At 41.1% G+C, this 57,671-nt stretch carries 52 protein-coding genes and 1 tRNA gene (1 of these 53 running past the window's edge); 26 read left to right on the plus strand and 27 right to left on the minus strand.

Going from position 1 to position 57,671, the window contains the following annotated elements:
• Window positions 1–141: 141 nt before the first annotated feature.
• Window positions 142–1,092: a transaldolase gene (tal, locus tag VPNCDNU1_RS20555; protein WP_104402068.1), complete on the minus strand. Its 951-nt coding sequence runs from the start codon at window positions 1,090–1,092 to the stop codon at window positions 142–144.
• A gap of 410 nt (window positions 1,093–1,502) precedes the next feature.
• On the opposite strand from tal, the gene VPNCDNU1_RS20560 reads away from it, so the two are divergent.
• Complete coding sequence (locus VPNCDNU1_RS20560) at window positions 1,503–2,492, plus strand: sugar-binding transcriptional regulator (protein WP_104402069.1); 990 nt, start codon at window positions 1,503–1,505, stop codon at window positions 2,490–2,492.
• Window positions 2,493–2,600: 108 nt separating this feature from the next.
• Here the strand turns inward: VPNCDNU1_RS20560 and VPNCDNU1_RS20565 are convergent, their stop codons facing one another.
• The 3 genes from VPNCDNU1_RS20565 to VPNCDNU1_RS20575 form a co-directional block, all read right to left on the minus strand.
• On the minus strand, window positions 2,601–4,910 hold the full coding sequence (locus tag VPNCDNU1_RS20565) for a putative bifunctional diguanylate cyclase/phosphodiesterase (protein WP_104402070.1): 2,310 nt from the start codon (window positions 4,908–4,910) through the stop codon (window positions 2,601–2,603).
• Window positions 4,911–5,026: 116 nt separating this feature from the next.
• The gene (locus tag VPNCDNU1_RS20570; RefSeq protein ID WP_104402071.1) at window positions 5,027–5,863 is read right to left on the minus strand and encodes a sulfurtransferase; all 837 of its coding nucleotides are present in this window, start codon (window positions 5,861–5,863) and stop codon (window positions 5,027–5,029) included.
• 88 nt (window positions 5,864–5,951) lie between these two features.
• Window positions 5,952–6,857 carry a LysR family transcriptional regulator gene (locus VPNCDNU1_RS20575; RefSeq protein ID WP_167404847.1) on the minus strand — a complete coding sequence of 302 codons (906 nt, stop codon included), beginning with the start codon at window positions 6,855–6,857 and terminating at the stop codon, window positions 5,952–5,954.
• A 106-nt stretch (window positions 6,858–6,963) separates the two neighbouring features.
• Between VPNCDNU1_RS20575 and VPNCDNU1_RS20580 the strand changes: the two genes are divergently transcribed.
• On the plus strand, window positions 6,964–7,854 hold the full coding sequence (locus VPNCDNU1_RS20580) for an MBL fold metallo-hydrolase (RefSeq protein WP_237324182.1): 891 nt from the start codon (window positions 6,964–6,966) through the stop codon (window positions 7,852–7,854).
• Between the two features lie 150 nt (window positions 7,855–8,004).
• Here VPNCDNU1_RS20580 and VPNCDNU1_RS20585 read toward each other — a convergent pair whose 3' ends face one another.
• The 4 genes from VPNCDNU1_RS20585 to moeA form a co-directional block, all read right to left on the minus strand.
• Window positions 8,005–8,460, minus strand: coding sequence for a hypothetical protein (locus VPNCDNU1_RS20585; RefSeq protein ID WP_104402073.1), 456 nt, complete (start codon window positions 8,458–8,460; stop codon window positions 8,005–8,007).
• Window positions 8,461–8,472: 12 nt separating this feature from the next.
• Window positions 8,473–10,707: an LruC domain-containing protein gene (locus tag VPNCDNU1_RS20590; protein WP_104402192.1), complete on the minus strand. Its 2,235-nt coding sequence runs from the start codon at window positions 10,705–10,707 to the stop codon at window positions 8,473–8,475.
• A 307-nt stretch (window positions 10,708–11,014) separates the two neighbouring features.
• On the minus strand, window positions 11,015–11,761 hold the full coding sequence (moeB, locus tag VPNCDNU1_RS20595) for a molybdopterin-synthase adenylyltransferase MoeB (RefSeq protein WP_104402074.1): 747 nt from the start codon (window positions 11,759–11,761) through the stop codon (window positions 11,015–11,017).
• A gap of 8 nt (window positions 11,762–11,769) precedes the next feature.
• The gene (moeA, locus tag VPNCDNU1_RS20600) at window positions 11,770–13,008 is read right to left on the minus strand and encodes a molybdopterin molybdotransferase MoeA (RefSeq protein WP_104402075.1); all 1,239 of its coding nucleotides are present in this window, start codon (window positions 13,006–13,008) and stop codon (window positions 11,770–11,772) included.
• A gap of 163 nt (window positions 13,009–13,171) precedes the next feature.
• On the opposite strand from moeA, the gene folE reads away from it, so the two are divergent.
• A complete protein-coding gene (gene folE / locus VPNCDNU1_RS20605) occupies window positions 13,172–13,825 on the plus strand; it encodes a GTP cyclohydrolase I FolE (RefSeq protein WP_101114428.1) in 654 nt (217 codons plus the stop codon).
• 136 nt (window positions 13,826–13,961) lie between these two features.
• Here folE and VPNCDNU1_RS20610 read toward each other — a convergent pair whose 3' ends face one another.
• The 3 genes from VPNCDNU1_RS20610 to VPNCDNU1_RS20620 all read right to left on the minus strand — a co-directional run bounded on the left by VPNCDNU1_RS20610 (window position 13,962) and on the right by VPNCDNU1_RS20620 (window position 17,435).
• A complete protein-coding gene (locus VPNCDNU1_RS20610) occupies window positions 13,962–15,725 on the minus strand; it encodes a methyl-accepting chemotaxis protein (protein WP_104402193.1) in 1,764 nt (587 codons plus the stop codon).
• 562 nt (window positions 15,726–16,287) lie between these two features.
• On the minus strand, window positions 16,288–16,761 hold the full coding sequence (locus tag VPNCDNU1_RS20615; protein WP_104402076.1) for an FKBP-type peptidyl-prolyl cis-trans isomerase: 474 nt from the start codon (window positions 16,759–16,761) through the stop codon (window positions 16,288–16,290).
• A 50-nt stretch (window positions 16,762–16,811) separates the two neighbouring features.
• A complete protein-coding gene (locus tag VPNCDNU1_RS20620; protein ID WP_104402077.1) occupies window positions 16,812–17,435 on the minus strand; it encodes a thiol:disulfide interchange protein DsbA/DsbL in 624 nt (207 codons plus the stop codon).
• Between the two features lie 269 nt (window positions 17,436–17,704).
• Between VPNCDNU1_RS20620 and VPNCDNU1_RS20625 the strand changes: the two genes are divergently transcribed.
• Window positions 17,705–18,370 (plus strand): OmpA family protein, encoded by a 666-nt coding sequence (locus tag VPNCDNU1_RS20625; protein WP_104402078.1) that lies wholly within the window; start codon window positions 17,705–17,707, stop codon window positions 18,368–18,370.
• 176 nt (window positions 18,371–18,546) lie between these two features.
• Here VPNCDNU1_RS20625 and VPNCDNU1_RS20630 read toward each other — a convergent pair whose 3' ends face one another.
• Complete coding sequence (locus tag VPNCDNU1_RS20630) at window positions 18,547–20,295, minus strand: formate--tetrahydrofolate ligase (RefSeq protein WP_104402079.1); 1,749 nt, start codon at window positions 20,293–20,295, stop codon at window positions 18,547–18,549.
• Between the two features lie 210 nt (window positions 20,296–20,505).
• The gene (locus tag VPNCDNU1_RS20635) at window positions 20,506–21,603 is read right to left on the minus strand and encodes a mechanosensitive ion channel family protein (protein ID WP_104402080.1); all 1,098 of its coding nucleotides are present in this window, start codon (window positions 21,601–21,603) and stop codon (window positions 20,506–20,508) included.
• A 191-nt stretch (window positions 21,604–21,794) separates the two neighbouring features.
• Between VPNCDNU1_RS20635 and VPNCDNU1_RS20640 the strand changes: the two genes are divergently transcribed.
• The gene (locus tag VPNCDNU1_RS20640) at window positions 21,795–22,244 is read left to right on the plus strand and encodes a GNAT family N-acetyltransferase (protein WP_104402081.1); all 450 of its coding nucleotides are present in this window, start codon (window positions 21,795–21,797) and stop codon (window positions 22,242–22,244) included.
• 73 nt (window positions 22,245–22,317) lie between these two features.
• Here the strand turns inward: VPNCDNU1_RS20640 and VPNCDNU1_RS20645 are convergent, their stop codons facing one another.
• Complete coding sequence (locus VPNCDNU1_RS20645) at window positions 22,318–22,530, minus strand: hypothetical protein (RefSeq protein ID WP_104402082.1); 213 nt, start codon at window positions 22,528–22,530, stop codon at window positions 22,318–22,320.
• Between the two features lie 240 nt (window positions 22,531–22,770).
• Between VPNCDNU1_RS20645 and VPNCDNU1_RS20650 the strand changes: the two genes are divergently transcribed.
• The 3 genes from VPNCDNU1_RS20650 to VPNCDNU1_RS20660 all read left to right on the plus strand — a co-directional run bounded on the left by VPNCDNU1_RS20650 (window position 22,771) and on the right by VPNCDNU1_RS20660 (window position 24,633).
• Window positions 22,771–23,265, plus strand: coding sequence for a TetR/AcrR family transcriptional regulator (locus VPNCDNU1_RS20650; protein ID WP_272897580.1), 495 nt, complete (start codon window positions 22,771–22,773; stop codon window positions 23,263–23,265).
• Window positions 23,266–23,282: 17 nt separating this feature from the next.
• Entirely contained in the window at window positions 23,283–23,687 is a 405-nt protein-coding gene (locus VPNCDNU1_RS20655) for an OsmC family protein (protein ID WP_104402084.1), read from the plus strand.
• Between the two features lie 67 nt (window positions 23,688–23,754).
• Window positions 23,755–24,633 carry a YdcF family protein gene (locus tag VPNCDNU1_RS20660; RefSeq protein WP_104402085.1) on the plus strand — a complete coding sequence of 293 codons (879 nt, stop codon included), beginning with the start codon at window positions 23,755–23,757 and terminating at the stop codon, window positions 24,631–24,633.
• Between the two features lie 27 nt (window positions 24,634–24,660).
• On the opposite strand, the gene VPNCDNU1_RS29340 is transcribed toward VPNCDNU1_RS20660, so the two are convergent.
• Window positions 24,661–24,759, minus strand: coding sequence for a DUF333 domain-containing protein (locus tag VPNCDNU1_RS29340; protein WP_110962036.1), 99 nt, complete (start codon window positions 24,757–24,759; stop codon window positions 24,661–24,663).
• Between the two features lie 570 nt (window positions 24,760–25,329).
• Here VPNCDNU1_RS29340 and VPNCDNU1_RS20665 point away from each other — a divergent pair.
• The 4 genes from VPNCDNU1_RS20665 to VPNCDNU1_RS20680 all read left to right on the plus strand — a co-directional run bounded on the left by VPNCDNU1_RS20665 (window position 25,330) and on the right by VPNCDNU1_RS20680 (window position 28,215).
• Window positions 25,330–26,262: an exopolyphosphatase gene (locus VPNCDNU1_RS20665; RefSeq protein WP_104402086.1), complete on the plus strand. Its 933-nt coding sequence runs from the start codon at window positions 25,330–25,332 to the stop codon at window positions 26,260–26,262.
• 122 nt (window positions 26,263–26,384) lie between these two features.
• On the plus strand, window positions 26,385–26,903 hold the full coding sequence (locus VPNCDNU1_RS20670) for an NUDIX hydrolase (protein ID WP_104402087.1): 519 nt from the start codon (window positions 26,385–26,387) through the stop codon (window positions 26,901–26,903).
• A 347-nt stretch (window positions 26,904–27,250) separates the two neighbouring features.
• A complete protein-coding gene (locus VPNCDNU1_RS20675; protein WP_104402088.1) occupies window positions 27,251–27,730 on the plus strand; it encodes a hypothetical protein in 480 nt (159 codons plus the stop codon).
• 80 nt (window positions 27,731–27,810) lie between these two features.
• On the plus strand, window positions 27,811–28,215 hold the full coding sequence (locus VPNCDNU1_RS20680) for a PPC domain-containing DNA-binding protein (RefSeq protein WP_104402089.1): 405 nt from the start codon (window positions 27,811–27,813) through the stop codon (window positions 28,213–28,215).
• A 56-nt stretch (window positions 28,216–28,271) separates the two neighbouring features.
• On the opposite strand, the gene VPNCDNU1_RS20685 is transcribed toward VPNCDNU1_RS20680, so the two are convergent.
• Together VPNCDNU1_RS20685 and VPNCDNU1_RS20690 are read right to left on the minus strand one after the other, a co-directional pair.
• Window positions 28,272–28,964: an RES family NAD+ phosphorylase gene (locus tag VPNCDNU1_RS20685; RefSeq protein ID WP_201797144.1), complete on the minus strand. Its 693-nt coding sequence runs from the start codon at window positions 28,962–28,964 to the stop codon at window positions 28,272–28,274.
• Window positions 28,961–29,380, minus strand: a complete 420-nt coding sequence (locus tag VPNCDNU1_RS20690; protein ID WP_104402091.1) for an MbcA/ParS/Xre antitoxin family protein — start codon at window positions 29,378–29,380, stop codon at window positions 28,961–28,963. The genes VPNCDNU1_RS20685 and VPNCDNU1_RS20690 overlap by 4 nt, the downstream gene beginning before the upstream one ends.
• Window positions 29,381–29,828: 448 nt before the next feature.
• On the opposite strand from VPNCDNU1_RS20690, the gene VPNCDNU1_RS20695 reads away from it, so the two are divergent.
• The 3 genes from VPNCDNU1_RS20695 (at window position 29,829) to VPNCDNU1_RS20705 (ending at window position 35,270) form a co-directional block, all read left to right on the plus strand.
• Window positions 29,829–31,271, plus strand: coding sequence for a substrate-binding domain-containing protein (locus VPNCDNU1_RS20695; RefSeq protein WP_104402092.1), 1,443 nt, complete (start codon window positions 29,829–29,831; stop codon window positions 31,269–31,271).
• Between the two features lie 86 nt (window positions 31,272–31,357).
• Window positions 31,358–34,036 carry an ATP-binding protein gene (locus VPNCDNU1_RS20700; RefSeq protein WP_104402093.1) on the plus strand — a complete coding sequence of 893 codons (2,679 nt, stop codon included), beginning with the start codon at window positions 31,358–31,360 and terminating at the stop codon, window positions 34,034–34,036.
• Window positions 34,037–34,160: 124 nt separating this feature from the next.
• Window positions 34,161–35,270, plus strand: a complete 1,110-nt coding sequence (locus VPNCDNU1_RS20705; protein WP_104402094.1) for an ATP-binding response regulator — start codon at window positions 34,161–34,163, stop codon at window positions 35,268–35,270.
• A gap of 294 nt (window positions 35,271–35,564) precedes the next feature.
• On the opposite strand, the gene VPNCDNU1_RS20710 is transcribed toward VPNCDNU1_RS20705, so the two are convergent.
• Window positions 35,565–35,655 (minus strand) — tRNA-Ser (locus VPNCDNU1_RS20710).
• A gap of 348 nt (window positions 35,656–36,003) precedes the next feature.
• Between VPNCDNU1_RS20710 and VPNCDNU1_RS20715 the strand changes: the two genes are divergently transcribed.
• A complete protein-coding gene (locus tag VPNCDNU1_RS20715) occupies window positions 36,004–36,690 on the plus strand; it encodes a MaoC family dehydratase (RefSeq protein ID WP_104402095.1) in 687 nt (228 codons plus the stop codon).
• Between the two features lie 63 nt (window positions 36,691–36,753).
• Here VPNCDNU1_RS20715 and VPNCDNU1_RS20720 read toward each other — a convergent pair whose 3' ends face one another.
• Entirely contained in the window at window positions 36,754–37,572 is an 819-nt protein-coding gene (locus VPNCDNU1_RS20720) for a phosphate ABC transporter substrate-binding protein (RefSeq protein ID WP_104402096.1), read from the minus strand.
• 269 nt (window positions 37,573–37,841) lie between these two features.
• Between VPNCDNU1_RS20720 and VPNCDNU1_RS20725 the strand changes: the two genes are divergently transcribed.
• Entirely contained in the window at window positions 37,842–38,201 is a 360-nt protein-coding gene (locus VPNCDNU1_RS20725) for a DUF3024 domain-containing protein (RefSeq protein ID WP_104402097.1), read from the plus strand.
• A gap of 63 nt (window positions 38,202–38,264) precedes the next feature.
• Here the strand turns inward: VPNCDNU1_RS20725 and VPNCDNU1_RS20730 are convergent, their stop codons facing one another.
• Window positions 38,265–39,095, minus strand: a complete 831-nt coding sequence (locus VPNCDNU1_RS20730; RefSeq protein WP_104402098.1) for an AraC family transcriptional regulator — start codon at window positions 39,093–39,095, stop codon at window positions 38,265–38,267.
• Between the two features lie 245 nt (window positions 39,096–39,340).
• The gene (rnb, locus tag VPNCDNU1_RS20735; protein WP_104402099.1) at window positions 39,341–41,311 is read right to left on the minus strand and encodes an exoribonuclease II; all 1,971 of its coding nucleotides are present in this window, start codon (window positions 41,309–41,311) and stop codon (window positions 39,341–39,343) included.
• Window positions 41,312–41,691: 380 nt separating this feature from the next.
• On the opposite strand from rnb, the gene VPNCDNU1_RS20740 reads away from it, so the two are divergent.
• Window positions 41,692–43,608 carry a DEAD/DEAH box helicase gene (locus VPNCDNU1_RS20740; protein ID WP_104402100.1) on the plus strand — a complete coding sequence of 639 codons (1,917 nt, stop codon included), beginning with the start codon at window positions 41,692–41,694 and terminating at the stop codon, window positions 43,606–43,608.
• A gap of 107 nt (window positions 43,609–43,715) precedes the next feature.
• Here the strand turns inward: VPNCDNU1_RS20740 and VPNCDNU1_RS20745 are convergent, their stop codons facing one another.
• Window positions 43,716–44,372, minus strand: a complete 657-nt coding sequence (locus VPNCDNU1_RS20745; protein WP_104402101.1) for a glutathione S-transferase family protein — start codon at window positions 44,370–44,372, stop codon at window positions 43,716–43,718.
• 157 nt (window positions 44,373–44,529) lie between these two features.
• Here VPNCDNU1_RS20745 and VPNCDNU1_RS20750 point away from each other — a divergent pair, with 157 nt between their 5' ends.
• Window positions 44,530–45,384 carry a LysR family transcriptional regulator gene (locus tag VPNCDNU1_RS20750; RefSeq protein ID WP_104402102.1) on the plus strand — a complete coding sequence of 285 codons (855 nt, stop codon included), beginning with the start codon at window positions 44,530–44,532 and terminating at the stop codon, window positions 45,382–45,384.
• A gap of 55 nt (window positions 45,385–45,439) precedes the next feature.
• Here the strand turns inward: VPNCDNU1_RS20750 and VPNCDNU1_RS20755 are convergent, their stop codons facing one another.
• Window positions 45,440–47,077, minus strand: coding sequence for a methyl-accepting chemotaxis protein (locus VPNCDNU1_RS20755; RefSeq protein ID WP_167404849.1), 1,638 nt, complete (start codon window positions 47,075–47,077; stop codon window positions 45,440–45,442).
• 707 nt (window positions 47,078–47,784) lie between these two features.
• On the opposite strand from VPNCDNU1_RS20755, the gene VPNCDNU1_RS20760 reads away from it, so the two are divergent.
• Window positions 47,785–47,976, plus strand: a complete 192-nt coding sequence (locus VPNCDNU1_RS20760; protein ID WP_101114459.1) for a hypothetical protein — start codon at window positions 47,785–47,787, stop codon at window positions 47,974–47,976.
• A 73-nt stretch (window positions 47,977–48,049) separates the two neighbouring features.
• Here VPNCDNU1_RS20760 and VPNCDNU1_RS20765 read toward each other — a convergent pair whose 3' ends face one another.
• From VPNCDNU1_RS20765 to VPNCDNU1_RS20780, 4 genes are all read right to left on the minus strand, one after another.
• The gene (locus tag VPNCDNU1_RS20765) at window positions 48,050–48,607 is read right to left on the minus strand and encodes a PhnA domain-containing protein (protein WP_104402104.1); all 558 of its coding nucleotides are present in this window, start codon (window positions 48,605–48,607) and stop codon (window positions 48,050–48,052) included.
• A gap of 182 nt (window positions 48,608–48,789) precedes the next feature.
• Window positions 48,790–51,228, minus strand: coding sequence for a VolA/Pla-1 family phospholipase (locus VPNCDNU1_RS20770; protein ID WP_104402105.1), 2,439 nt, complete (start codon window positions 51,226–51,228; stop codon window positions 48,790–48,792).
• A gap of 19 nt (window positions 51,229–51,247) precedes the next feature.
• Complete coding sequence (locus VPNCDNU1_RS20775; RefSeq protein WP_104402106.1) at window positions 51,248–52,498, minus strand: outer membrane protein transport protein; 1,251 nt, start codon at window positions 52,496–52,498, stop codon at window positions 51,248–51,250.
• A 272-nt stretch (window positions 52,499–52,770) separates the two neighbouring features.
• Window positions 52,771–53,550: a M48 family metallopeptidase gene (locus VPNCDNU1_RS20780; RefSeq protein ID WP_104402107.1), complete on the minus strand. Its 780-nt coding sequence runs from the start codon at window positions 53,548–53,550 to the stop codon at window positions 52,771–52,773.
• Window positions 53,551–53,613: 63 nt separating this feature from the next.
• Between VPNCDNU1_RS20780 and VPNCDNU1_RS20785 the strand changes: the two genes are divergently transcribed.
• From VPNCDNU1_RS20785 to cutA, 6 genes are all read left to right on the plus strand, one after another.
• A complete protein-coding gene (locus tag VPNCDNU1_RS20785; RefSeq protein WP_104402108.1) occupies window positions 53,614–54,057 on the plus strand; it encodes a hotdog fold thioesterase in 444 nt (147 codons plus the stop codon).
• On the plus strand, window positions 54,057–54,290 hold the full coding sequence (locus tag VPNCDNU1_RS20790) for a DUF3389 domain-containing protein (RefSeq protein WP_104402109.1): 234 nt from the start codon (window positions 54,057–54,059) through the stop codon (window positions 54,288–54,290). Before VPNCDNU1_RS20785 ends, VPNCDNU1_RS20790 begins: the two co-directional genes overlap by 1 nt.
• Before the next feature lie 98 nt (window positions 54,291–54,388).
• Window positions 54,389–56,095, plus strand: a complete 1,707-nt coding sequence (locus tag VPNCDNU1_RS20795) for an SgrR family transcriptional regulator (RefSeq protein ID WP_104402110.1) — start codon at window positions 54,389–54,391, stop codon at window positions 56,093–56,095.
• 183 nt (window positions 56,096–56,278) lie between these two features.
• Entirely contained in the window at window positions 56,279–57,130 is an 852-nt protein-coding gene (locus VPNCDNU1_RS20800; protein ID WP_104402111.1) for a DMT family transporter, read from the plus strand.
• Window positions 57,131–57,207: 77 nt separating this feature from the next.
• On the plus strand, window positions 57,208–57,459 hold the full coding sequence (locus VPNCDNU1_RS20805; RefSeq protein ID WP_104402112.1) for a hypothetical protein: 252 nt from the start codon (window positions 57,208–57,210) through the stop codon (window positions 57,457–57,459).
• A gap of 85 nt (window positions 57,460–57,544) precedes the next feature.
• Window positions 57,545–57,671, plus strand: the start of a protein-coding gene (gene cutA / locus VPNCDNU1_RS20810; RefSeq protein ID WP_104402113.1) for a divalent-cation tolerance protein CutA. 197 nt of this gene lie beyond the right edge of the window; the window shows 127 of its 324 coding nt (coding positions 1–127); it begins with the start codon at window positions 57,545–57,547; its stop codon lies beyond the right edge, outside the window.

The following is a 57,671-nucleotide window of genomic DNA, read 5'->3' on the forward strand; positions in this document are numbered from 1 at the left end:
CACGAATAGCGTTAGCTAGGTGCTTTCTAGATTGTAGAGAGTGATCCATAATTACTTCCAAATAATATTGAATAACTAAAAAATAAAGAAGAGATAAATAGGGGAACGAAAACGTTCCCCTAGGTTTGAATTAGTATTGGATTAAAGCTTAGCTTCAATCATCGCTTCTAGTTTACCTTGGTCGATAGCGAAGTTACGGATGCCTTCTGCTAGTTTCTCTACCGCCATTGCGTCTTGGTTATGATCCCATAGGAAATCAGCGTGGTTAAGTGCAGCAGGGCGTTCTTTCGCACCGTTTGAATCAACCAGTTTCTCAACTACATCGCCTTCTGCTGCTTCTAGCTCTGCAAGTAGTGCTGGAGCGATAGTTAAGCGGTCACAACCTGCTAGTTCAAGAATCTCACCGATGTTACGGAAGCTTGCACCCATAACAACAGTCTTGTAGCCGTATTCTTTGTAGTAGTTGTAGATGCTTGTTACAGAAACGACACCTGGATCTTCAGAAGCTTCGAAGTCACGACCTTCTTTTGCTTTGTACCAATCCATGATGCGACCCACGAAAGGAGAAATAAGGAAAACACCTGCTTCGGCACACGCACGAGCCTGAGCGAAAGAAAACAGAAGCGTAAGGTTACAGTTGATGCCTTCTTTCTCAAGAATTTCTGCTGCGCGGATGCCCTCCCAAGTAGACGCAAGTTTGATCAAGATACGATCATTTGTGATGCCTGCATCGTTATACATTTTGATAAGCTGGCGAGCTTTTGCAACACTGCCTTCTGTGTCGTATGAAAGGCGAGCGTCTACTTCTGTTGAGATACGACCTGGAATAGTCGTTAGGATTTCTTTACCGATATTTACAGCAAGCATGTCACAAGCGTCTTGAACTTGCTGTTCTTTGTTTGAGCTTTGAGTTTTAGCGTAATCGATCGCTTGGTCAATCAGTGGCGCGTACTCTGCAATTTGAGCCGCTTTAAGAATTAGAGAAGGGTTAGTTGTTGCGTCTTCTGGCTGGTACTTCTTAATAGCTTCAATTTCGCCCGTATCAGCGACTACAGTGGTGAGTTTACGAAGTTGCTCTAACTTATTGCTCATTACGATCATCCTATTTCTTGGGCGCGATAGACTTTTTACGCGCACTAAATTGCAAGCAAGTCAGACGAAAAGTGAATCCAAATTTCGCCCGCTTTAAAACGTTTTTGGCTCAGCGAACATTTGTCATGAACATATGCTCGATGAGTGAGTAAATGATGTAGCCATATTTAATCGATCAGCGATCAAAGTCAATCATTGATTGATGTCACAATACAGAAAAATCAGTGAAACGTAATTTATCTCACAACCACTAAATAATTAAACGTTTGCCTGACTCAACAGTCCCAAAATCAAACCAGAAAGACTTCAAAAGTAGTAGTGAGTAAATGTAACCCTGATGAGCAAAAGATTGCCATTTGGCACTGAAATTATTATTCTACACACCACTTTTGGACCGGACCAAATGAATTATGACCGCAAAAAACGACATCAACTCAGAAAATAGCGATTTGCTCACAGAGATTTCGGTTGCCTATTATCAGGATGGAGCAACTCAAGAAGAAATTTCTAAGAAGTTTTCCATTTCTCGTGCAAAAGTTGGACGCATGCTTAAACAAGCGCGCGACGAAGGCATTGTTGAAATAACAGTAAAGTACCACCCTGTTTTTAGCGCGAAAATAGAACAGAGATTAGTTGAAAGGTTTGGTGTTAAGAGGGCTTTGATTGCCCTAGACCAACCGACAGAAGAACTCCAACGCCTTCAAGTTGCTGGTTTGGTCTCAAATTACCTAAACAACACACTAAAGAATGGAACCGTTATAACGGTAGGACAAGGACGAAATGTATCAGCCGTTGCCCATCATATTGGCGTTATTTCACCAAGAGATTGTAAGTTTGTTTGCGGAATAGGGGGCATTCACCCTAGAGGCGGTAAATTTAATGCCGACCATATTTGTCGCCAATTAGCCAAAAAATATGGTGGTTCATCTGAAACGCTTTACGCTCCAGCCTACGCAGAAACCAAAGCGCAAAAAATTGCTTTTATGGAAAACAGCACAGTAAAGCAAACATTAGATTTGGCACGTAAAGCAGACGTTGCACTCGTTGGTATTGGCGACATGAGTGAAAATAGCTATATGGTGGACTTGGGGTGGTTTACGGCAGAAGAAGTTGTGCAAGCTCGGTTACACCAAGGTGTCGTTGGCGACTTTGCTGGTTACGACTTCTTTGATGTACAGGGAAACTCGGCTAACACGGTTATGAGTGACCGGGTTATTGGGCTTAACCTAGAAGAGTTTCGCCCCATAAGTGATGTTATTGCAATTGCTGCCGAGAACAGTAAGCCACTTGCTTTGCTTGGTGCGCTTAGGACCGGAGTGGTTGATGTTATAGCCACCACAGTAAGTACTGCTCTTACGGTGCTAAACCTTGATGAACAAATGAACATTATTGAAAAATAATACGATAAAGCTCAAGTTTGCTTAAGCGGCAGACAAGCAAAAAGCAAAGAACAGAGTGTGGGCTTGTTCTTTGCTTTTAGGTCAAAAGGCTGTGGCCATTTATAAGATTTACGCCACGTCGGTTTGGCTTTGGGGAAGGTTTTGCTGATGCTGAAGACCATACGGCTCAACAAATGCAGCAAGGGCGCTTACTGGCATTGGCTTCGCATAAAGGTAGCCTTGAAATAGATCGCATCCACATTCCTTCAATACTGCTTCATGTTTTTCGTATTCAACACCTTCGGCTAAAACCTGCATATCGAAGTTCTTACCAATAGAGATAATATTTTGAACCATCTTAAGAGACTTAGTGCAAGTTAAAATGTTATCGATAAACCCTTTATCTATCTTGATTTCATGAAAAGGCAGTTCACCCAACATGCTTAAAGAGGAATAACCAGTACCGAAATCATCGAGAGAAATACCCACGCCTAATTTATTCAAGCTTTCGCAAACCGGACGAACAATATCCAGATCTTCTATAAAGAGATTTTCAGTGATTTCTAAGGTGATATTACGTTGGTTGAAACGTTGAGTCTGAATAGAGAGTATTAGCTTATCCAAAAAGTCTTCTTGGGTGATTTGTCGGACAGATATGTTGATTGAGACTTGAAAGTCGTAACCCAGTTGTTTCTGTAGTTTCCCCATTTCTGCGAGTGTTGTATCTATGATCAACTGCCCCAGAGTTGGCATAAGTCCACATGACTCCGCTATAGAAATAAACTTGTCTGGTGGCACAAACCCTAGCTCATCATCGTTCCATCGAACGAGCGCTTCCACACCGTGCAGGTTGCCCTGAGCATTAAACTGCGGCTGATAAACCATATACAGTTGGTTTTGTTGTATCGCTTGCCGTAAGCGTTGTTCTAGCCTGACTGAATGCAGGTAGCTACTTTGCATGGATTCTGTAAAGAAGCTAACAGAGTTTCGACGAGTCTTTGCGTCGTACATGGCAATATCCGCACAACGCAAAAGAGTATCAAGGCTAGTACCATGTTCTGGATACTGGGCAATACCAATACTGCAACCCAAAATAAAACTGAATTGATCGATTTCGTACGGTTTAGACAAACTATGAATGATGGTGTTAGCAAATCGATTAAGTTCGTAATGGTCCGTCATTGATGTCACGATTATGAACTCGTCGCCACTTTCTCGGATCAAAAGTGCTTGGTCATCTGTGGCTTCCGATAATCTTGAAGCTATTTCTTGCAAAACTTTGTCACCATGGTCATGCCCAGAACTGTCATTCACATTTTTAAAGTTATCCATATCCATGAACAAGATTGAAAATGGTGGGGCAGTTGGTCTTAGCCAGCGATGGATATGAGAGCGCAAGAAATGTCGGTTTGGAAGGTGAGTTAGTGGGTCATGATTTGCTTGAAACAGAAGTTCCTCATGGCGATCTTTTTCATGTTTGTCTATCGAGCGAACAAATAAATAGAAAATTGCTTGAATAGACACAAATATGATGAGGTAAATCGTCATGATTCCTAGGTATTCGTAGGCGATATGACGCAGATCGATTTCCGATACAGTCCATATGTTGAATCTAGGAATGTACTGGATTGCATAAAGTGCTGGGTTTTCTTGATCCAATACATAACCAATGGTAGGAATGCCTTTGGCCTTAAGCTCGTTCAACTTAAGAGAATTAGATGCCGTAACGCTGTGAATCAGGTTATCAAAAAATGACTCTGAGATAGGGGTAGTGTAATCAACAGCGGTATTGTGTGAGGCGGTCATAAACTGGATATAATAATCGTCTCGTATCACGCCAATTTTGTGCTCGAAACTATCGTGCAGCCTGATATTGAAAAGCGTCGTTCTATCGAGTTGAAGACCAGCCGTCATTACTGCGAGCACATCTCCAGAACTGTCGCGAATGGACTTTCTGATTGGCAGAATGAACTCATCAATGTCTTCTTTGTAGTAGGTTCTTCCTAGTACCATAGAGTCACTGGCTAGTGTTTTCACGAAGGATTCGCGAGTATAGTCTTGTTCTAAAAGATTAAGTTGCGCAAACATACTCAGATTAGAACTGACTAATCTAATATTGCCGTATGGGTCTGATAGTCCAAAAGCCGCGATGCTGTTGTTTATGGTGAGTAAACTGTCTAACCACTCCTGACCTGCATCTTCGCTTTGGTAGTTATTCTCGGAAAGCAGTCTATCTCCCAATACATCAAGCACCATTTCTTGATTGTTGAGGAGTGATGTTATGCCCGTGGTAAAAATCTGAACGGCGTTATATTGCTCTTGAGAGTGTGAACGCTCAACTTTTTGCCACTGTTGCCAAGCAATGAACAGAAATATCACACTGCTTATCAACGCAAGCAGCCTATAAAGCGTCCATATGTTCCTTTTTAAGTCTGCCATTACTACTTTTTGACTTCCTTGATACGATACAGCGACTATTCGCAGGAATATAGAATTATCCAAATAACAATTGAGTTGTCACTCAATTGTTATGCTTTGTTACTATTTTTGAGAGCTTACCCAACTTCAATAGGAAGCTCAATCGATTGACCCCATTCAGTCCATGAACCATCGTAGACAGAAAAATTATCATATCCAGCTTCATAAGCAGCAACCGCTAAAATAGCAGCCGTAACACCTGATCCGCAGCTAAAGATGAGCGTGCTATCCGAATTTAAATGCCATTTATTAAATAGATGAGTCAGCTCACTAATAGGTTTAAAGTAAATACCATTCATCACTTCTTGAAAAGGCAAACTATGGGAACCTGGAATATGCCCTGAACGAACGCCAATACGAGGTTCTTTAACTTTTCCTTCGTAACGAGCTCTTGGTCTTGCATCAAAGGTGTAATGGTTTTCTTTAGAGATCGCATTTAGTATGTCACGTGAGCCATAAACGAAATTCGTGTTTAGTTTCGCAGTAGCATTACCATAATGCGCTGAATTCGACAGCGAGCACACTGTTCTGTATCCAGAGTTTATCCAAGCTCTGAGCCCGCCTTCTAACAAGTAAACTGAATTAAACCCCATGGATTTAAACATCCACCAAGCTCTTGGCGAGGCATAAGTACCAGCTTGGTCATAGACGACGACGGTCGTGTCCTGATCGATGCCCAGCGAGCGAATATGGTGCTGGAATTCTTTTTGAGTTGGCATCATATGCGGAAGAGGGGATTGCTTATCACAAATCACTTTGTCGTAGTCAAATCGTAATGAACTAGGAATAAAACCAGCATGTGCGGGTTCTGGTGCTCCTGGGATCATGAGATCTAGACTGGCATCTAGCACGACCACTTTATCGCTGGTTAATTTATTTTCTAGCCAAGAGGGTGTAACCAAAGCTTTTGTCATGACGATCTTTCCTTGAAGTTAAGCGACTAACAGGATCTCGTTATATGTGAAAACCTGTACGCGTTTGAATGTGAGAATATCTTTCGTATTAAGCAGCTATCATCGGTAGTTTTCGCAGCTTTTCTGCAATAGTGTCAACCAAGAACTTAGATTTAAAAGGAATTGGGTGGGCAGGAAAAATAGCGAATATATCAACCGGTCTTAGTGTGTATTCTTTTAGCATTCTTATCATCCTCCCACTTTGTACATCTTCATGCACATAGAAGGCTGGAAACAAGCTTAACCCGAGGTTTTCTAGTACCATTAAACGAGTTGCTTGGGCTGTATTGCATGTCATTGTAGCGGCAGGCTCGCTGATAACTTTACTTTGTTCTGGTGTCGTAAATGCGATTTGCTTTGAAAGTTGACTATTCTGTATCCAAGGTAATTTCACTAAGGAGTTAGGGGTTAAGTTTTCTGATTCTTTTTCAAAAGAGGAGGAAGCGCATATCCAATGTTCAGTAGAGCCTATTTTTCTTACCGGATAGTTCTCTTGTTTTAGCCAACCGACTCGAATTGCGATATCTATGTTATCTTCGAGCAAATTTACCGTTCGGTTATCGAATATGATCTCCATATGTAATGATGGATGCGACCGTTTAATTTCAGCGAGAATCGGCGTTAAAGTCGTTGCACCGAAATCGACAGGCATGCTAATTCTCACACTGCCGCTAATAGCAGTATGTTCACTGTTAGAACGTGAGGAAATTTCACTGTATTCTCCAATGATGTTTTCAGCATGTTGATAAATCATCTTGCCAACATCTGTCATGCTAACGGTTCGGGTTGTTCTATTTAATAGACGAACAGACAAGCTGTCTTCTAAATCATCAATATGTTTGCTTACAACCGATCGGCTTATCTCCAACGTATCCGCTGCTTTGGTAAATGACCCCGTCCGAACGACATGGGCAAACACCACTAGCTTAAATAAATCTCGGCCAACGCCTTTCACATTCATTTCTCCATTGTTCTATTTTATGTAACACAGTTGTATTTATTGGTCTATTTATTCGTTTATTTGGAACGATAAACTGTGAGCACACTAATAGAGAGAACATATGATGAAACAACAATTGCTCGCGACTTCCATACTTCTTGCTTCAGTTTCGTTTGGTGCAAATGCTGAACTGCAATTGATCGGCGATACCAAGCCACTTCAACTCCATGTATTTAATGCGGGTGAAGACAGCTTCAATGTAAAGTCTGTACTGGTTACTGGCGAGAAAGAGGCGGTATTGATTGATGGGCTATTTAAACAATCCGACGCGCATAGAATGGTTGCCGATATTCTTGACCTCGGAAAAGAACTCAAAACAGTCTATGTGAGCCACAGCGACCCCGATTACTATTTTGGATTGGAAGTCATTAAAGAGGCTTTCCCTAATGCAAAAATTGTTTCAACGGAATCTACAGCAAACGCGATAGCGAAAAAGCTGAATGGCAAGCTGGCGGTTTGGGGACCAGAGCTAGGTATGAATGCCCCCTCTTTCCCAGTGATTCCTTCGGTTTTAAATGGCAACGAAATTTTGCTTGAAGGGCACAAGCTGAGTATCGAAGGGTTGGATAAGGATTATAAAGCGCGCAGCTATGTTTGGATTCCAAAGATAAAAGCAGTGGTTGGTGGTATTAACGTTGTAGGCGGAGAACACGTTTGGATGGCTGATACACCGACACCAGCATCACGCGATTTATGGAAGCAAGCGCTTCAATCAATTAAAGACCTAAAACCAGATGTGGTCGTACCTGGGCATGCAACAAAAGGTATTGAATTTTCGATGTCCTCTGTTGATTTTACGCAGCAATACTTAACTCATTTTGAAAATGCAGTTGGTTCAAGTAAAGACAGCAAAGAAGTGATTGAGAAAATGGACCAGCAGTACCCTGAATTTGGAAAAGGCTTTACTCTAGAGCTGGGTTCTCAAGTCGCAATGGGCGAACGTACTTGGTAAGGAAGTCCCCAAGTAACTTCGGATACTTGGGGGTATAGGGTGAAATGACGCAAAGTGTTCCCTTTTCTCTTTGCGTCATTTCGTTGGGGATCTTTTAAGAACTGCCGACCGAATCATCAGTCGTTCCTAGATATCAGTAGTTCCTAGCCATTACCAGCTCCATATCGCTTGAGAAGCATAAAATCGAGTTTGCAGCGGTGCACTACCGTCGTAAAACCAAATCTCTCCGAGCAGGTCGTCCGAACTGTCTGAAACAATGACGGATAGGTCGGCTTTTCCATCTTTGATTGGCATTGCAACAATTCTGCTTCCGTAGTCTGGTAGTAATGTACCGTCACTTAGCGTGTGATAATTCCGGTAGATAGAAAGGTATGCTCTTGCAACCGAGGTTGATGAAATATCTATTGCGACATTTCTATTTTCAATTGGATCATAATCAAATCCATCTGGTGCGACCAAATCTTCTGTTTTGATGTTTGGAGTAACCACTTGCGAATCATCCGGCACGGGTGTAACGGCACTGCCCCCACTGGCGCTGCCTCCACCACCTCCTCCGCATGCAGTAAGAGAAAGACTCAATAGAATAGATAAGCTAATGTTTTTCATGTCGTTTCTCCCTTAGTAACATTTCGAAGCAATGGCATTTGCTGCTTCAAACCAGTCTGTATGCGTGTTACCACCTGTCTCGGTGTACTGTTGGAAGTTGGGGTAGGCTTGTAATAAATCGGTGCCTTCCGTTGGCCAAATCCACTGAGTATCTACTTCTGCATCTTCAAAGAGCATGATTGCCCATGGCAGGTTATTGCTTGTTTTGAAATACTTACCCGTTTCCGTATTGCTGTCGTCTTCGCCAGGCAAGTCGAAGAAGCTAGCGTCAAACTTACTTGTAGGTGCATTGTCAGCTAAATGGATTTCTAAACTACGCCCAGGAGGGGTATTGAAGACCGAACCATGAGAATACCCAGGTGTTCCAAATATAAAGGGTTTGTATGGCATCGCACCGATAGCGCCGTTTAGAGTAGGGTCGATATAACTAACGTGCAGTTCAAATTCTAATGCTACTTCTTCCCGACAATCCTTAACGGTTCTAAAGTAAGAGCAGCTGTTCGCCTGAGCATCTCTTGCGTTTTCAATAATGATAAAGGTAGTTTCCGTTGTGTCGGTACTTTCCAGTGTTTCGAAGCTAACTGGCGACCCGTTGTGGTACAAGCGTGTCTTCGTCATGTCGATGTTTGAATTATTTACGCCAGGGATATTAACGGCGAACCCACTTCGGTAGCTTGCACCTACGGCATCGAGTGTTCCTTTTATGAGGGATTTTGCTACGTATTCAGTGCCGCTTATCGTTTTAAGCGTTTGCTGTATTTGATAACGAGCGACTAAGTCATTCATGTCATAGTCGGCGGTTTCAGGCCAGTTATCCTCATAAGCTAGGGTGACATAGCCTTCATTTGTCGGGAAAAACTCCACACGAGTATCTACGTCTGAAATTGTGAATTGGTGATCTTCGACTTCGCCTGACGTAGCACCGCCAGAATAACTAAGTCCACTCTGTTGGCTAAAACGAAAACGGGACCATGAAGTACCTGCAACAGCCAAGATTGGCGTGGAAAGTACAATAGTGTTTAGCCCCGCCGTCAGAGAATAGTCGGTAATGACTTGATCGTAAGTGTCCGTAAATTGGTTGTTTCCTTCCCAATCCATCCATGCATTCAGTGTGCCTGATGTAGAAGCGTAAACCGTAATAACATTATCCAAGCCGGGTTCAATAGATGTAACGAAACCAACGCCGTCTTCATCGGCTGTTCCAATGGTGTTATCCGAAGCAGGAGATTGTGCGGCGTCAGCATCTCCATCTGGTGTTGAAACACCCATCCATGTGGATCCATCAAGCTCATGGCGAGGCCCGTTTGAATTTAGTAGGGTAGAATAGACATCCGGTGCATCACCAAAGTCGATGGTCGAATCTTCGTCTATAACGGGTGCATTGGCACATCGAGCTCCGTCGTTTTGATTGGAGGTCGGTCCGGTCGCAAACTCGAGCGCTGTTATACCCGTTGTATCAATGTCACCGTTACTGTCCAAAGAAAGATCTATTCGATAAATTTTTCCACCTTCCCGAACAACGACACCACCCGAACTCACATCTGAATTTCGTGATACGTAGTAATATCCATTAACGTCGAAGTAACCTGCACCGAAAGTGCCTAACTGCTCAACGTCACCGACTTCATTAATATCACCGCTTCCGTCAATCGCAAATTCGTACAGTATGCCCGAATTGTTATCTACGCCATAAAGCTTGCCGTTACCAGGGTGAAAAGCGAAATCGGTTAAATTGACAGTAGAGTTGGTAGAAACAAGGTCTAAAGAAAGAGCAGCATTAGGATCCGAATCGAGTGGTGTTAAATCTATTTTGTACAACCCGCTATTTTTTCTGTAAAGGTAATAAGTTCGGTTGTACACGTCTCCTACGTAAAATGTGTTTGATGGTAACCCAGACACATTGAGCTCTTGTACGTTGTAGTTTTTCCCTACGCGTACCACTTTTTTGTTCGTTGTGTCGTAACCGTAAATGAATCGCTTGTCGGTTCCTGATGACTCGTCTTCACCATTGGCGAACCCAAAATCAAACCCAACGCCATTGATATTTCCAGAGTAAGGGTTAGAGGCGTTAAGCTGCTCAGTTGTACCTGTTACAAGGTTTACTCCCCAAACTTCAACAGGTGCACTCTGAAAAAGAAAAGCCTTACTTGGGCAGGTATCAAAAGAGGTCACAGTACTTGCAGGGGCATAGGTAGGCAGTGTGCCCATGATTGCAAGTGTCAGTGTACTCACGAGTCTTTTTTTCATATCGATTACCCTTTGAACCAAATCGGTAACCTGATACATACAAAGAATATGCCATTTATATCTTACTGATATGTATGGATTTATATTTTTTCCGTTTTAAATTTCTCAAATATGTAGTCAGTTTGAATTAACTTTTCGTCATATTGAGAGACAGACCTTGTCGCACTCAAAAAAGAGTGCGCTGAAAAGAGGGAGAATCTATAGAATATTGACTTGCCGGGATGAATTTTTTAGCTATAACGACCTAAGAAAATTTAAGAACCCTAAGAAAAAGGTAAGGATTTTATTTTTACCTATACCAATGAAATTAATTGCAAGTATCGCAATTTGGGTTTTTCATGAGTTTCATTTCTCTCCAAGAAAGAGAAAGGGCATCAAAAGTGAGAAGCTTTCCAACGCAAGGCTTTCCAAAGTTGGAGATGACCTTGATCGCTTCTAAGGACTGAGTTGCGCCTATAATACCCACTACTGGTGCCATAATTCCAGCTTCGACACAGGTTAGGGCTTGAGCGCCAAACAACGCACTCAAGCATTCATAGCAGGCGTCGTTCTCTTGGTAAGTGAAAACAGAGACGAGACCTTCCATTCTAATCGCGGCACCCGAAATTAAAGGGGTTTTAGATTGGTAGCAGAGTCGATTAAGTTGGTTTCTTGTGGTGACGTTGTCACTACAATCCAGTACAACCGTGTGAGATTTCACTAATTCAGTAAGATCCTCATCACCATGTCTTTTGTTTATGGCTCGAACGTTAATGTGTGGATTTAATTTTTCCAACGAAGATTGTGCCGATTTTACCTTATCTAGCCCAATGTCCTCGTCAGTATGGAGTACCTGACGCTGTAAGTTGGAAAGCTCGACTTGATCATCATCGATTAATGTAATGTTTCCGATACCGGCAGTAGCAAGGTACTGAGAGGCGGCACAGCCCAATCCTCCAGCACCAAGAATTAGAACGGAAGAGGTCTTAAGTGCTTCCTGACCTTCAAAATCAAAATTCTTCAAAATAATTTGGCGGTTATAGCGAAGCATTTCGCTGTCGGTAAGAATATCCATAGTTTTTCTTAATATAATGTTTGGTTAAACAGCTGTATTTGAACAGTTTCACCTTGTTCTACGGTGTTTCGCTCACGTTCTAAAACGGCAAAACAGTTTGATAAACTCATCGAGCGAAATGCACCAGAGCTTTGGTTTCCTGTTGATTCAACAAAGAACTTCCCATTTTCGATACTGTATATCGCTCGCTGATAATCGGTTCTACCCGGGGATTTTTTAAAACGTGAGCGAGTGATTGCCGGTATGGATTCTGGTGCTTGCCATTTAGAATGACCAGCGATCTTAGCGAGTAAAGGCTGCACAAGAACATACATGGTAAGCATAGCTGAAACAGGGTTGCCTGGAAGACCACAAAAATAAGCGCTGTCTAATTTCCCGTAAGCAAATGGCTTTCCGGGTTTTATGGCTAGCTTCCAAAATCCGATTTCACCTAACTCTTCTAAAATGTCTTTTGTATAATCAGCTTCACCCACACTGACGCCTCCAGAAGTAACGACGACATCAGCTTGTTGTTGTGCATGAATGAATGTTGATTTTAATGTTTCTGGGCAATCAGGAATAATGCCCAAATCTATTGCATCGCAACCAAAATTTAAAATGAGCTCTTTTATGCCATAGCGGTTGCTGTCATATATCTGCCCAGCTTCTAACTCGGTTCCGACGGTTTTAAGCTCGTCGCCTGTCGAAAAGAATGCCACTTTTGGTTTTTCAAATACGCTGACATTCGCGATGCCTAACGAGGCGATCATTGGGATATCTCTAGGGGTTAATCGATGCCCAAGTTCAAGAACCAAATCACCTTGGCGAATGTCTTCGCCAATTGGTCGAATGTTGTTTTTCAGTTCTACATCGGTTTGCAGAAATTCTACATCGCCATTTTCAAGTATCTGCGTGTTTTCTTGCATGATAACGGCATCGCAACCTTCAGGTATTTCTGCACCAGTCATGATTCGAATGCAGCCACCTTTGTCCCAATGACCGACAAAAGGTTGCCCTGCAAATGACTTACCCGACACGGGCATAATCGCGTTTTGGGACAAGTCCGCTCGGCGGATAGCGTAGCCGTCCATTGCAGAATTGTGAAATGGGGGGACATGGATTGGAGAATGAATTGGTTCAGCTAAAACAAACCCACACGCATCGGCAATAGACATCGTTTGAGTTCGCGTTAAGGGGGAAACAGAGCCCAGCATCTTGTTCATTGCATCTTCGATTGGCATCAGACCCGGCGCGTCACAACAACCCATATAAATTACCCCATTTTTTATTCTTAACTATTTGCGGAACAATAGCATAGTTAAGGGTTTGACCCCAGTAACCTCGCTCAAAATATGGGTGTAATTATTCCAAAATACGAGTATGCTTGTCACCCATCCAAAAGGGGTAAAAGATTGCATGGGAGAAGTAAACATGCCTGGTTTGAGTGAATCAGCACTGTTAGTTCAGAAAGCGCTAGTAGAGAAGGGCATTGAGACTCCAATGTTGCCAAACGAAGTGAGTCGCGAAGAGAAAAAAGCGCGTATTGAAAATCATATGCGTGAAATTCTTCAACTTCTTGAACTGGATCTCTCTGATGATAGCCTTGAAGAAACGCCGCGTCGAATTGCTAAAATGTACGTTGATGAAGTGTTTTCTGGATTAGACTATAAGAACTTCCCAAAAATCACAGTGATCGAAAACAAAATGGCTTGCAGTGAAATGGTGCGTGTAAAAGACATCACCGTAACAAGCACCTGTGAGCATCATTTAGTTACCATCGATGGTAAGGCAGCAGTGGCTTACATTCCGCGCAAGAAAATTATTGGTTTGTCTAAAATCAATCGCATTGTTCGTTTCTTTGCGCAGCGCCCTCAGGTGCAAGAACGTATGACACAGCAAGTGCTTGTCGCTCTTCAAACATTACTCGAAACCGACGATGTTGCCATTACTATGGATGCAGTGCATTACTGTGTGAAGTCTCGTGGAGTCATGGACGCAACCAGCGAAACGACTACTACGGCACTTGGTGGGATATTCAAATCGAATCCAGCAACTCGACATGAATTCCTTCATGGTTTGAGATAAGTTTTTTAGCACGTTTTACTTAGGTAAACGTGTTGAAATAACGTCAAAGATTTGAAAAAACATTATTAGATAGTGTTCTTAACATAAAAAACCCAGCGTATTTGCTGGGTTTTTTTGTTAGATTTTTGAACAGTCGTTAGCTTGTTTTAAACTGCGCTACCGCTTCATCCATTTCGTGAGCTTGGCTAGATACGCCATCTACTTCTTCCATACATTGTTTTGCAGAATGGATGTTGTTGTCTGAAATGGCTTGCAACTCAGTAATCGAACCACTGACTTGATTCATTACAATACCTTGTTCTTCTATCGCTGAGGCAATACGTTCTGAATTACTTTGTATTGTATCCATGTCACTGATTATTTGAGTAAAGCTATCATCAAGTGTTTGTGAATATTGCTTCGTTTGCTCACCTTGGGCATTACACGTTTCAATGTCTGTGACCACCGTGGACATCTGAGATTGAATTGCTGTAACCACAGAGGTGATTTCCTCAGTTGATTGGTGAGTACGGCTAGCGAGAGCTCTTACTTCGTCGGCTACAACCGCAAATCCACGACCTTGCTCACCTGCGCGCGCAGCTTCGATGGCAGCGTTTAGTGCCAGTAAGTTAGTTTGTTCCGCTATTTCTTGAATCATAACAACAGCGCCGCCAATCTGGTCTACGTGTTGATTAAGCGAAGTTATCGAAGCTTGGCTATTTGCCAATGTACCGGAAAGTCCATTGATGTTATCAACTGTGCTGCTTACAACATCTCTACCTGATCTCGCATTGTTTGCAGCTTGGTTAACACCTTCAGCAGCAACCGCAGTACTTTCGGAAATCTCACTGATCGTAGATACCATTTCTTGTACAGATGTCGCCATGGATGTTGTGTGCTCTGCCTGAGTATCAAATTGTTCAATAACACCTTGAAGTTGAGAGTGCATACTTTCGGTGCTGCTAAATAATGCTTTGGATTTAACTTGAGAGCCTGAAACGAGCTTTTCAATACTTTCAAGTAAGTGGTTAAAGTACTTACCTAATTCTGAAAGTTCGCTTTTACCATTGATATCGACACGCATGCCTATATTGTTGGTTTCGGAGATTTCCTGAATTGTTGAGAGAAGCTTATTCATCATTGTGTTGATAGATAGAGAAATCTGCGCAACGACACCAACTATAATGAGGATAATTACAAATGAGATCCCCCATTTTATTTGCATGTTTTTCTCTTCGTATGCTGTGACGCCTGTTTGGAGAATTTCTGCAGAGGCCTTAAATTGTGTCTCAATCTTGTGCGATCCAGAACGCACTTGGCCAAGCATTCCAATATTATATTTAAGACCAATGACTTCCAGTTGACTAGCTACTTTTTGCGCAGAGCTTTTCAGCTCATTACTGCCATAGTTTCCAAGAAGAGAAGGGTCATACTTGCCTTGTAAAATGGCATGATGAAAGGTATCTAAAGCAAGTTTTCCCATGTCGTCAGACGAATCGAACAAGCGATTGAATTCCTCATTAAAGGTACCCAGTAACCCTTCGGTATCCTTTAAACCCAAGGTTTTAAAGGAAGATACCATGTTACTAAAGCCCTTCTTATAAGAATCCAAATCCGCAACAAGTTGGTTGGGATAGGGGATATCATAATTTTTAAGAGTCGACGCGATTTGAGCGTTAATTGCTAAAAAGTTGTCTGCGTTTTTATTGAATTTATCAAGGTACTTCATATCTTTGCGAAGAAGGAAATCTTTCTCGTTTCTTCTCAGCATAAGCAGGCTTACTTGTAGGTCTGATAGTTGCGTTCTAGCAGCACTCAAATCACCTACATTTTTACTTGAAATGGTAGATACACCTAAAATGGTCGCAACACCAAGGATCGAAACCAACCCCAAAAGTATCAGTCGAGACTTAATATTCATAAGCATTCTTCTTCTATTGATATAAGTATCATTAATGATAGGTTTATTTATCATCAATATTCATAAAGTTAATTTAGAAATGAGACTCCTGCTACAAATAAATGTGACATTTTGGTTACATTTATATTACGCATTTTAACTCATTGTTTTAAAAGGTTGCATAAAGACGTTGTGATTGAAACCCGTTAGAAGAAATATTATGTATGGGTTTTTAATAATGATTCTCATTTATATGTGGATATGTCATTAATGAGAGTATTCAATTGAGTTCATTATTTTAAAGCCTCGTGTAAATAAGTTTCTTATTTGGTAACAATTATATCGACTGTTATTCATATTTCTTTAATGTTTCTTGTCAAATATTTTTTAGATCAGGATAGGTGCGTTGTTTCGAGGAATGGAAAGAAATATTTGACAGGTAAAGAAAAACCGCCTTGAAAAGGCGGTTTTTATAATGACTGGATACGGTTAAAGCGAACTCCTGATTCTTCATTACTCATCGAAGAACAATAGGGAGAGAGTATTCACGCTTAGAAAATACCGGTTGAGTAAACGAATTACGCTAATTTATGGCTAATAATTCCACTTCAAAAATTAAAGTGGCAGCTGGTGGAATAGGACCAGACCCATTCTTCCCATAGGCAAGGTTACTAGGGATGTAAAAGCGGAATTTGTCGCCAACAACCATTAATTGTACGCCTTCCTGCCAGCCTTGAATTACTTTGTTTAAAGGAAACGAGATCGGCTCTCCGCGATCAACTGAACTATCAAATACTGTACCGTCAAGTAATGTGCCGTGGTAATGCACTTTAACTTGGCTAGTCGCAGTTGGGTGACTTTCTCCATTACCAGTTGTAATAACTTCATATTGCAAACCAGATTCGGTCGTTTTTACGCCAGCTCGTTGCTCATTTTGTATTAAGAAGTTCTGGCCCAGCTTGAAATTGGCTTCTGACGCTTTATGGTTTGTCCATGTGCGATAGATGAAAAAGGCGGCAAGGACAAAAATAATAATCGGAAAAACTAACTTAGACACGATGGTTCCCTTTGATTTGAAATAGCTGAATTCTATTAGGGCAATAGACCCTATAGGGTTAGAAGATAATTTATCGTTTTGGCAATGTCTTTGACATCTTTGTGTCCAGACGTAACAACTTGATATTTGCCATTGATAATAAAGGTTGGAACAGCGTTGATTTGACCTTTATGTGTCACCGTTTCTGCATTAGAAATGTGTTCAAATAACAATTTTTGCTGTTCTTCGTTGAAGTGGTAAGGGCTAATTAAGCCACGGGAAGTAAACACTTTTTCCGTTGCTTGCTTAATTTCATCTTGAGTAAACCCTTTGCCCATTTGCGCTGCTGCGAATAATTCATCCATCATTTGGTGATCTGGAGTGGCATCCAGCTGCATTTGTGCGGCGTAATAAATGAGTGCGCCTATCTGAGCGCTTTCGTTGAAGGTGACGTGAACTTTACCAATCTTCTCAGAAAGTTCAGATTCAATCTCGGGCAGGAATTTCTCCATACTTCTACAGTGACCACAATTTAAAGAGAAAACCTCAGTAACAGGGGAAACGAGATCGGAGCTCAGCTCGGTTGGCAGTAACTCAAAATGGGTGCCTTGCTTCGGAATTCCGTCATCGGTACATGCAACAAGCGCGACAGAAGCAAGCAAAAGTGAAATGTATGAATAGAAACGTTTAAGCATAATGATATGTCGTTCGAAATTGTGGCGAGTATAGTAGAAGAAATTTCTCTTCGGACATACTAAAATTTACTAGGTAAACGCATTCTATCTAAGGAACAATGAAAGTCAGCGCTGAATGAGGCAGATTTTTCTAAAGATTTTAACTGTCTGCCGATAAAGATATTGTAACCTGTATGCGTTTGCTTTTTCTGTTGAGTCCTCTGACTCTCTGTATTTAAGCTAACAAACGCTAATCAGCACCATTTTGAATTAGAGCAATTAGTAGCCTTATGACAAGACATTTCAATCTGGCTTTCATTTTGTTGTTGGGAACCCTGAGTGGGTGTACCGCGCTTAAGCCACCTAATCTGTTAGAAACGGCTCCTCGTTCGGAGGCGGAACTCATCTACCCTGATTGGGGCGAAGAAGAGATCGAACAGCCAACAACTCGCATGGAATACGTCCAACGTCAGGCTGCCTCTTCATCAATAAAAAGCCCTTCACCTGTTAGGAGCCCTACAGGTCGTAAAAACATGACGGATATTCAAAACCTGATGGCGTACATGGATCAGAATGGAATAGGGTACAACGTGGTTCCTGGGCAACATCCGGTTATTAAGCTCGACAAAAAAATTCATTTTAGAACCGGATCTGCGCTGGTTACCGATGCTTCACAATATTGGTTATCAGGTCTTGGTCGATTTCTGGCTTCACAACCGACAATCAAAACGGTGATAGATGGTCATACTGATAGCACTGGAAGCAACAAGATCAACGATTCGCTTTCGGACAAGCGGGCCATGCAGGTGAAAATCCTTCTGACTCGCGAGCGGGTTCCCGCTTCAAATGTTTACACCCGAGGGTATGGGAAGCACATGCCTTCATGTTCTAACCTGTCTAAGCAAGGTATGGCTTGTAACCGACGTGTTGAGTTGATGTTTATAACGGACAAATAAATGATTGTGTGATTCAGACGGTCGCGTGAGTGATTTATACGATGTGTACACAAATATACAATGCGCGCATTATTTAGCGACAAAGAAAAAATTAGCGACAAAGAAAAATCTAGCGAATAAGAAAAAAGGCAACATTACGTTGCCTTTTTTCATTTAACTTAAACCCAACTAACAGGTTAGCTTAACCCTACAATATTACCTTCTTCATCGATATCTAAGTTCATAAATGCCGGTTTCTCAGGTAACCCGGGCATCGTCATCACGTTACCGCACAGTGCGTAAATGAAACCTGCACCCGCACAAAGCTTAAATTCTCTAATATCGACGTTAAATCCTGCGGGCGCGCCTTTAACGGAAGCATCTGTGGATATGGATAATGGGGTTTTAGCCATGCAAACAGCGAGGTCATCATACCCTTGTAGCTTGAACTGTTCTAACTGGCGTTTTGCCATATCTGACAGTGTTACTTGCCCAGCGCCGTATCCTACTTCAGTGATTGCCATTACTTTTTCTTCGAGCGTTTGATCTAAGCTGTAAAGCGGAGAAAACTGCGCTTCAGTTTCGCAAACAGAAACCACAGCGTTGGCGAGCTCAATGGCTCCGTTTCCACCTTGAGAGAAGGCATCACTGATGGCGACTTTAACATTAGGGAAATGGGCTTGAACCAAGAGTGCTAGTGTATTGAGTTCATCTTCAGAATCTTGTGGAAAGCGATTAATGGCAACGACTGCGGGTACACCATACTTTGCTACATTGTTTAAGTGCCATTTTAGGTTGTCGAAACCAGCTTCTAAAGCAGCAGCATCTTCTTTAAAGATTGAATCTGGTAATGATTGACCAGGTCTTAAGTCATACAAGCCTGAATTGGCTTTTAAACCGCGAAGAGTCGCGACGATTACAGCACAATCGGGTGACTTACCGGATGTGTTTGCTTTGATATTACAAGCTTTCTCAAACCCCATATCAGAGCCAAAACCGCCTTCTGTTATGGTGTAATCGGCAAGGCGAGTAGCAATTCTGTCTGCAATGATGGATGAGTTACCATGTGCAATATTGGCAAATGGACCCGCGTGAATAAGTGTAGGGACACCTTCCAATGTTTGCATCATCGTTGGTTCAATGGCTTCGCGCATCGTCACCGTCATCGCTCCGGCAACGTTTAAGTCTTCTGCCGTAATGGGTTCACCATTTAAATCATAAGCGAGCACGATGTTCCCAATTCTTTTACGTAAGTCTTTTAGGTCCGATGCTAACGCCAAGATTGCCATTAACTCTGACGCAGCGGAGATATCAAAGCCATCCTGCCTTTCATACCCATTAATTGTTTTGTCTACTTCGTTTTGACCAACAGTAACCATTCTTAATGCGCGGTCGTTATGATCCATGACCCGGCGCCACACAACGCGTTTGGGGTCTATCTTCAGAGCTTTTAAGTCATTTCTTTCAGAGAACCGCTCATAACCTAAGCGTTGTTCATGATAAATCCTCGCATCAAGGGCTGCCGCCGCTAGGTTGTGTGCGGCTGTCACTGCGTGAATGTCACCAGTTAAATGCAGATTAAGCTCTTCCATCGGTCCAACTTGGCTGTAACCGCCACCAGCAGCGCCCCCTTTTACGCCAAATACGGGACCCATAGAAGGCTGTCGGATACACGCCATCACAGATTGCCCGACTTTTGCTAAACCTTGGGATAATCCGATGGTTGTAACGGTCTTTCCTTCGCCAAGTGGCGTGGGTGTAATCGCAGTAACGACAACTAATTTACCTTCGGGGTGATCCGCTAAGCGGCTGAGTGCATCGAGCGATACTTTCGCTTTATGTTTACCATGAGGTGTATATTCGGCTTTGGATAATCCGGCGTTGAATGCAACAGTGTCGATAGAAGAAAGCGGAGTCGTTCGACAGATTTCGATGTCGCTTAGCATTTAAATCCCCTTTAAGGCGTGAAACTAGTGACGGTAAACGTTTGCGCAGGGAATATACCTTGCAATTTATCTTTGTAAAGCCTTTTTACTAGTGGGGGATTGTAGCGTGAAGGTGGAGGGAGTAAATAGTGGAATTTGCCTCTGGAAAGCAGCGAAACAATAAGAAGAATGTTTCGCTGTTTCAATGAGCTGCCCGTAGAGAGAGTACTTCTAATCTGCGCTAGGGTTTTGAAGGAACGGCGCGTCGGGTGAATCAATTTTTAATGTTTGGGTAGGGTACGCGACATCGGCATCATGTTTATGGATGATTGCCATTATCTCTAGAAGAACATCTTGCTTTACTTCATGGAAGCGAACCCAATTCACGGTTTTGGTAAAGGTGTACACAAAAAAGTCCAAAGATGACGCGCCAAAGGCGTTGAAGTTAACAATCAGTGTTTGGCTGGTATCAATGTCTGGGTGGTTTTGAAGCATAGATTTTACATCTGTGATGATCGCATCCACTTTCTTTGTGTCGTCATAGCGCAAGCCGATATTTTCGTAAATCCGACGGTTTAGCATACGAGATGGGTTTTCTACGACAATATTGCTGAATACCGAATTAGGTACATAAAGAGGGCGTTTATCGAATGTACGGATAATGGTCATACGCCACCCAATTCGTTCTACCGTTCCTTCGATTTGTCTGTCTGGTGAACGCACCCAATCGCCAACTTTAAATGGGCGGTCGAAATAAATCATCATGCCGCCAAAAAAGTTTGAAAGGAGATCTTTGGCAGCCAAACCCGCAATTAAACCACCCACACCACCAAATGTAAGCAGTCCAGAAAGGCTAAGCCCTAGGCTTTGCATTACTGAAAGAACACCCATGATGATAAATGCTAAGCGCGCGACTTTTGCTATCGCTTGCACTGTGGTCTCGTCTCGTTTTTTCTGAGAAAGGACTTCTTCTTCGACATTTGTAATGAGTCGAAGCACAATCCAGACCGCTATTGCAATTCCCAACAGCATTTTCAGGGTTTCTAACCAGTTTAAAGAGCTCTCTAGGTACGTTTGTAAAATAAGCCCAATAGATACCATTGCTGGCCAGCCCCAAATTAGCGCACTGACAGGGGATTTTAATGAGTGAACAATAGCATCGTCCCAACGGTTTTGAGTTTTAGAGGCGAGAGACTCTATTCGTGCATAAATGATGCGCCAAGCGATCCAAGCAACCAAACTTATGCTTGTCATTATGACCACATCGCCAAACCAAGTTTGTTCTAACAAATGAAATTGTTGAGTGATTGAGCTTGCTAGGTTGTCCATCGATTTTTCCATTATGTTCAATATTTGGCATTTCTATTAGATATACCATCAGGTAGCGCAGGTGGTTGATTGTAGGCTTAATTAAAAAGCGGCTCAACCAGTGAGGTATGCAAACGACATTTCTAGCTTGAAATCTTGAGATCATGTACGAATATTAAACGAGTGGATTATAAAATAAGAGTCAATAATACATGGTTAGTATCAATCCATTGGGTGAAGAAATGATGTGTGACACCGTCACGTATTCGGCATTTGATCACTTTAGTATGGTTTGCAAAAATCGCTTTCGTCAGTCATTAGAGCAAGACTTGTTTCACGTTCTATTGCTTTTTTCAGAACAGGGCAAACCAATAGGGTATTGCTCGTATTGGACAGATATTGTCGATAGTGAACGTTATAGCGGATGCCCAGTGTTCTTCTATCAAATCCATTATGTTTTTATTCAACCTGAATATCGCGGGAAAAAATATTCGGTACTGATGGCAAAACGCGTGGTTTGCAAGATGTTAGAAGAGCTCAGAAGCAGAGGGGATGTTGCGGCTTTTTGTGATAAGTCTGTTTACACGAGTAATGAAGGCAACGCATATGGCCGCCATATCAGAAATTGGCTGTCATGCACCAAACAGTTGCCCTTTGTTTGAGACGCAATACCGTGCACCGCGATTAATGTGCATATAACGCGAATAAAATCTAATCATATACGGTCGCCAGATCTTAAGAGAGCAGCTTCTTTGTCTGTTTAATCTGGCGCTGTTTCATTGAGTTAAAAAAGACCTTCACACCATCTTCATATCCCAGTATGACAAATAGAAACCCCAAGCCGCCAAGTAAAAGAATTGTTGCCAGCGCGGGAGCCATTACATAGCTAAATGCCATTTGAAAGGGCACATACACCCCATACATCATCAGTCTCTTTATCAGTTTCATAGTACCTTCTTTGGTGTAATTGAGCGTGCTCATAAAATAAAATGAGCGCGCTCATAAAATAAAATGAGCGCGCTCAAATATCAAGTAAAATTAGAAAGAAGCTTGTAAATTGAATTGCGCAGTACGTCAGAAAAACGGCAAAATAGACTTAAGCTATATGGCTGCTTAAAGATCCACGTATATTTGAGGTGTGTAAGTTTGCAAAAAGAGTCTAAGAGAGAGCGTACGAGAAATCACATATTGTCGTGTGCGTGGACATTGTTCGAGGAGTGCTCGTACACGGCGACAACCACACGTCAAATATCAGAAAGGGCGGGAGTGGCAAATGGCACTGTTTTCTCCCATTTCCCAACAAAATATGATTTGTTGACCGCGGGCATACAAGAAAGAGTAGCTTGCGTTTTGAAAGAAGCATCAGCTACCGACAAAAAATCTGAACCTTCAGAAAGGCTGCTTCATTATGCTCGCTATTTATATCGCTACTACTTGGATAACCGCGAATTCGCTATAGAAATTTTTAGAGAATTGATTTGGCAACCAGAGCGTATCGAAGCGCAAATTGTTGAGTTTCAGGAGCGCCTCTATTCAAAGCAGCCTGAATTTGATGTTCTAAAATCGAGTGTGCTGATGGATTTATACTTTATGGTATTGATAAAAGGGTTAAATGATTCTTCCAGTACAGCTGATAGCATGATAAAAACGCTGGAAAGAAAAGTTGCCTTAGTGGCGAGTTAAATTCAAAGAGAATGAAAATGAAAGCAGAAGTAAAGTGGATTGATGGATTCAAATTTCTAGGCACATCGAACTCAGGGCATTCACTTGTGATGGACGGCAGCGCTGGCGAACACGCCCCAAGCCCGATGGAGGTTGTGTTAATGGCGTCGGGCGGATGCAGTTCTGTCGACGTGGTTGACGGGTTAAAGTCTGAAAATCAAAAAATTACAGACTGTGTTGCTGAAATTACCTCTGAAAGAAGGGAAAGCGCACCTAAGATCTTTACCGAAATCCACATTCATTTCAAAGTCACGGGATATGAGCTCGATGAATCACTCGTTGCTAAAGTAGTGTCCGATTCCTTGGAGAAGTACTGCTCTGTATGCCTCATGCTTGGTAGCGGAATTGAGATGACACACAGTTTCGAAATTATTCCCGCTTAGTAATAGATTACGATAGCTGCTTGCTTAATAGCCAAGCAGCTACACCTCCCTTATGATTCGGTAAAACATGCAGAAACTTTTGATAGTTGTTCTAGGCAAACGCTTAGTGAATAACCAACTTACTCTTGAGTCCCGCTCTCGGGTTGAAGGCTTGATTGAATTTCTACAATCATTAAATAACGCCAATAAGAAAATCGTGCTTGGTTTCTGTGGAGGGGTAACTCACGGCAATCAGAGTTCGGAAGCCGAAGAGATGCATAAGTACTTTAGATCTGCGTCTTTAGGGGTGAGACTTCCCGTTATTAGCGAGACATTAGTAGAGAACAATTCGACCAGTACGGTCGAGAACATGCAAATGCTCTCTTCTATTTTGAATGAAAGTGGTGTGTTCAAAAGCAATGAAGATGTTCAATTGGTTCTGGTTTCAAACGACTATCATTTGGAGCGTATTTTCGAAATACAAGAATTGATAGATGAACAAGGTTTACTCCGTGAACTGCAAAAACGTTGTTTAGTTGAAGGAATAACATTAAGTGTTCCTTACTGTATCAGTAAGCATGTTGCTGTTCGCTATCCATATACTCAGGGTCATATCAATGGAAATGCAAAACTCTTTTTGCAAGTTGAACGATTAACCACTTATCGTGTTTTTCTGGAAGGTGTGGATGCAAATAGTATTGTAAGACCACTAAAGGAAGTGCAAAAGGCTCCTTTAAGTATTGCACTTAGCGCGTTAGAACAAGCTCGTTCATTAGCCACACATGGAAACCAAGTAATCGTACTTCCCGTATTAGATTTAATCGAACAAGCGATTATAGAGACAGAAAAGTCTCTTGCTCCTAACATTGTTCGAGAGGTGTTAGGGATCTTAGACGTAAATTTGAATATGCTAAATAGAATGCTTGATCCAGAGCTAGTTTACGACAAGCGTTGGTGGAAACGTTAGCCCTAAACAATATATAAAAACAGCTTATTACCTATTTTTGCGGAAGTATTCCCACTCTTCAATTCTTGTCTCATCTTCGATTTCACAGCTGCCATTTTGTCCGTCTTTTGTGTCGACAATGTACATCGGACTAACATCTTTTCGCAGTGCATCGACGCGAGGTTTGCCATCGATAAGGCAGTACCTTTGTCATGATTATCATTTTTTTAACGCACCCGGTTAACAGGGATCCAGAGCATGAAGCAAAAATCAGAGTGTTCTTATACCCAAGTAACCTCGCCCTTGGGAGCCCATATTCTGCCTCACTTCCTCGTCAAAGAACTTGGAAAGGACTCGTCATTCCACTGCGTTCTTTTCCTTGAATTGAAACAGAATATGAGACTCTGAACCCTGTACCTTGAGGTCACTTGGGTATAAACATGTTTGACCCCTAAAAATCTGATAATAAATGGTAATTTCTTAGAAATGTAATCTCAGTAGCGGAAAAAACAGGGGAAGGGGTCTATATTAACAGTGATATTTAGTTTCAAAGTCGATAAACGCTTGCTGATTCCGGCTGGAAGTAAAGTCAAAGATGTTTGATATCGCTTTCAGCAAGCTCTACATCAGTTTGCCGTCTCTTTGAAGTAGGTATTATGTCAAATTAATGAAAGTTTGGCGTAGGCATGTGTTCAATAACAGGCAAGGAAAGCAATAATGTCTGAGAAAAAATTTCGGCTTGTAACCCGTAGTGACTTTGATGGATTGGTGTGTGCAGTGCTTTTGAAGAAGTTGGATTTAATTGACGAAATTAAATTCGTACACCCTAAAGACATGCAAGACGGGATTGTGGAAATATCAAGTAACGATATCGTAACTAACTTGCCTTATGTTCATAATGCACATTTGGTGTTTGATCACCATTTGTCGGAAACCATCAGAAATACTGGTGATAGACCAAACCATATTATTGATCCAAATGCGCCATCTGCCGCGCGCGTAGTTTGGGAGCATTATGGTGGTGAAAAGGTATTCCCTGCATCATGGAATGACATGATGGTTGCCGTTGACAAAGGTGATTCCGCGCAATTCACGCGCGATGAAGTGATTGATGCTCAAGGGTGGAATTTGCTCAATTTCTTAATGGATGCGCGTACTGGTCTTGGTCGGTTCCGTGAGTTTAGGATCTCAAACTACAACTTAATGATGGATCTGATCGATTATTGCAAGAATCACACAATCGAAGAGATACTTGCTTTGCCTGATGTGAGTGAGCGTATTGATCTCTATCGTGAGCACAATGTTAAGTTTCAAGAGCAGATCCAGCGATGCGCTACGGTTCACGAGAATTTGATTTTGCTCGATCTCACCAATGAAGATGTGATTTTCGCAGGAAACCGATTCCTCATTTATGCCTTGTATCCACAGTGTAATATTTCAATTCATAAAATGTGGGGCTTCCAGAAGCAGAACATCGTTTTTGCTACAGGAAAATCTATCTTCGATCGCGGCTCTAAAACGAACGTTGGCGAGTTGATGCTTAAGTATGGTGGTGGTGGGCACCAAGCGGCGGGTACATGCCAGATCGCGGTTAATAGTGCTGAATCTGTCGAGAAAGAGCTTATTGCAACCATCAATGCTGATGGCTAGCTCTTCGAATATCCAGTAAAACTCGATAACCAAAAACCAAAAAAGCTTTGCGTATGGCAAAGCTTTTCTTTTTATTCTGCCACCGTTACACTCCGCGCTGAAGTCAATTAACCAGCGATAATATGAGACATTTAAGAACAACCTGTCACCCTGATATCGATCATCTCGACGACAAAGTGATATTTAATAGAAATGCAGCGAGAGCCATAGTTTTACGTGGTGAAGATATTCTTATGCTCTATACCGAGAGGTATCACGACTACACCATTCCTGGTGGCGGTTTGGATGAAGGCGAAGACATTATTGCCGGAATGGTCCGAGAACTGGAAGAAGAAACTGGCGCTCAAAACATTCGTAACATCAAACCTTTTGGCATCTATGAAGAGTTTCGACCGTGGCATAAAGAAGATGCAGATGTCGTTCATATGATTTCATACTGTTATACCTGTAGAGTTGATGACCATCTTGGGAAAACAAATTATGAAGACTATGAAATTAAGAATGGGATGAAAGCGGTATGGATGAATATCCACGAAGCCATTGCACACAACGAACGTACAATGGCTGAAAGTGACAAAAAGGGCATGAGCATAGAGCGTGAAACTTATCTATTGCATCTAATCGCCAAGGAACTAATTTAATCCTCTTTTTTAGTTAAATTCTAAGTTATCGAATTAGAATAACTCGTTTGTAGATCGCTATTCTTCTGAGATTTATCCATTCTGACACTCCAAGAAGCCACCTCCCTTACATAATAGTGAGGTGGATTTATTCATTCATTCATGTATTGCAAAAAGCCCATCTCTTTCTATTTATCCAAACCCTTAACACCTGACTTCTATACATGATTTGCTATCAGCTTTTCATAAAGTAACTCAAGGTTAACTAGGTGAATGGGGGCCTGTAAAAAAGATCAGATTTCAGTTGTCTCATATAATAGTGATACTGTATATTTAAACAGTACCTAGTGATTTACTAAGGAATCAGCATGATTGGATCAAAATTCGGCAAAGATAGATTGATTTATCGCCATTTCTACGAGGTCGTTAGCGTGGCGGTAGGCATTTCATTGTTCAGTTATACAATGGTGCTTACAGAAATACTCAACGGCTCATCGCTGAACTTTCTACTTGCTGCTGCATTATTTGCAATTTGGACGGTTATCTTTGCTATTCAGTTTTTGCCTAATCGACGTGTCTTAAGCACTATGGTGTGGTTAGACGATTTCATCTATTTGGTTTGCCGCTCTTTGGTCCTGTCAGTCGCTTTGTACCTATTTACCTTGATCATCACCTTATCACTTACGTTGTATGGCAGTTTCGAATCGAATATAGAGAAACAGATATTACCTTTGTTCATGGCTGCAGGGTTGTTAGTTATTTCTTTACTCGGTATGAAATTAACTTTTCGTAAACCTCGTCTTCATTCCAAAGCAAGATTCGACCATATGTTAAGAGCAATGAAATAGGGATAGCTCTAACTTATACCTAGCAACGAGAACGGGATTGGGTATAAGCTTCCTTTTTTACTAAAAGGTACTGAGCTTCTATGAATCAACTTACCCCTCTCGCATTTCGGTTTCAAAAAAGGGCGGACTTAAAAGATGCTATTGAATCTGTTGTGGTAGAAAACAGCATTCAAGCGGGTTCTATTGCATCGTGTGTTGGAAGCTTATCCAGTTTGCATATACGGTTAGCAGGAGCGCAAGAGTATTTAAAGTTGGAAGAGCCTTTAGAAATAGTCTCTATTATGGGGACGTTAACTTATTCCCACCAACACATACATATTTCTGTTGCCAATCGAAAGGGAGAGGTGATTGGTGGGCATCTGATGTCAGGTTCAATCATTGATACTACTGCAGAACTGATTGTTCATAGTTACAGTAATCTGGTTTTCACACGAGAGCCCGACGAGAACACCGGCTTTACTGAGCTTGTAATAAAAATGAATTAGCCGTAAAGCGGTGTTTAGGGCTATGCTGTTTGTGTAATTTCCAGTTCAAATCGAGTTCAATCCTCGCAAGGGGATACTTTCTCAAACTTTATGATTTTTCCATCGCTATAGAATGACTCAAAGTGTGCAGTTTGAACGACCCTTTGAATGAGTTTTGGAGAAAACAGGGCGAAGCAAATCTGTTTATCTTTTTCTGACCTTACCGAGTAATATTGAAGGCCTTCCCTGCCGGCTAGTTTTAGCTCTCTAGCTAGCTGTTGGCTGGCTCCATAACTATTGGGGTCGTAGATCGGGTTATCTAAGCTTACGGATGTCAGGTCATGTAAGTTTGCGGAAAATAAACACTCTAATCCGCGGCAGGTAATCACATCAAAAGGGCAACTTTCGATATTGTTCATGTAACGAACTTGATGGTAGGAGACTTCTTCTATTGCGGTATCAACTTCTTGAGCACAGTAAAATGCGCCAAATTGGCTGTCATTAAATCTTCCTCCATCACGACCCAAATGCACAAACGGCGCTAGTGCATAGCTGCAACCAGAAATCCCAAAAGGTATGTCGTTTAATGCGACCAAAGATAGATTTCCTACTTCGTTTTGTATTCGGGGGTTGGTTAGCTCCTGAATAGCGTATAAAGCAGCAAATTCATCCTCACTTGCTACGTCATCAAACAAAGTAATTGGTGGGTACTTAGAAGGAATGAGACGATACGCAATTTGGTCCTTGCACGATTTTACGGAATTATTCATTGCCATTGACCGCCTCGAAGAGCATTAATTCGGTGATATACATCGTATAAAGAGCCGAAGTTACCTCCTTCGATAATCTCGATAGGGGAACGACCGTTAAAAAATTGATTGTTGTTTTTACGTGTCATGAATCCATAAACAAGCTCAGGATTCGTGAAAACTGTTCTCAGCACCCCATGAATATTAAGAATAATACTGATCCGCTCTAAAAGATCATTACTTATACTGAGCGAACCCGGGCTCGCTTTGGCTTTAAAAAACTGGCTTTTTTTAAGCCCTAGAATCTGCATCATCTGGTTATTGGTCAAAGACCATTTTTCCAAAATACTCAATGCGGCTTTTAAGCCCGTTGAGCGTACTTCTTTATCTTCTGTAGATAAGCCGTTTGCAAATACAGCGTTAGTCGAATGAACCATAAACCCACCTTGATTCGTCTTAGCTCAACACTTAAACATAGTCCAAAAATATACCATTTCTGTAATAATGTCCAATTATAGACTGATTAATAGGGGGAAGATGTGTTTGTAGCAACAAACCAAAAAATCACTGCATTAAAAGCGTCTCTCTTCAGTGTGAATCGTCTACTCCATTCCCCAAAATGAACTCAAATGACTGGGCATGAATGTTTGAAAAAACGTCAAAATAGAGGCATTCAAATAAAATGCTTTGACTCTGATATTCGATGGTTGGTGTTTTAAAGAAACCTAAACTATCTTTTAAATGTGCGTTTCCTCCATAGCTATTTAGACGGGATAACCGGCCAGATAGAGGTCTCCACTATTATATATTTCGCTCAGCCATAGCATGAATAATTAAAAAAACAAGGCTGATTTTCTAAATTTAAAAACGGTATTGGGTATTTAAATGTGGAATTCTAGAGCAAAGCTACTGGCGACATTTTTTGCAATGTTAATTATAAGTCCTCTGAATTCGATAGCCGAAGAAAAACAGAAAACGGTCGCTATAATTACCGTTGATTTTCAATCAAATACAATGCTCCGGTTCGGTAATTCTTTTTCCTTACGAGCCAAGGAGTATGGTTGGAATGTGATTAAAGCCGAAATTTTTGGAGATTATAGTAAAGCCGATGATTACTTTGACGATTTTGTCGATCGTGACGTAGATGCAATATTTAATGATATGCTCGATCCTAATCTAATTGAATCTGCACTTTTGAAAGCAAAAAATGCAGGTATTCCGGTAATAAATGGAGATGCAGGATTCCACAAGAACGTAGTAACAAATATAACGTCGAATAATTATTTTTTATCAGCTAGGATCACCAAATTTTTGTTTGATAAAATGCTCGTCGATGGCAAAAAGGAATTACTGGCTGTTACTTGGTTAGATCATCACGGTATTAGAAAAAGAACGGACATAATGGAAGCGATATTGGCCGAATATCCTGATATCAAGTTGGTAAAAATGCACCACACGAGCATACCTGGACAAGTTCAGGACTCAAGAAATTTTGTGTCGGATTATCTTAAAAATAATCCTGATTTCGACGGCGCGGTTTGGGCTGCATGGGATGAGCCCGCAGCAGGAGCAACGCAAGCCATATTAAATGCAAAGAAAGGGAACAGCGTATACACCACAGGTATTGATGGAAACAAATGGACATTTGATATGATCAGGCAAAGACCTCCTTTTCTGGCAACAGAATCTCAGAATTTCGAGATGATGGGAAGACAGGTGGCAGATTGCATGAATGACATATTTAACAAGGACAGTGCAACCGAGAAAGTTTATTGTGGTGATGTCGTACCTTATAACTTGTATATACCAACCATTTTGGTAACCCAAGAAAACCTTCCACAGGTTGGCAAATTTCCTTGGAGTGAAACCGGAGAATTCTCCCCAAAATATCTCCAATCCTCATCTTGGCCTACGATTAACAGCAACTGGGGAACAGATACAAATGATGGAGAAACATTGAATGATTACACTCTATCAGCACTAATCACACCATTGCTGTTTGATAAAATGACAAAAAACAGTAAGACAGATTTATTGGTTATTACATCAGACGACAATCTAGCTTCTAGAAGAAGAACAAGGATAATGGATGGTGTGTTAAAAACCTACAGCAATCTTGACCTTATGGGACGAAGCCAAGTTACTATTTCGGAAAAATCGGTACAAGAAGCACAAGCATCAGTAGAAGAATTTTTGAAGAAAAATCCTGATTTTGAAGGGGCAATCTGGTCTTCAGTGGATGTGCTGAATGAAGGCGCTATAAAGGCAATTGCAAACCTAGGAAAAGAAGAACGTATATACACGCTGCTTGATGTTGGAAAATTTTGATATGTATTACGGTTATAACGAGGTGCGTAGGTAAATATACGCATCTATTTCATTTGCATAGTCCCACTAGCTAAGCAGAATATAAAATGATAAAAAATTCCAATTTATTCAACAGCATTCGTAGCAAACTTGGAATCCCTCTTCTAATCGTATTCATTATTATTAGCACCATTTTAGGTGTGTTTAATTATTACCAGTCAGAAAAAGAACTAGAAAGACAAGTTGAAGAGAAAATGGACGCAACTTTAACCCGAATGTCGTTGGGGTTAGGGAAGTTACTCTATAACATTTATAGTGATCAGGTATATCAAATCATTATATCTGAAATGAATGATAAAGAGTTTCATTCAATACTTATTAAAGATTCAACCAACACCTACGTGACACACGGCCAGACTAGAGATGAAAACTGGAACCTAGTCGGTCTAAACGAAGACTTTCAGGACATCAACGAAAACCTCTATTATAGGGAAGAAAATATTCTATTTAATTCAGTGGGTTCAGGTAACTCTGCTGATGATGAAATAATTGGCGTTGCAAAAGTCTATATTACAAAGGATTTCCTAAGAGAGAAATTAACTGAATTAATAATAAATACTATAGTAGAAAGCGTTGTACTATTTACAGTGCTATATACTGCTATTTATATGATTCTTATGATTGTCGTCATTAATCCTTTACAAAATCTTAAAGTATCTTCAGACGAGTTGGCCAAAGGGAATTTATCCTGCGACATAGAAAAGGAAAGAAAGGATGAAATTGGAAGTTTAGCCAATAGCTTTGCGATTATGCGAGATTCGATTCGTAAGAAAATATCCGATTTAAATACCTTAAACACAACGGGAGAAGAACTTTCTGAAATTATTTCGATAGATAACCGTGATCAATCCGAAATTTATATATTAACCATCATTAAAAACGTTCTTATGGATTATCTTCGGCTGGACTCTTGTGAGATTTATCTATGGAATGATGCAAGACAGCAGGCTTACAAAGGTTCTGACGAAGTTCATAGCATTGACGATTTACCATTAAAATCAATCAATCAAAAACAAACAGAATTCGCAGAGAACAATTCGGATCTGAGATGCTGCATACCCATGATTCATGAACAGAAAGTCATCGCCGTCTTCGATACTAGAGGCAAGGTTGGAAGTGTGCAGCGTCAGTATGTCGGAAATGAATTTGTTTCGACACTTTTTAGAATGGGGACTACTGCGATTTTGAGAATGACAATGCTGGCCGATATCAAACGGTTAAACCAAGATTTGGAAATGCGTGTAAAAGAACGCACTGAAGAACTTTCGGTGGCACAGTTGCAGTCTGAAGAAGCCCGCAAAAAGGCAGAAAGTTCCAAAGACGAAGCAGAACGGGCTAATCAGGCGAAAAGTCAGTTCTTATCAAACATGTCACATGAGTTGAGAACACCACTAAACGCAGTGCTGGGCTTTTCTGAAATGCTAAAGTCGCAGATGCACGACACTAAAAGCATTGGCTATTTAACAGCAATTAGCAGTGCAGGTAACACTTTGCTTGCCTTGATCAATTCAGTTCTCGATCTTGCTAAAATTGAATCGGGCAAGATGGAACTGGAGTATAACCCCACTTCGCTCAAGCAGCTCTTAAATGAGTTACACAGTTTTTTCTACAAGCAGGCTAGTGAGCGAGATATCCTTTTTGAAATCCAATCCAATGATGAATTAGAAGCTTGTGTATTACTGGACACATTAAAACTTAAACAAGTATTGATAAACCTTTGTAGCAATGCCGTTAAATTTACACGCGATGGAAGTGTCAAAGTTAGCATAAGGACAACGCCCTCAAGTGTTGATGGAAGGGTCGATATCTTCATCGATGTTATCGATACAGGGAAGGGAATTCCAAAATCACAGCAGCAGCGTATATTTCATGCCTTTGAACAAATTTCAGGTCAAAAAAGTTCTGAATACGGTGGCACAGGTCTTGGGCTAGCCATTACTTTAGAAATTGTCCATTTAATGGGTGGGGAAATCAATGTCGTGAGTGAAGGTGAAAATATGGGCTCACGTTTTAGCATTATGATACCCGGCGTTGAGAAATGTGATACACAACTGCCTGACATTATTAATGAAAGCCCTCAAGTTTCCTTCGAAAAAATCGAATTTGAACCAGCCAAAATTATGATCGTCGATGATATACCATACAACAGAAGCCTTATATCGAGTTACTTGTCCGATTGGTCTTTCGACATAATGGAAGCCGAAAATGGGAAAGACGCACTAGAAAAAATACATGGTTTCAAACCAGACTTAATTCTTACAGATTTAAAAATGCCTGTTATCGATGGGCAAGAGCTATGCGTTAAACTCAGAGAAGATTTGGGACCTAATTGCATGCCGTTAGTTATGGTTACAGCCTCCGCAATGGTCGACGAACAACAAGAATTACTCAAAGTATGTAACGACCTACTGACTAAACCTTTGGCAAAGCAAACACTAATCAAAAGTTTGATTAACTATTTAGAACATTCAGTTATTGAAACGAATTCAAATTATGATGAAGTAAAAGATGAAGCAGAATCGCAAGAAATTAATTTAAAATCACTATCTCCAGAGCAAAACAACTCACTAATTGAGCTTATAGAGATGGGAGACACGAAAAGTGCGAAAAAGTTATGCGAAGAAATGCCAGTCGAGTTAAGTAGTGAGTCTCAATGGATAATAGAAATGTTAGAAGATTTTGAGTTAGCAAATCTATTGTTGAAATTAAAGGCTAAAGATAAATGATTAGATGGAGGTGCTTTATTAGCAATGATTTTAAATGTTATAGAGCACTAGGAGTTGTAGTTAATGAATTAAAGTATATAAGCGTTCGCGTGTTGTATATGCACTAAAAGTGGAGGAAGTTAAGATGAAGGACATTATGATAGTAGACGATACGCCTGCTAACCTAAAGCTCCTAGAATCAATTTTAACTGGCGAAGGCTATAACATTAGAGTGGCTATAAATGGTGAAATGGCCATAAAAAGCATTGCTAATAATGTTCCAGATCTGGTTTTAATGGATATTAACATGCCAGGAATTAGTGGGATTGAAGCGTGTAGACAGTTAAAATCGGATCCTGAATTATGTGATGTGCCTGTTGTCTTCATTAGTGCCAATTCGGATACCAATTCAATTGAAGAAGCATTCGCTGCGGGAGGGCATGACTATATAACTAAGCCATTTAGAGCTAAGGAAGTTCTCATTCGCGTTAAAAGCGTACTATCAATACTAGAAGCACAAAAAGAAAAATACCGAGCACAACTTTTTTCAACCATGATTAATATCATAATGGGAGTTGCGCATGAAATGAATACTCCTATAGGAGTATGCGTTACCTCAAGCAGCCATCTTCTAGATCAAACAAACAGAATGAACGCTAAATTAGAATCAAGTAGCCTCACACGAGATGATATTATAGGATGGATAGAACAAGATAAAAACATTTCACATTTAGTGACTACAAACCTTAATAAGTTAAATCAACTAATAACTGCTTTTAAAACACTACCAGTACATGATCTACCCGACATAGAAAAAATAAATCTACAAGATCTTATGATTGATATTACTAAATCAAAAGAGGAGGAATTTGCGAAAAATAATGTCACGTTGAATCTAGGTTGTAACGATATTTTTGTATCAATAAAGAAGAATCTAATTATTAAGCTATTCGACAAGTTAATTGGAAACTCTCTCGATCATGCATTCGTAGAGGATGAAAATAAGGCGATTGATATTAACATAGAAAAAAATAATAAGGAAATTGCTATTACATATCAAGATAATGGTGTCGGTATGGAGTTTAATGACTTAGAAAAGATTTTTGACCCATTCTTCACAACCAAAAGAATCGATAAACACTTAGGATTTAGTGCGACGATTATTTATATGACTGTAATATGGGGGTTGGAAGGAAGTATTCAAGTTAAATCCGATGAAGGATTAAAATATAACATAAGAATACCGGTTAACTAATATTAAACATACAATAATTAAACCATTCAAAACTAAGTACCAACTCATCCTATATCCAGTCTATTTACTAACCACTATATAAAGCCAAATGGAGAATGACATTCTCGATAGAGATACGTCTGGTAAAGCGTTAGTCTCACCTAATTTACGCTTGATAACACTGAAGACTGAATAGCGATTAAACCTCGGTGCAGCATGTTACCGCGTAAGTGAAGGGGACGTATCTGGCTTAGCAACTTTCTATGATTAAAAATATAAAAAGGGCGCTGTGTAAACAGCGCCCTTCTTTCAATTTGGCGGAGAGATAGGGATTTGAACCCTAGATACGCTATTAACGTATGCCGGTTTTCAAGACCGGTGCTTTCAACCACTCAGCCATCTCTCCGTTGCGGAGCAGATATTATGTAAATGCCCGATTCTTGTAAAGTAATAAATTAGGTTTTTAAAACGTTTGATTGGATTTTGAACAATGTGAAGGCTTAGTACTCATTGACGTTGTATTGGATTGATAAAAGAGGGTAATAAATAGCAAAACATCGGAAATACATTCAATTTCACTTGTGATTGCAAGAGATAATAAAATAATGTTTTATTACTTATCACTATGTTTTTTAAAGATATATGGTGTTTCAGACAACACCTGTTCGCCCGAAAGTATTTGCCACTTTTGCTAATCTCATTCAAAATTACCATTAAGAACTCTTATGAGAGTTGTTGTGTAGTAAGGTAAAATATGAAAGTTGTTGATATTCTCAAACACAAAAGTGAGTCACTTGCTAGAAAGCATCATTTCGAGTTTCGTGAATTGATGTCTCCGATGCTGCGTGAGTACTGGAGTGATATTGTTAATAGAGCGCACGCGCAACATCTTTTTCCATGGGTTAAAGATCACAGTACACCTGCAGTTAATGAAGAGTCTCCACAAGCACACAAACCGCTTATTTCGATGTCGGAAGAGGCGGAGAAGCTGTATCTCGAATTGCAGAATCAATTAAATGAAGAGATTCATGTTGGTGATTGGGCAACGATCGACCAAGAGCGTATTAATGCGTTTGGCTTAGTCACAGAAGACATGCAGTGGATACATACCGATCCAGAACGTGCTTCTCAAGAGTCACCGTTCAAAACACCAATTGCACACGGCTTTCTTACATTGTCGATGCTCTCTAAGCTTACTGACAGTGTTGACCCCGAGAACCCGCAGTTCCCTTCAGCAAAAATGACGGTAAACATCGGGCTGAATCATGTTCGTTTTCCGTATCCAGTGAAAGCTGGAAATCGCATTCGTGCCAGAAGTAAGCTACTTAAAGTCACTCCAGTTTCTAAAGGCATAGAAATTGAACGTGAAATCATAGTAGAAATTGAAGGTATTCGCCGACCAGGGTGTGTCGTTGTGTCGGTAATTAGATTAGTAATATAGTCGTTAGTTACCGTATAAAGGCTGCCAGTTGGCAGCCTTTTTTATATTTTGAGATGCTATTTATTAATCGGAAGAATGAATTCCGGTGTACCCGTAGTCTTCAATAAATGTTTGCCCTTTTTCTGACAAAACATACTTTATGAATAACTTTCCTTGCTCAGTAATCGCGTCTTTTTGATGAAACAATAGAAATGGACGAGACAGTTCGTACTTATTGTTTGCGATGTTTTTACTTGTTGGTGTCACACTCTCAAAAGATATGGCCTTTATAGAACGGTCAACAGAACCTAGAGAGATAAAACCAATCGCTTGAGGGTTGTGATTCACAATGGTTTTCACCATGCTATTACTGTTTACGACTAAGTTCTCTGCGTTGATATTGGAAACTAAGCGGTTATTGACGACTTTAGTTAACCCAAGCAAGCTTTCAAAACTGTAACGAGTACCCGAAGAGGATTCTCTCGTAACTACAGCGATAGTGCGATCTTCGCCTCCGACTTGTTGCCAGTTATTCACTTTCCCTAAATAAATATCCGTCAGTTGCTTGCGCGATAAATTTTTTATGGAGTTAGCGCGGTTAACAACGACCGCCAACCCGTCGAATGCGATGGGGTAGACGGCGAACGACTCTTCAAACTCTGCGTCAGTTAAATAACGCGAGCTCATTCCAATTTCAGCTACGCCTTTCTTTACCAAAGTTATTCCAGCCGTTGAACCTATTCCTTGAATAGCAACGAAAGAGTCAGGATGCTCTGAATTATATTTTTCGGCAAGCACATCCATGATGCGACTCATAGATGTTGAACCTGTAACATTGATTTCTTTGGCATGTACAGAAAAAACGAACAACGAAAGTAAAGCGGCTAACGCAGCGCGAAACATAGATTACTCCTTATTGTGGGTATTATTTCGAGCCATCATATGTCGTAACAATGACATTTTTGTGAATATGCTTTGTACAAATAGCATTGGTATAACTTTACTGATATATGATTCACTTAAGTCTTCTTTTACTAAGAGAGCCTAGACCTAAAAGAGCAGATATAGAACCAGCATTGTATGAGTAATTGATGAAAATATTCGCTCAATAAAGGATAAAACTGAGAAGTAGGTTTATAGTTATTGTGGGGTAAAGGAAGGAGGGCAGATCCATGTTGGTATGTGATATAGACCGCCAACGCCTCGATAAGTTGGCAAGTAAACTGTGCGAACACAGAAACCAAGGCTTGCCCATTGAGCATGGAAAAGCACATTTTGAGGTTTTAGAATCGGGAGTGTTATTCACTAAATCCTTTTTTAAATTGGATTCAGGGCACCCTGACTATTCAAAAGATGTAGCAAAAGTAGAATTCGACCCAGATGAACACACTTGGCAGTTATACGTCAATAAGCGTCAGAAGGAATCTTTGTCGAAAGTGTGGCACCCACATCCGGTGGTGCCACGAAGTAGAGATTTGTCACAAGTGTTTTCGGTGATCGAATCAGACCAAGAAAATTGTATTTGGTACTGATTCGTCATTTAAAGCCAATTGGTAAGTTTATCTCATTTCAATACGCCGCTTTGAGAGCTAGGCTCACATAGTGGCGTGTCTAAGCTCCTCACGGTTCCAGTTAATGCGAGAGCGGAATTCTTTAGGCGTCATCCCTTGAATACTCTTAAACGCAGTACTGAAGTGCGCAGCGCTTTTAAAGCCACTTTGGAAAGCAATTTCACAAATAGACTCATGAGAAGCGCGTAGTTGGTTCGCTGCGTAGTTTATACGCTTTTCCTTTAGTAGGTGCGAGAACGACAACTCTTCTGCTGACAAACGTCGCTTAAGCGTCGCTGGAGACATACCTAACGTGCGTGAAACACTTTCGAGCGAGATCTCGCTTCGAATATTTTTCTCTATATGCTGAATAACTCGCTGGCTAACTTTTAGTTCAAATGAGTTGTGAATCAAGCGTCTAAGGCTTGGGTTCACTTTCAACATTTCGCTCACAAGTGCTCTAGCAAGAAACTCTGCCGTTTCGTTTGGTCCTTTAGCCTCTTCTAGAATACCGATCAGCAAATCCTGGATGGATTGGGCGACGACATCATCTGAATCGAATTTAACAAAGGAATTCTCTTGCTTACCAAAGACGTAATCTTCAGTACCAGCCTTGATGCTTTGTAAGATAGACGTATCCAAATGGATAGCCGTTGCATTTATTGCGTTATTCTCAAGATCTGTTTTTACATCAGTCAGCAGTGAGATATCCAATAAAGTAAATTCTCCACTGCTTAACTTTCCAATAACGCCATCGGGAAATTTGAATGAAGCGCTGCCTTCAATCACCATAAAAATGACTGGATTGGCGGCGTGATATCTATCACGATCTCGTTGTTGGAAATTGCTGAACTTTTGTAGGGTTACATTCGCCATAGCACTTCTCTGTTTTTGTTTCTTCCGTAACTTAATTATTTCTATTGAGTTTTTGAAATCAAGGAAAGTTGAGCTGAATTATGACTGATGCCAATTAATGAGACAACTAGAAGTTTGTTAACGTAAGTAATTGATAAGGCGTTGCTTTAACTGAAATACGCATTTTATTTAATGAAAACAAAAAGAGCTCTCCTTTCTTAGAGAGCTCTTAAGTGATTATTTTTTATATAAACTTTGAGAAGTGTTTACTTTGTTCCAAAAACTTTAGTTGGTTTCGCGACAAGGTTACGATTTTCAAGGTTGACATCGATCAAGATAATTTCAAGCACATCACCTAGTTGCCACTCAACAGACTTATCGATGATGACCTGACCGAGTTCACTGTTGCATTCAATGCGTTCTTTATTATCCAAAATTTGTGAGCTCGGTATAAAAGCAGACGCTCCATTTTCCAAAATTCGGATACGTACACCTGCTCTGTTTACGTCGAAAATCTCACCTTGGAAACAGGTTTTGTTCTTAGGTGCATCTATTAATGTACGCGCATATAGCCAATCACTTACATTGCGTTCAGCAATTTTATGATGCTTGCGATGAAGCGCCAATTCTTCACCAACTTGATCATCTGGCTTTTGAACCGGCTCTTTATCGAGGATGAGTGCTTTAAGCATACGGTGGTTAATCATATCTCCGTATTTACGAATAGGCGATGTCCACGTTGCATAAATATCCAAGCCCATAGCGTAGTGAGCCTCTGGTTGGTTACCAATTTCACTGTATGCTTGGTATTTTCGGATACGATTATCTAAATACGACGTATCTTGCTCGCTCAACCAACGACGAATTTTGCTGAATCCATCTAGAGATTTGGCTTGTTCAACGGAAAACGGCTCAGCGTTGTCGGTGTTGATTAACTCTAACGCTTCAGCCAATTTATCTTCTTTGAAACCTGCGTGAGTGTTGAATACGCCTGTACCAAAACCTTCTTTAAGCGCTTTACCCGCACAGATGTTTGCGGTAATCATAGATTCTTCAACTAGGCGATTTGCCGTACGGCGCGAATCAGCATGTATTGCGACAACATCGTTGTCTTCACTCAATTCGAAGCGATAGTCTGGGCGATCAGGAAAGACGACAGCATGTTTTTCGCGCCAATCTGCGCGTGCTACTGCAAACTCATGCAAGTCTTTCACTACATTTGAAATAGTGTCGCTAGGCTTCCAGTTGTCTGAAGAACCTGTTTCTAACCAATCTGAAACATGGTCGTAGACTAAACGTGCATGAGATTTGATGTTCGCTGCGAAGAATCGAATATCGTCGCCTATAACGCCATCTTTACTGACTGTGACAGAGCAGCATAGGGCAGGGCGGTTTTCGTCTTCCAAGAGAGAACAAAGTTGATCGGCTAAATCACGTGGCAGCATTGGAATATTTCTGCCTGGTAAGTAAATCGTGAATCCACGGTCTCTAGCGACTTTATCCATTTCATCATCTGGTGTGATGTAGGCTGTTGGGTCGGCTATTGCAATGGTGAGCTCAAAACTACCATTGTCGTTTTTCTTAGCATATAACGCGTCGTCCATATCTTTCGTCGATTCACCATCAATCGTAACGAAAGGAACGTCCGTCATATCGACGCGTTTAAGATCAGCGTCGTCTTTAAGTTCCCAGTTCTCAATGCCAGCCGGCTCGCTGTTAGGTAAGTCGTTTTCAGCGAGCGTTACCCACCAAGGTGCAATCTTGTCGTTCGCGTCGGTGATTTTTTTGGAAATTTCTGCAAAGAAACCATTTTCACCTGTAAGGGGATGACGTGTCAGATGAGCAACAACCCAATCTCCTTCACTTAAGCTTTCTGGGTTTACCCCTTTCTTGGCTTTTGCTTTTAATGAGAACTTTTTAAGTTGGGGGGGGTCTGGGATCACGTTTAAGCGACCCTTGAACATTTTAATTCTGCCAATAAAGCGGGTCAAAGACTGCTCGATTAGTTTATCTGGTTCTGCAACTTCTTTTTCATTCTCTGTTCGAATGATGGCTTCAACTTTATCACCATGCATACACTTTTTCATGTAAGGAGGTGGGATAAAGAAAGAAGTCTTACTGTCTACTTCTAAAAATCCAAAGCCTTTGTCTGTTGCTTTAATAGTCCCTTCTTTAGTTGGAAGGTTTTCTTTTATTTGCTGCTTTAATTGAGCTAGTAACGGGTTATCTTGAAACATCTTTATTGGTCGCTGTTAATTATCCGCTTAACTATATAGTCTGAATTTCTCCAATGCTAGATAAAGTCGAAATTTTCCCCTTATTTAGTGGGGTTGAAAGCTTTATAAAGTAGGGGAGCGAAGATGCAAAAGTGTGCAACATGTCCATTTGATGACCCAAAAAAGAGGAAAACAATGAAAAATGTGATGAATTTCAATTTTTTCTGGTATTTCTTGTGCTTTTCAGGCAGAATCCGTCTCCCTTAATGATGTCCCTAGCGGCTTGATGCGTTTTATTACTTATCCGCATCTGAACGGAGTCAGTATACCTTCTGGATTGGTATTGGAATTGGTAGAGCACGTGGGACCGTTTGTTTTTGTTTTAATATAGTGGGATCCCAATGCAAGATTCTGTAATTCAGTTTAGTGAATTAGCACTTAACGACGCCATTCTTTCAGCACTTGAAGGTATGGGGTTTGTTTCTCCAACTCCAATTCAAGCAGCAGCTATTCCTCATCTTCTTGAAGGAAAAGATGCTCTAGGTAAAGCGCAGACAGGTACGGGTAAAACTGCAGCTTTCTCTCTTCCTCTTCTTAATAAGCTTGATTTAAACCAGCGTAAGCCACAGGCAATTGTTCTTGCCCCAACTCGTGAGCTTGCTATTCAGGTAGCGGCTGAAATTAAGAACCTAGGTCAAAACATCAAAGGGCTTAAAGTTCTTGAGATTTACGGTGGTGCATCTATCGTTGATCAGATGCGTTCACTTAAGTCAGGTTCGCACATTGTTGTCGGTACTCCTGGTCGAGTTCAAGACTTGATCAATCGTGACCGTCTACACCTAGACGAAGTCCACACATTCGTTCTTGATGAAGCTGACGAAATGTTAAACATGGGTTTTGTTGACGATGTTACTTGGATCATGGAGCAAGCTCCAGAAACTGCGCAGCGCGTACTGTTTTCTGCAACTATGCCTCCGATGCTTAAAAACATCGTAGAGCGATTCCTTCGTAATCCTGAGCACATTGATGTTGCAGGTAAGAACCACACCGTTGATAAAGTAGAACAACAATTCTGGGTTGTTAAAGGTGTTGAAAAAGACGAAGCAATGTCTCGTCTTCTTGAAACCGAAGAAACTGATGCTTCTATTGTCTTTGTTCGTACTCGTCAAGATACCGAGCGCTTAGCTGATTGGTTATCTGCACGTGGCTTTAAAGCGGCCGCTCTGCACGGTGATATTCCTCAGTCTCAGCGTGAACGTACTGTTGATCACATCAAACAAGGTGTTATCGATATCCTAGTTGCTACAGACGTTGTTGCGCGTGGTCTTGATGTTCCGCGTATCACTCACGTATTTAACTACGATATCCCATTCGATGTAGAGTCATACATCCACCGTATCGGTCGTACTGGTCGTGCTGGACGTAAAGGTAAAGCGATCCTTCTTGTTCGCACAAACCAAATCCGTATGCTTCGCACTATTGAGCGAGTGACTAAGTCATCTATGGAAGAAATCCAACTTCCTATTCGTGACAAAGTAGCGGAAGCGCGTTTGGTTAAACTTGGTAATGAACTTGCTGCTGAAAAAGAGCATAAAGCATTAGACAAGTTTGGTGACTTGATTGAGAAACTACAAGAGTCTCTAGAAATCGATGCTGCAACATTGGCGGCGATTCTTCTTAAACGCCAACAGGGCAAACGCCCATTGTTCTACATTGGTGAAGATCCAATGATTGAAGCGATTGAGCGCGATAAGAAACGTCGTAAAGAGCGCCGTGAAGGTGGTCGCGATGGTGCACGTGGTTACGGTAATAACAACCAAGACTGGGATACTTACCAGCTTCAGGTTGGCCGTGAACAAGGCGTACAGGTTAAAGATATCGTTGGTGCTTTAGCAAACGAGCTAGGTTTGACTAAAGGTTCTATCGGTGCAATCAAACTTGCGCAAGGTCATACATTCGTACAGCTGCCTAAAGCAATGACTTCTGAAGTCGCTGGTAAACTACGTAAATTGCGTATTCGCCAGAAAGAAGTTGGTGCTGTAGTGTGTGATTTTGATGATTTCCGCGAATCTCGTGGACGCCGTGAAGGCGGACGTCGCGAAGGTCACCGTGGTAGCGGCGGCTATCGTGGAAACCGTGAAGGCGGTCAAGGTCGCGGAAACCGTGAAGGTGGTCAAAGTCGCGGAAACCGTGAAGGTGGACAAGGTCGTGGAAACCGTGAAGGTGGCGAACGTCGTTTCGATCGTAACCGAGGTGGCGATCACCGTGGAAGCCATCGTGGCGAAAGAGCTCCTCGCACACGCAGTGTAGAAGCGTAAAATTAAAGAAAGCAGGTCCAAGGACCTGCTTTTTTAATATTCAATTAGTGAGTTTTTCAACTTTAATTCTATTGTTCAGCCGTAATTATATTTGTCAGTATATATTCTTATAGTACCTTTGTTCCAGCTTCATCCTTGTTAACAATATCTTCGTCTTTTAACGCATCCTCTATCCATTTCTTAGTCGCTTCACAGCCCATAACATGTTCTTGATAAGCCTGAGCCTCCCGCGATAGCTCAATACCGTATGTTTTGAATCTAAGTGCAACTGGTGCGTACATAATGTCTGCAATACTCCAACGTCCAAATAACCAACCTCCATTACTTCCAAACTGCCTAAACTGTTCAGACCAAATCTGATCAATTCTGGCTATGTCAGCCTCGGCTTCTTGCGAAAGGTTAATACGTCTTCTCGCTCGAATATTCATTGGCATTTCATTTCTTAATGCCATAAAACCTGAATGCATTTCTGATGCGAGCGATCTTGCTTTCGCTTTTTGTGCTGTGTCCTCAGGCCAAGCTGTACCTGACATATAAGAATCATTGATGTATTCACAGATAGCGAGAGAATCCCAAACCGTAAGGTCGCCATCAACTAAGGTTGGTACTTTTTGTGCGGGGCTGAATTTTTTTATCTCTGTATAGAATTCCGGCGTATCAAGTTGGATCAGATTCTCTTCAAATTTAACCTCTGATTTATATAGCATTAACCACGCTCGTAACGACCAGCTTGAGTAATTTTTATTTCCAATAACTAACAGCATTCGCATTTCCTTGTGGATGAAGTTCATTTAAAGTTAATGAAAAGTAGTGAACGAAACTAATGAGTAGTTTTTATAGATTGTATTCGAATTATGAATGGGTAATTTGAGTATCACTCATACGAGAATATGTGCAGAGTCATACTAAATAGGAATAGATATGGATATTGAGGCACTCCGAAGTTTTTTGGCGTTTGTCGATACCGGTAGTTTTACAAGAGCGGCAAAACAAACATTCAAAACCCAATCTGCAATCAGTATGCAAATGAAAAAGCTTGAAAGTGAGCTTGAGAAGCCTCTGTTTGTTAAAGAAGGGAGGAACTTGGCGTTAACAGGTGATGGTCAAAGGTTAGCTTTGTATGCGAGAAATCTTATCCAGTTACATGACGAAACGGTCAGTGAAATAAAAAACCAGCAAACTCGAACCGTAATCCGTTTGGGGTGCCCAGACGATTATGCAGACTCCATTTTGCCGAACCTAGTGAGTTTACTGCATGAGGAGTTTGATAGCTTAGACCTGCAAATCACTTGTGCCCCGAGTAATCGAGTACGGATCATGCTTGATAGTGGACGGCTCGATGTCGGTATTGTGACTCGCCTACCAAGCAGTGAGGAAGGGTATTTACTCTCCAATGACAGTGGAGTCTGGATTATTGGAGACGATAAAACGTTATTGGAACAAAAACCTTTACCATTGGCACTATTCCAAAAAGATTGTAAGTTTTATCACGCGGCGACGGAAGGGCTTATCAAACTCGATATCCCGTTCCAAATTATATCCAGTTGTGGAAGTGCAGTTGCACAACGAAGTATGGTCAAAAGGGGACTAGCGTTAGGGGCGATGGCTTCTAAAAGTATGGGAGAAGGGGTTAATAAGTTAGAATTATCTTGGTTACCCAAGTTGCCTAATATCAATATTGTTCTGGTTACATCATCTATTGCGAGAAACAAATTTCCACAAGACCTTGCTAGGCGATTGAGTGACAAATATCAGACTGAATTTACCGAGTCATAAAGGAAAGGGAGCGAATGCTCCCTCTTAGATAGAATAGTTGGCAATACAAAGAAATCTACACTTTAAACGCATTCACTAGCCCATTTAAACGCTGTGCCATCACACTAAGCTGCTCGCTAGATTGAGATGTATGATTGGTTCCAATTTCCGTCTGTTCAGCGACTTCAGAGATGCTTGATATACTGTTTCCAATACTGAGTATCTGGTGTCGTTGATCTTCTGCTGAATTCGCGATGTCAGTAGACATTTCGGCCAATGTTTTAATTGAGGCTTGCACACTTGTTAAAGCGTCGCCACAGCTTGTTGCCTTTTCTATTCCTAGTTCTGCTTTGTGCTGACAGTTCTCTAACGAGTTTACTGTGTGCTGAACGCCCGTTTGCAGATCAGAAATTATACGTTGGATGTTTCCAGTCGATTCTTGTGTACGTTGGGCGAGTGTTCTAACCTCATCAGCGACAACGGCAAATCCGCGGCCTTGTTCACCAGCTCGTGCAGCTTCAATCGCGGCATTCAGTGCCAATAGGTTTGTTTGTTCTGCAATTTGCTTAATTACATCAAGAATATCACCTATTTCGTTGGAGGATGTTTCCAAGTTTTCCGCAATCTTTACGGTTGCTTGTACCTCTTCGGCGACTCCTTGAATTACATCTAGGTTTTCGTGAACGCTTTGGGTGCCACTTGCAATAGTGTCGGTCGACTCCCTAGTGGTCAGTAACGCGACTTCTACTTTTTCGGAAACTAAATCAGCAGAGTGGGTAAGTTGTTCAACTCGGTTGGCAACTGCGAGCGTCTGTTCCTTTTGATCTCGAATACCAGATTGTATTTGTTGTGTCACACTAGACAGCTCTTCAGCCTGAGATGCTAATGAATCTGTGTTTCCATGGATATTAACCACAACATCACGAAGATTCGTATTCATCTTATTGAAAGCCGTTGCCATCGTGGCTAGCTCATCTTTGCCTTTGTTTTTCATGACGATTGACAAGTCTTTGTCATCGGCAATGAGAGACATTGTTCGAGTAAGTTTATTTAAAGGCTTTAATATATTTTGAGCAATCAGGCTTGAGAAAATAACAAGAGCGACAACAAAAATAAACGTATGAACTAAGGTAGACACCAATTCATCTTCGAACGCTTGTTCAACATCGGTGAAATACACGCCTGTTCCTAACACCCAATTCCACTGATTGGATTTTGAAACAAAAGACACTTTCTTTTCTAATTCGCTGCTGCCCGGTTTTGGCCAGTCATAAGCAACAAATCCACTGCCTTCTGTACGTGCCGTATCAACAAATTGTCGAAACGCATTTGAGATATAAGCAGTGTTGTGTCTTACCATATTGTTGCCATTCAGTTCAGGCTTAATTGGGTGTGTGACCATTACACCATCTATATCATTAAGCCAAAAATAGCCGCTACTTCCATATCGCTTTGTATTGATCAGATCTATCGCTCTGGTTTGACCTTCTTCCAATGAAAGTTTTCCTTGAGTGACAAGTTTTTCAATCTGATTAACTTGGCTAATACCACTCTGAACCAAAGATTCGGCAGCTTGCTTTCTTTCGTTAATCATCTGATCTTTTAGGTTCAATGCGGAAAATAGCTTTGCGCCAAAAATTATGAGACTAGCTACAATGATAATCAGCTGTATTTTTGCTGATACATTAAGTCGATTTAATAGGCGGTTAAGCATGCGTACTCCATTGATTGCACATCGAAACATTTTAAAAATGGGCGTTGATTTTATTCTGTTATCGAATAAAAGAAATGCGTAATTAACTCATAATGTTATGTACTATCAGGTTGTTTTGTTAAGTGTTTGAAACAACGTACGTTTATTTTGAATGCTCTATGTAACAGCGTGTAACAAGAGGCTTGCCTTGAGCTTCTGGCTAAATGAAATTCGCTAGCACAGAAAGATTGATAATAAATAGTATAATGAAACTAAATCTTACCTTTTAGATGCTTAGCACATAAGGAAGCAATCTAATGAAAATACTTAGAACACAGTTCTTGATGATAAAGTGAGCTATATATAAAAAATGTTGCACATGGTGTGGTCTAACTCTGTAGAGCGCTAGGTGAGGCGAATAAGACGGGCGAACTAAATAGAATTAGGGAACGAATATCTAATGGTATTTCTAAATAAATGAAAATTATTTTTGTTCTTTATTTGTAAATCCCGAACATGCTGGTGAATATATATTCTGATCGGGTGACAGTTTTAAAGGCTATGTTGAATAAAAAGTCACTATAAATAGTTTACTAAAAAAGAGTATGTTAAAGAAGTGTTTCATTAGAAAATCTAATCTGAATATGTAATAAAAGTCATTTTTTGAATTTTTAGAATACGAATATTATCTGAGCTATCGAGAAAACAGAATAATTTGTGAGGCAATCATGGCACAGGTAATGCACATTGAAACAGTAGCTGCTCCAGGGTCTATGGAATCAAAGACCTATGCGTTAAATATCAAAGGATTGATTGCTCATTTGTTGGATATCTTGTTTGTAGAAAGTAAAGTAGAACCAAAGCACAATGTTGGTCAACTTTCATCTTACCTACAACGCGATATCGGACTTTATCGCTAACACTTTTCGCAAGTATAAATGCCAGCTTAATTAGCTGGCATTTTTTATTAAGGCAAACACAAAAAATTCAATATCACTTCTTACGGCAGTATTCAGCAATGATAAACATAGCCTGACCATTTGCCTTGCCCTGAATATGTTTAGGGTCATCAGTTAGTCCAATACCACGTACTACAGTACCTTGCTTAATAACCTGACTTGAGCCTTTAATGGGCAAGTCTTTTATGACTGTTACGTCGTCACCTTTTTTGAGTTCTACACCATTAACGTCGCGTGGTTTTTCAGCATCGTCTTCCATTCCAATCTCTGCCCACTTTGCCACGTCGTCTTCTAGGTAAATCATATCTAGAGCGTCTTGAGCCCAGCTTTCTGCTGACAAACGCTTTAACTGGCGCCATGCCATCACTTGAACAGGAGCGACTGGGCTCCACATGCTGTCGTTTAAGCAGCGCCAGTGGTTGATATCTCGAGGTTCATCAATTTCGTTTAAGCACGTTCCGCAAAGCATAATGGCGTGGTCGACAGTGACCATAGAGTGTGGGGCAACAATATAAGGCTGCAGAGGCGCTTGAGATGCACACAATTCGCATTGTGAACCACAACGCTCTATCAGAGTAGATTCAGTAGACATTAAGGTCTTACCTTTGTAGGAATAAGTGGGGTGTATTATGCATTTTATCCTTACGATTAAAAGGGCATTGATGCTATTAATGTCCCGATATTTCTATTTCTTACTTCAATCTTTTTTTTCATATTTAATAGGTATAAAAAAAGAGCCCGAAGGCTCTTTTATGTTTTTTGTTAATTAGCGGATCACTGTAACACAGATGGCGAATTACTAACGCTATCAAGCTTGTTATCAGATAAGAAGTCAGTCACTTGCCTGATCATCTCATTGTGATGATTTTGATCTGCAAATGCTTGATCTTGAGGGAATATTGCCGTTGAGTGGTCAGCAGAACTGAATTGAATATACACTTTCGTATTGTCACTTGGTGTGGTGTTCGAACTATTAACCGGGCTTATAGACATTTGATCTGCGATTGGCTTAGTTCCTGCTAACGGTGCTGTTGCTACTGTGTTAGGCACCGTTAAATCACCTTCAACTTGAGATAGGTAGAAAGGCTTATCGTCGATTAAATCTGTCATGTTGATTGGGTCAATACCATCGATAACGGTTTGAACTGCATAAGTAAACTGCAAGAAAGTAGCCTCTAACGCAGTCTCAAGTGCATTGTAAGTGCTATCGGCTGCCATTTGTGCATAACATGCCCCTTGCTCTTTCGAGGTAGAAGTAGAAGTCAAGTTACATTGGCTCGCTACGTATGCCTTGTATTCGTCGTTACTATTTAGTCCCAAATTATGTTTTATCAGCGGTCCGAAGCTGGCACTTCCCATCAATAAATTACCTATTTGACCCCCGGAGTTCGCAATTGCTGATGAAGTAATGGCAAACAAAGAGTTCAATGCAGTGTCTGTAGATGTATCACCTGTTTGGTGATTTGAATATGCGGCTGTTGAAGAGCCAACTATCCCACCAAGGGAATGCCCATAAATTCTTGGAGCTGACGTGGTAACTAGTGGATTGGCTGCTCCCGCAAGTGGGGTGCCTGTAAATGAATTACTTCTTACAGAGTAAGCCAAACTTATCGAAGCCCTTAAACCGAGTAAATCAAACGTACTTTGTTGTAGGTTATCTCGAGCAACAGGTATATTGCTTAAATTGATGTAGGCTAATGCTGAAGCATTGGCAGACCTCGCAGCATCAAGGCTTCTTTCTCCATGAAGAGGGAGGTCAATAGCAATTACGCCTATACCGCCTCTGGCAAGTTTATCTGCAAAATAATAAGCATTTTCTTTGGCTGAGGTAATACCATGTTGATATATAACAATCGGCATATTTGCAGGAATCGTTGTTGGCGTAAACAGTAAGAAGTTTACCGTTTCCATAGAGCGAATTTTTGCAAAAGGAGTGAAGCGAGTTGGTACTCTTTCAGTATCTAATCGTGAACCATCTGCAAGTGTAATGTTAACACCCACCAGCGATTGCATAAACGCAAACTGCTCAGCGGATGTTGCTGTTGCTAGTGTTGAAAGTGGTGATGGATCTACACCAGCACTTACCAAACTTGCACTTATGGCAGTTGCATCAGCTGAACTTGAAAGCGCGTTAATTAATTTTGCAAGGCTTGGTCCGGCAGCTTCAAAAGGTGCTGTGTTCCAATCTGCGCCTTTGCTCAAGAAGTGGGGCAGCTTGACGGTGCCTTTCGTTACATTAACCGTGTTATTGTTCGTACCGGAGTACAAACCCGCCACATTGTTTTGAGAACTTGTTGTGCCTACATACTGAGTGAAGTTCGTATCAGCTAATAGCGCCTCATCGAAATCAACAGAAGTGCCAAACGTCAATACAAATGGATTTGTTGAGTCAACACTAGACTCGATTGCATTTCCCTTCCAAACCTTCGTCAGATCATTGCTTTGCCCGATGGCAGAACCATAACCAGATTTAGTTGCAAATAGTGATGAGCCAAGAGATAGGGTTGAAAACCAAGAAGAATATATGATGGTTTTCGTGTCAATTGAAGCACCTGCCATATACTGTTCAACACCTTTTACGACTTTTTGTGCTGATGCCAAACTGCCTTCAGTGTAGGTTGTGTTTGAGGTTTTCAGACCTGCATAGCTTTGCGATGTTCCAATCGGATCGCCATTTTTGTCTAATATTCCATCAGTCAGAGCGAAAATATAGTCTGAACTAGGGTCTAAAGGTTGAGTGAAAGTAATTACGATCGAATCTGATGTAGTCGTCGCAACAAATGAACTAATAGCACCAGTTATAGAAGGCGGTGTTGAATCTGTCAGTTTTCCCGAAAGCTTCAATATGGTGATACCTGAAGTTATTGAAGTTCCAGCCGTAAAACCTGTACCTTTAAACCGAAGAGCTATTGGCATACTTAACGACCAACCATCAGCGGTATTCATCGCCGCTAACGGGTTGGAGAGGGCATCATTTCCACTAGTAGGTAACTTTAGGGTTCCGTCGTTTGTATCCATTAGAAGGGCACTTGGTGGTGGAACCCAAGCATTGCTGCCCAGCAAGGTAAAGTCGATAGATGTGTTTCTAGACGATAACTCAGTTAAGTATTGCTCTAAGTTTCCAGTTTCATCACCAGTAACTTTTACATCATCACCACATCCAGCTAGTATCGAAGCGGAAATAATGACCGCTAGTAAATTTTTCTTAGTCATTGTTTATACCCTGTCTGAATTAGTTGAATGTGTAATTAACTTGAAGTGCAGTGATGTAAGCGGAACCTGAGCTTTCAAAAGTCAGCTCTTGATCGCCAGCGTTCGTTTCTTTGAATGTGCCACTCTTGCTTTTAACAAGCGCAAAACCTGCATCAAATGTGAGATTTTCGCTGTAGGCGTAGGTAGCGCCAGCAGAATACCAAATACGATCAGAGTCAGGGATACTAAGTGTCGTCTTTCCTGCTTGTTCATCAAATGCTAAACCAGCACGTAAAGTCCAGTCGGAATTCATTGTATAAGTTGCACCAGTAGAATAACGGTTGTTATCTGAGTAATCCTCTTCCTTTAAGAAGCAGATTCCGTCATTTAAATCACAATCAGGGCTTGTCGCTCTAAGTTCTTTAAATTTATTCCACATGGTACGTTGCCAGCTATAATGTACAGCCCATTGGCTGTCTAACTGATGAAAACCCGATACCTCAACGATGTCAGGCAACTCGATCTTGAGTTGACCCTTAACTGGATTTTTGCTCGAATCAGAAACCCTTGTACCTCCGTGATCAGTGAATTTTCCATCGTCAAAATCCAATTTCACAGAGGACCTATAACCGAAGCCAAATCTATGATTTTCATTTACTTCGTATAGGGCACCAATATTCCAACCAAACGCAAAGGTTGTACCTTCCATTGAAATTAATTTGTCTGACGCGCTACCGCCAATAAATGGGTATAGCGAACCTTTGTGACGATCCAATTCTGCTATTGCATAAACTAGGTTTACACCTGCACCTACGCTGAAATTGTCGTTAACGCGATAGGCAATATTTGGGTTGAGGTTTACGGATGCAAGAGAAGTGTTACCAGACATATCGCCCGCTGCAATTGTGTCTGGATAATCTGTACCCACACCATAAGTTGTAAAAAGACCTACACCCCAAGCCCACTTATCATCGATTGGGCTGATGTAATAAGAAGCAGGGACAAACTGCATCGGTGCAACATCTTTGGAATATTGATTATTAGTTACGTCATTCACATCGACTTCGGGGTCGATGATAGAAATTGCACCAGAGAACTGAGCTTTGTCGAAAAGTGTCATTGCTGCTGGGTTACGTGCAAGTACACTGGCGTTGTCTGCGACTGCAGCCTCACCAGAAAATGCGCGGCCCAAACCAGAAGCGGAGTGCTCAGCAACCTGGAATCCGGCTGCATTTACATTACACGCAAACAATATGGATATTGTAAGCAGAGAGCAGTGCTTAATTTTCATCCTTGGTCCCCTTGGGTAAGACTTGTATTTATATGAGTGGGATTAGCCTTTTGGCTATGGTTAATCTTAGAGATATGTTTCCGATTTGTTAAACAGTTGTTTAAATCATTAGTATGAAATGAGAGCTGGGTGGGATTTTATGCGACAGAAGAAAGGATTACTACTAGGTATTTTTATAATTACAAACACATGTGTGACTCAATTAACATAATTGAGTCAATGGGTTATTTAACGAGCAATAAAAGAGTGTTATTACTCGCTGTTTCAATAAGTTAAGTGCAGTTTGGTTTGTTGCTAATCGTACCAGTTAATGTTTTTATTCGATTTGAAAGGTTAGAGATCCTTGTTGAATTCGACGGGTGGGTAGAAAGCAATTCTGGTGGGGTATTTCCGCCAGAAGCAACCGCCATATTCTTCCAGAGTTCTACACTTTGGTAAGGATCAAACCCGGCTTTTGCCATTAGGTCGAGCCCAAGTATGTCTGCCTCAGACTCTTGGCTCCTGCCATAAGGCATTAAAACCCCGTACTGCACGCCAACACCTAGCACCCCCATTGCTAAACTTTGGTACTCTGAATTTTGTAGGCTGATGTTTGTTAATTTCAAACCTGCGTTAGCGAGCTGAGAACTAGACAATCGTTCGTTACCGTGATCAGCTAGAACGTGTGCTATTTCGTGGCCAATAACGGTTGCAAGTTGGTCTTGGTTTTTTGCGACTTTGAGCAACCCTGTATAGACGCCAATCTTCCCGCCTGGTAGCGCGAATGCATTAACTTGATCGCTTTCAAATACAACTACCTCCCATTCCTTAAAATTGGGTTGAGGTGGTATATATTGAGTTATGGAGTCGGTAACGCAACGTACATAAGCGTTAATTTTGCTATTATCACTTATCTTTTCTTTTTGTTTCATCTGCTCGAATGAGCTAGAGCCTAAATTAGCCATATCATTCGGAGAAAAGAGAAGCAGCTGATCGCGACCAGTAGGAGATGTGGTACAAGATGCCATCATAGTTGCAGTAGTTAAAGCGACAGCTATTCGTTTTAACATCATAAACGGGCTCCATGTTTATGTTTCAATTATTTAAATTATATCACTTCAAGCAGGACAATTTGAATGGCACAACAAGAAAGTATATGGAAGAAAGACATCAGTCTCGGCATTTTGAATGCATCATCTGAAAACACGCTAATGGAACATTTAAATATTGTATATACCAATATTACTGAGAATACCATCAGTGCGACCATGCCAGTAAGCGCTATTACACATCAACCTCTTGGCATGCTTCATGGTGGCGCGTCAGTAGTGTTGGCCGAGTCACTCGGTTCTATTGCTGCGAATTTTGCTGTCGACGATGAACGCTATTGTGTCGGTTTAGATATTAACGCTAATCATATACGTGCAATGCGAAAAGGAACGGTAACGGGTACAGCAAGCCCTTTGCACTTAGGTATTTCTACGCAGGTTTGGCAAATTAATTTAGTTGATGAGCAAGACCGTTTGATTTGTACCAGCCGCTTAACAATTGCCGTAAAAACTCGAAAAGGCTCGGTTTAATGGTTATCTCCTTTAAAAGCGGAAAAGTGATAGCAACGCTTCACGAAATTGTCATCAAGATTGATGGCGATCATCGCACAACGCTGCACTCTCAAGTCGATGCTATTACGCTCATAGGCAAGGGGGCCAATGTCATAACTTCTAATAGTTCGGAAACAAAGTGGTCGGTAAAACTTGATAATGAGGAGCAACTTACTGAACTGGCATCGCATATTGGGATCCATATTCAGTAATTAATAATTATCGAATTTGCGGACTGTAGAGCTTTGGTTAGCGCGATGATAAAATAAGGAAATTCGTTCTTCCTTCTTCTTGGAGAGTTTTCCCCATTATGAGTAGTCCGCGCCTTCGAAGCCAATTTGAAACGTTATTCGAGCATTACAATGGAACCGACAGTAACGTTCAATTAGAAGACATAACCGAAATATTATTTTGTACTCGCCGAAATGCACGAATTGTGCTTAACAAGCTTGCTGAAGAAGGTTGGATCGAGTGGCACCCTGCGGCGGGTAGAGGGAAGCTATCGCAGCTTATTTTTCGAAGAAACAAACAAGACGTGAGTGAAAACTTAGCCAAGCGCTATTTAGAAGAGGGGAAAATAGGTCAAGCACTTAATGTTTTGGAGCACGATGCCACCCGCTTAACTCAAGTAATACAAGATTATTTAGGGCTACAGCATCAGGAAGGTCAGCAAGTAGTGCGATTACCCTATTATCGCGCACTGAAAATGCTTAACCCTCATAAACCAACACGCCGTTCAGAGCAGCATATCATTAGACAAGTATTTTCAGGGCTAACTAAGCTTGATGAGAATGAACTTGTTCAAGGTGACCTAGCGCACGATTGGGAAATGATCACTGCGAAACATTGGCGTTTTTACATTCGTCCCGGTGTTCGTTGTCACAATGGTAATTTGCTAACGTCACAAGATGTTGTGCAAAGCTTAACGCATTCAGCGTGTTGCTCAATGTTTGATCATATTGATAAGGTTGAAGGCGTGTCAGCCTATGTTGTCGATATCCATCTTTCCATGCCAGATTGGCATTTGCCGTTACTGCTTACCGAAACCAAAGCCAAAATACTGCCTTCGAATCAACTACCCGATGACCAAATGGATCGTATGCCAATTGGCACTGGCCCTTATCGCGTATTACTCAATGATGATAAGCGGTTAGTATTGGAAGCATTTGATGGGTATTTTGGCTTTAGACCGCTCATTGATAAGGTGGAAGTTTGGGTGATTGACGAAACCTATTCAACACTTGTTTACCCAAGCCTTCAGCATCCAACTAAACCTGCTCATCGAGAACATGAAGACGTCGAGCTTGACCCCGGCTGTACCTATTTACTATTGAACCTAAAGCAAGGGCTAGCGAAAGAAAAGCGGTGGGCAGACTATTTTTGTTCGCGTTTGAACTGTTTCAACGTATTCGAACTCATGCCTAAAGATAAGATTGTGGAACAAGGTCTTTTACATGCACATGGATTGAAGCCTGGTTGGTTTCACTGCCACCCAGTGCCTTCAGAGCCCGTTCCCTCAAGGGATGCGATCGTTAAAGTGGCATACCACTGTTTCCATCCTGGTTTTAAAATGTACGCTAAAGCTATTGAAGAACTGCTTAAAAAAGACGGTTTGACCGTTGAGTACATTCGATACGATGTAGAACCAGAGCGCATGGAAGACATTGATATTTGGATAAAGCCAATGGGGATTAGTACAAATCGAGACGATGGGCTGTTAGGGTGGTTTTTAAGTTACGGAGATATTCATAATATGTGCAAGCCAGAACAGTTCCAAAAATGGCGATCGTTAATTAACACTTGGCGCGCAGAACCCGATACCGCATTTCCTGCAAAACAGTTGGGAAAAGAGCTCGTAGAAAGCCAAGTCATAATTCCAATGTTTCACGGCTGGATGGGGTTAAGCAAAGATCAATGTGGCTCTCTTCAAAATGCAAAAACCAATGCACTAGGGTGGTTTGATTTTAGTAACGTATGGGTGAAGCCAGATACCGTTCTACCAGATATAACAAAGTAAGACCTGCTCGAAACCTTCTTTAACAAGCTAAACCCAGAGCATTAAATATTAACTCTCGCTGAATCAAGCATCTTGAGATAGCTTAGGTATATTCCATATGATTATAAAACCAGCAAAAATAGGCTGGTTTTATAATTGCAACAAGGCGATGATGAGTTTATTAACGATGAATGGATAAGCTTGATGCCTTCTATACAAACTCAACTTTATATACTTTTTGCCATGACAGCGTTCGCTGGTAATTCCGTGCTCTGTAGGCTTGCATTAGCGGATGGTAAAATAGACCCTGGCACTTTTACTTCTATTCGGCTGATATCTGGAGCAATCACGCTTTTTGTATTGGTTATGTTAAGCAATAAAGCGAGACGTCCTTCATTGTTTTCAAATGAATTCAGTATAAAGGGCAGCCTTCTCCTTTTTGGCTATGCTATTACCTTTTCATACGCCTATATCGACCTTTCAACTGGGAGCGGCGCGCTGATACTATTTGGGTTAGTACAACTTACCATTATCTTTACATCACTTGTCCAAGGCGTAAAAATGCGCTTTCTATCACTTGTAGGGATGATCGTTTCTTTTGCGGGTTTAATCATATTACTTCTTCCTAGTGCTACTCAGCCAGATTTCACTAGCGCCTCACTTATGGCGATCTCTGGTGTATGTTGGGGGTGGTATACTCTGCACGGTAAAAGTAGCCAAACACCACTCGTCTCGACCCAACTCAATTTTATTGGAGCATCGATCCCGATATTTCTTGCTTTGCCTTGGATTATAGATTGGAGTGGTACAACGCAAGAAGGTGTTGTTTATGCAGTAATGTCTGGAAGTGTTGCCTCTGGTGTTGGATACGCAATTTGGTATTTGGCGGTCAAGGAGCTTTCTGGTCTTCAGGCTGGTGTGGTACAGCTTTCTGTACCAGTAATAGCCGCATTTGGAGGGCTTATATTCGTAGGGGAATCTATTACAATCTGGTTTGCTGTATCATCTGTTTTAGTACTTGGCGGAATTGGGCTAACACTATTCTCAAGAGAGTAGCGTAGCTCTTAACAATAAGTGCCACTGCGGCAATACTGTTTCACACCTATTTTCAACCAAAATTATGCGGATGCATCGTGGCGAAACCCAATAAAAAGCAACCTACAAAAACGGTTGATGTTTTTTGTTCAAAATGCCGAACAAAACTCTACAAATACCGAAAAGGTGGGAAAGGATCCCTCGTGAAATGTTTTCTCGAAAGGATTGTTGAAGACCACACGAACAAATCATGTACATGTCCGAGCTGTGGAGTAGAGTTCGCACGCCAAACCATCATTCGTGGTGTCCCTGCGAATAAAATGATTGGCGGTAAAGTATTTGCAAAATAAGATCTTTGAAAACCAAAGTTAGGGTATTTGCCCCTAAAAAATAAAAACAAATTCACGTAAAAATCTTTGGAAGGAATACGCCTAAATGTCTGACTCTGAATTTTGTGTTGTTCTTAGCACTGTCAATAACGACGTTGTTAAGAGAAAGGTTATTAACGGTCTGCTTTCAGAAAGACTATCTGCATGTATCCAAGTTATGCCTATCGAAAGCT

Source organism: Vibrio penaeicida (assembly GCF_002933855.1).
In the GTDB taxonomy this organism is placed as follows: domain Bacteria; phylum Pseudomonadota; class Gammaproteobacteria; order Enterobacterales; family Vibrionaceae; genus Vibrio; species Vibrio penaeicida_A.

Coding starts and splice junctions, on each gene's coding strand:
- VPNCDNU1_RS20795 (WP_104402110.1), top strand. CDS start 54,389: ATGAGTAGTCCGCGCCTTCGAAGCCAATTTGAAACGTTATTCGAGCAT.
- VPNCDNU1_RS20655 (WP_104402084.1), top strand. CDS start 23,283: ATGAAAGCAGAAGTAAAGTGGATTGATGGATTCAAATTTCTAGGCACA.
- VPNCDNU1_RS20685 (WP_201797144.1), bottom strand. CDS start 28,964: ATGAATAATTCCGTAAAATCGTGCAAGGACCAAATTGCGTATCGTCTC.
- VPNCDNU1_RS20625 (WP_104402078.1), top strand. CDS start 17,705: ATGACAAGACATTTCAATCTGGCTTTCATTTTGTTGTTGGGAACCCTG.
- moeB (WP_104402074.1), bottom strand. CDS start 11,761: ATGGATATTCTTACCGACAGCGAAATGCTTCGCTATAACCGCCAAATT.
- VPNCDNU1_RS20585 (WP_104402073.1), bottom strand. CDS start 8,460: ATGAAAAACATTAGCTTATCTATTCTATTGAGTCTTTCTCTTACTGCA.
- VPNCDNU1_RS20775 (WP_104402106.1), bottom strand. CDS start 52,498: ATGAAAATTAAGCACTGCTCTCTGCTTACAATATCCATATTGTTTGCG.
- VPNCDNU1_RS20695 (WP_104402092.1), top strand. CDS start 29,829: ATGTGGAATTCTAGAGCAAAGCTACTGGCGACATTTTTTGCAATGTTA.
- VPNCDNU1_RS20790 (WP_104402109.1), top strand. CDS start 54,057: ATGGTTATCTCCTTTAAAAGCGGAAAAGTGATAGCAACGCTTCACGAA.
- VPNCDNU1_RS29340 (WP_110962036.1), bottom strand. CDS start 24,759: ATGTACATTGTCGACACAAAAGACGGACAAAATGGCAGCTGTGAAATC.
- VPNCDNU1_RS20690 (WP_104402091.1), bottom strand. CDS start 29,380: ATGGTTCATTCGACTAACGCTGTATTTGCAAACGGCTTATCTACAGAA.
- VPNCDNU1_RS20675 (WP_104402088.1), top strand. CDS start 27,251: ATGATTGGATCAAAATTCGGCAAAGATAGATTGATTTATCGCCATTTC.
- VPNCDNU1_RS20750 (WP_104402102.1), top strand. CDS start 44,530: ATGGATATTGAGGCACTCCGAAGTTTTTTGGCGTTTGTCGATACCGGT.
- VPNCDNU1_RS20680 (WP_104402089.1), top strand. CDS start 27,811: ATGAATCAACTTACCCCTCTCGCATTTCGGTTTCAAAAAAGGGCGGAC.
- VPNCDNU1_RS20770 (WP_104402105.1), bottom strand. CDS start 51,228: ATGACTAAGAAAAATTTACTAGCGGTCATTATTTCCGCTTCGATACTA.
- VPNCDNU1_RS20660 (WP_104402085.1), top strand. CDS start 23,755: ATGCAGAAACTTTTGATAGTTGTTCTAGGCAAACGCTTAGTGAATAAC.
- VPNCDNU1_RS20635 (WP_104402080.1), bottom strand. CDS start 21,603: ATGGACAACCTAGCAAGCTCAATCACTCAACAATTTCATTTGTTAGAA.
- VPNCDNU1_RS20645 (WP_104402082.1), bottom strand. CDS start 22,530: ATGAAACTGATAAAGAGACTGATGATGTATGGGGTGTATGTGCCCTTT.
- VPNCDNU1_RS20565 (WP_104402070.1), bottom strand. CDS start 4,910: ATGGCAGACTTAAAAAGGAACATATGGACGCTTTATAGGCTGCTTGCG.
- VPNCDNU1_RS20705 (WP_104402094.1), top strand. CDS start 34,161: ATGAAGGACATTATGATAGTAGACGATACGCCTGCTAACCTAAAGCTC.
- VPNCDNU1_RS20560 (WP_104402069.1), top strand. CDS start 1,503: ATGACCGCAAAAAACGACATCAACTCAGAAAATAGCGATTTGCTCACA.
- VPNCDNU1_RS20665 (WP_104402086.1), top strand. CDS start 25,330: ATGTCTGAGAAAAAATTTCGGCTTGTAACCCGTAGTGACTTTGATGGA.
- VPNCDNU1_RS20780 (WP_104402107.1), bottom strand. CDS start 53,550: ATGATGTTAAAACGAATAGCTGTCGCTTTAACTACTGCAACTATGATG.
- rnb (WP_104402099.1), bottom strand. CDS start 41,311: ATGTTTCAAGATAACCCGTTACTAGCTCAATTAAAGCAGCAAATAAAA.
- VPNCDNU1_RS20785 (WP_104402108.1), top strand. CDS start 53,614: ATGGCACAACAAGAAAGTATATGGAAGAAAGACATCAGTCTCGGCATT.
- VPNCDNU1_RS20740 (WP_104402100.1), top strand. CDS start 41,692: ATGCAAGATTCTGTAATTCAGTTTAGTGAATTAGCACTTAACGACGCC.
- VPNCDNU1_RS20640 (WP_104402081.1), top strand. CDS start 21,795: ATGGTTAGTATCAATCCATTGGGTGAAGAAATGATGTGTGACACCGTC.
- VPNCDNU1_RS20630 (WP_104402079.1), bottom strand. CDS start 20,295: ATGCTAAGCGACATCGAAATCTGTCGAACGACTCCGCTTTCTTCTATC.
- VPNCDNU1_RS20765 (WP_104402104.1), bottom strand. CDS start 48,607: ATGTCTACTGAATCTACTCTGATAGAGCGTTGTGGTTCACAATGCGAA.
- VPNCDNU1_RS20620 (WP_104402077.1), bottom strand. CDS start 17,435: ATGCTTAAACGTTTCTATTCATACATTTCACTTTTGCTTGCTTCTGTC.
- VPNCDNU1_RS20715 (WP_104402095.1), top strand. CDS start 36,004: ATGAAAGTTGTTGATATTCTCAAACACAAAAGTGAGTCACTTGCTAGA.
- VPNCDNU1_RS20670 (WP_104402087.1), top strand. CDS start 26,385: ATGAGACATTTAAGAACAACCTGTCACCCTGATATCGATCATCTCGAC.
- VPNCDNU1_RS20755 (WP_167404849.1), bottom strand. CDS start 47,077: ATGCTTAACCGCCTATTAAATCGACTTAATGTATCAGCAAAAATACAG.
- VPNCDNU1_RS20610 (WP_104402193.1), bottom strand. CDS start 15,725: ATGAATATTAAGTCTCGACTGATACTTTTGGGGTTGGTTTCGATCCTT.
- tal (WP_104402068.1), bottom strand. CDS start 1,092: ATGAGCAATAAGTTAGAGCAACTTCGTAAACTCACCACTGTAGTCGCT.
- VPNCDNU1_RS20730 (WP_104402098.1), bottom strand. CDS start 39,095: ATGGCGAATGTAACCCTACAAAAGTTCAGCAATTTCCAACAACGAGAT.
- VPNCDNU1_RS20570 (WP_104402071.1), bottom strand. CDS start 5,863: ATGACAAAAGCTTTGGTTACACCCTCTTGGCTAGAAAATAAATTAACC.
- VPNCDNU1_RS20745 (WP_104402101.1), bottom strand. CDS start 44,372: ATGCTGTTAGTTATTGGAAATAAAAATTACTCAAGCTGGTCGTTACGA.
- VPNCDNU1_RS20590 (WP_104402192.1), bottom strand. CDS start 10,707: ATGAAAAAAAGACTCGTGAGTACACTGACACTTGCAATCATGGGCACA.
- VPNCDNU1_RS20580 (WP_237324182.1), top strand. CDS start 6,964: ATGATGAAACAACAATTGCTCGCGACTTCCATACTTCTTGCTTCAGTT.
- folE (WP_101114428.1), top strand. CDS start 13,172: ATGCCTGGTTTGAGTGAATCAGCACTGTTAGTTCAGAAAGCGCTAGTA.
- VPNCDNU1_RS20720 (WP_104402096.1), bottom strand. CDS start 37,572: ATGTTTCGCGCTGCGTTAGCCGCTTTACTTTCGTTGTTCGTTTTTTCT.
- VPNCDNU1_RS20700 (WP_104402093.1), top strand. CDS start 31,358: ATGATAAAAAATTCCAATTTATTCAACAGCATTCGTAGCAAACTTGGA.
- moeA (WP_104402075.1), bottom strand. CDS start 13,008: ATGGGTTGTTGTGACGCGCCGGGTCTGATGCCAATCGAAGATGCAATG.
- VPNCDNU1_RS20800 (WP_104402111.1), top strand. CDS start 56,279: ATGCCTTCTATACAAACTCAACTTTATATACTTTTTGCCATGACAGCG.
- VPNCDNU1_RS20725 (WP_104402097.1), top strand. CDS start 37,842: ATGTTGGTATGTGATATAGACCGCCAACGCCTCGATAAGTTGGCAAGT.
- VPNCDNU1_RS20760 (WP_101114459.1), top strand. CDS start 47,785: ATGGCACAGGTAATGCACATTGAAACAGTAGCTGCTCCAGGGTCTATG.